The organism is Actinoplanes sp. NPDC051388 (assembly GCF_055586225.1).
Genome location: NZ_JBVJIP010000001.1, coordinates 111,355 through 166,431, shown reverse-complemented (window position 1 = coordinate 166,431; position 55,077 = coordinate 111,355). Strand labels below are relative to the sequence as shown.

Annotated in this window: 57 protein-coding genes, 2 tRNA genes and 3 pseudogenes (2 of these 62 cut by a window edge); 24 read left to right on the top strand and 38 right to left on the bottom strand. The window is 69.2% G+C overall.

The annotated features are described in order from the left end of the window. Positions 1 to 423 carry the end of an ATP-binding protein gene (locus tag ACZ6TI_RS00870; RefSeq protein WP_465342890.1) on the top strand. It extends 609 nt beyond the left edge of the window, so the window shows 423 of its 1,032 coding nt (coding positions 610–1,032); its start codon lies off the left edge, out of view; its stop codon occupies positions 421 to 423. 138 nt (positions 424 to 561) lie between these two features. Here the strand turns inward: ACZ6TI_RS00870 and ACZ6TI_RS00865 are convergent. The 7 genes and pseudogenes from ACZ6TI_RS00865 to argS form a co-directional block, all read right to left on the bottom strand. Then, positions 562 to 753: pseudogene (locus ACZ6TI_RS00865) on the bottom strand (IS5-like element ISFal3A family transposase); the annotation flags it as partial. A 13-nt stretch (positions 754 to 766) separates the two neighbouring features. Continuing rightward, a complete protein-coding gene (locus ACZ6TI_RS00860; protein ID WP_465342889.1) occupies positions 767 to 1,129 on the bottom strand; it encodes a transposase in 363 nt (120 codons plus the stop codon). A 108-nt stretch (positions 1,130 to 1,237) separates the two neighbouring features. Then, the gene (locus tag ACZ6TI_RS00855; RefSeq protein ID WP_465342888.1) at positions 1,238 to 2,359 is read right to left on the bottom strand and encodes an acyltransferase; all 1,122 of its coding nucleotides are present in this window, start codon (positions 2,357 to 2,359) and stop codon (positions 1,238 to 1,240) included. A gap of 60 nt (positions 2,360 to 2,419) precedes the next feature. Continuing rightward, positions 2,420 to 3,469: a threonine synthase gene (gene thrC / locus ACZ6TI_RS00850; protein WP_465342887.1), complete on the bottom strand. Its 1,050-nt coding sequence runs from the start codon at positions 3,467 to 3,469 to the stop codon at positions 2,420 to 2,422. Positions 3,470 to 3,471: 2 nt separating this feature from the next. Continuing rightward, the gene (locus ACZ6TI_RS00845) at positions 3,472 to 4,770 is read right to left on the bottom strand and encodes a homoserine dehydrogenase (RefSeq protein ID WP_465342886.1); all 1,299 of its coding nucleotides are present in this window, start codon (positions 4,768 to 4,770) and stop codon (positions 3,472 to 3,474) included. Continuing rightward, entirely contained in the window at positions 4,767 to 6,152 is a 1,386-nt protein-coding gene (lysA, locus tag ACZ6TI_RS00840) for a diaminopimelate decarboxylase (protein ID WP_465342885.1), read from the bottom strand. The genes ACZ6TI_RS00845 and lysA overlap by 4 nt, the downstream gene beginning before the upstream one ends. Positions 6,153 to 6,155: 3 nt before the next feature. After that, on the bottom strand, positions 6,156 to 7,802 hold the full coding sequence (argS, locus tag ACZ6TI_RS00835; RefSeq protein WP_465342884.1) for an arginine--tRNA ligase: 1,647 nt from the start codon (positions 7,800 to 7,802) through the stop codon (positions 6,156 to 6,158). Positions 7,803 to 7,899: 97 nt separating this feature from the next. On the opposite strand from argS, the gene ACZ6TI_RS00830 reads away from it, so the two are divergent. From ACZ6TI_RS00830 to ACZ6TI_RS00820, 3 genes are all read left to right on the top strand, one after another. Further along, the gene (locus ACZ6TI_RS00830) at positions 7,900 to 8,700 is read left to right on the top strand and encodes a DUF3105 domain-containing protein (RefSeq protein ID WP_465342883.1); all 801 of its coding nucleotides are present in this window, start codon (positions 7,900 to 7,902) and stop codon (positions 8,698 to 8,700) included. Continuing rightward, the gene (locus ACZ6TI_RS00825) at positions 8,700 to 9,377 is read left to right on the top strand and encodes a DUF305 domain-containing protein (RefSeq protein WP_465342882.1); all 678 of its coding nucleotides are present in this window, start codon (positions 8,700 to 8,702) and stop codon (positions 9,375 to 9,377) included. Before ACZ6TI_RS00830 ends, ACZ6TI_RS00825 begins: the two co-directional genes overlap by 1 nt. A 68-nt stretch (positions 9,378 to 9,445) precedes the next feature. Further along, a tRNA-Arg gene (locus ACZ6TI_RS00820) sits at positions 9,446 to 9,517 on the top strand. Between the two features lie 1,342 nt (positions 9,518 to 10,859). Here ACZ6TI_RS00820 and ACZ6TI_RS00815 read toward each other — a convergent pair. From ACZ6TI_RS00815 to ACZ6TI_RS00770, 10 genes are all read right to left on the bottom strand, one after another. Further along, a complete protein-coding gene (locus ACZ6TI_RS00815; RefSeq protein WP_465342881.1) occupies positions 10,860 to 12,248 on the bottom strand; it encodes a tyrosine-type recombinase/integrase in 1,389 nt (462 codons plus the stop codon). Then, positions 12,249 to 12,521, bottom strand: a complete 273-nt coding sequence (locus tag ACZ6TI_RS00810; RefSeq protein ID WP_465342880.1) for a helix-turn-helix transcriptional regulator — start codon at positions 12,519 to 12,521, stop codon at positions 12,249 to 12,251. A gap of 178 nt (positions 12,522 to 12,699) precedes the next feature. Beyond that, positions 12,700 to 12,999 carry a hypothetical protein gene (locus ACZ6TI_RS00805; RefSeq protein ID WP_465342879.1) on the bottom strand — a complete coding sequence of 100 codons (300 nt, stop codon included), beginning with the start codon at positions 12,997 to 12,999 and terminating at the stop codon, positions 12,700 to 12,702. Beyond that, positions 12,957 to 14,639, bottom strand: a complete 1,683-nt coding sequence (locus ACZ6TI_RS00800; protein ID WP_465342878.1) for a YfjI family protein — start codon at positions 14,637 to 14,639, stop codon at positions 12,957 to 12,959. Before ACZ6TI_RS00800 ends, ACZ6TI_RS00805 begins: the two co-directional genes overlap by 43 nt. Before the next feature lie 429 nt (positions 14,640 to 15,068). Then, positions 15,069 to 17,213, bottom strand: coding sequence for a P-loop NTPase family protein (locus ACZ6TI_RS00795; RefSeq protein ID WP_465342877.1), 2,145 nt, complete (start codon positions 17,211 to 17,213; stop codon positions 15,069 to 15,071). A 93-nt stretch (positions 17,214 to 17,306) separates the two neighbouring features. Next, a complete protein-coding gene (locus tag ACZ6TI_RS00790) occupies positions 17,307 to 17,654 on the bottom strand; it encodes a hypothetical protein (RefSeq protein ID WP_465342876.1) in 348 nt (115 codons plus the stop codon). 16 nt (positions 17,655 to 17,670) lie between these two features. Then, positions 17,671 to 18,306: a helix-turn-helix domain-containing protein gene (locus tag ACZ6TI_RS00785; RefSeq protein WP_465342875.1), complete on the bottom strand. Its 636-nt coding sequence runs from the start codon at positions 18,304 to 18,306 to the stop codon at positions 17,671 to 17,673. Next, positions 18,303 to 18,527: a hypothetical protein gene (locus ACZ6TI_RS00780; RefSeq protein WP_465342874.1), complete on the bottom strand. Its 225-nt coding sequence runs from the start codon at positions 18,525 to 18,527 to the stop codon at positions 18,303 to 18,305. Before ACZ6TI_RS00780 ends, ACZ6TI_RS00785 begins: the two co-directional genes overlap by 4 nt. Before the next feature lie 40 nt (positions 18,528 to 18,567). Then, the gene (locus ACZ6TI_RS00775; protein ID WP_465342873.1) at positions 18,568 to 18,801 is read right to left on the bottom strand and encodes a DUF6284 family protein; all 234 of its coding nucleotides are present in this window, start codon (positions 18,799 to 18,801) and stop codon (positions 18,568 to 18,570) included. Between the two features lie 595 nt (positions 18,802 to 19,396). Further along, complete coding sequence (locus tag ACZ6TI_RS00770) at positions 19,397 to 19,684, bottom strand: hypothetical protein (RefSeq protein WP_465342872.1); 288 nt, start codon at positions 19,682 to 19,684, stop codon at positions 19,397 to 19,399. 138 nt (positions 19,685 to 19,822) lie between these two features. Between ACZ6TI_RS00770 and ACZ6TI_RS00765 the strand changes: the two genes are divergently transcribed. The 3 genes from ACZ6TI_RS00765 (at position 19,823) to ACZ6TI_RS00755 (ending at position 21,334) form a co-directional block, all read left to right on the top strand. Next, entirely contained in the window at positions 19,823 to 20,173 is a 351-nt protein-coding gene (locus ACZ6TI_RS00765; protein WP_364468416.1) for a GntR family transcriptional regulator, read from the top strand. A gap of 155 nt (positions 20,174 to 20,328) precedes the next feature. Next, positions 20,329 to 20,931: an NUDIX domain-containing protein gene (locus ACZ6TI_RS00760; protein WP_465342871.1), complete on the top strand. Its 603-nt coding sequence runs from the start codon at positions 20,329 to 20,331 to the stop codon at positions 20,929 to 20,931. Continuing rightward, a complete protein-coding gene (locus ACZ6TI_RS00755) occupies positions 20,924 to 21,334 on the top strand; it encodes an NUDIX hydrolase (protein WP_465342870.1) in 411 nt (136 codons plus the stop codon). The genes ACZ6TI_RS00760 and ACZ6TI_RS00755 overlap by 8 nt, the downstream gene beginning before the upstream one ends. An 11-nt stretch (positions 21,335 to 21,345) precedes the next feature. Here ACZ6TI_RS00755 and ACZ6TI_RS00750 read toward each other — a convergent pair whose 3' ends face one another. The 3 genes from ACZ6TI_RS00750 to ACZ6TI_RS00740 all read right to left on the bottom strand — a co-directional run bounded on the left by ACZ6TI_RS00750 (position 21,346) and on the right by ACZ6TI_RS00740 (position 23,733). After that, complete coding sequence (locus tag ACZ6TI_RS00750) at positions 21,346 to 21,663, bottom strand: hypothetical protein (protein ID WP_465342869.1); 318 nt, start codon at positions 21,661 to 21,663, stop codon at positions 21,346 to 21,348. Then, positions 21,663 to 22,157, bottom strand: coding sequence for a nucleoside-diphosphate kinase (locus tag ACZ6TI_RS00745; RefSeq protein ID WP_465342868.1), 495 nt, complete (start codon positions 22,155 to 22,157; stop codon positions 21,663 to 21,665). Before ACZ6TI_RS00745 ends, ACZ6TI_RS00750 begins: the two co-directional genes overlap by 1 nt. A gap of 301 nt (positions 22,158 to 22,458) precedes the next feature. Beyond that, positions 22,459 to 23,733: a DUF6575 domain-containing protein gene (locus ACZ6TI_RS00740; protein ID WP_465342867.1), complete on the bottom strand. Its 1,275-nt coding sequence runs from the start codon at positions 23,731 to 23,733 to the stop codon at positions 22,459 to 22,461. A gap of 573 nt (positions 23,734 to 24,306) precedes the next feature. Here ACZ6TI_RS00740 and ACZ6TI_RS00735 point away from each other — a divergent pair. The 4 genes and pseudogenes from ACZ6TI_RS00735 to ACZ6TI_RS00720 form a co-directional block, all read left to right on the top strand. Then, positions 24,307 to 24,387 (top strand) — tRNA-Arg (locus ACZ6TI_RS00735). Positions 24,388 to 24,717: 330 nt separating this feature from the next. Next, entirely contained in the window at positions 24,718 to 25,152 is a 435-nt protein-coding gene (locus ACZ6TI_RS00730) for a hypothetical protein (RefSeq protein ID WP_465342866.1), read from the top strand. Positions 25,153 to 25,244: 92 nt separating this feature from the next. Then, a complete protein-coding gene (gene ku, locus ACZ6TI_RS00725) occupies positions 25,245 to 26,168 on the top strand; it encodes a non-homologous end joining protein Ku (protein ID WP_465342865.1) in 924 nt (307 codons plus the stop codon). Positions 26,169 to 26,184: 16 nt separating this feature from the next. Then, positions 26,185 to 27,195 (top strand): annotated as a pseudogene (locus ACZ6TI_RS00720) (CaiB/BaiF CoA transferase family protein); the annotation flags it as partial. Here the strand turns inward: ACZ6TI_RS00720 and ACZ6TI_RS00715 are convergent. Next, the gene (locus tag ACZ6TI_RS00715; RefSeq protein ID WP_465342864.1) at positions 27,191 to 28,018 is read right to left on the bottom strand and encodes a helix-turn-helix transcriptional regulator; all 828 of its coding nucleotides are present in this window, start codon (positions 28,016 to 28,018) and stop codon (positions 27,191 to 27,193) included. The pseudogene ACZ6TI_RS00720 and the gene ACZ6TI_RS00715 overlap by 5 nt on opposite strands. Positions 28,019 to 28,120: 102 nt before the next feature. On the opposite strand from ACZ6TI_RS00715, the gene ACZ6TI_RS00710 reads away from it, so the two are divergent. From ACZ6TI_RS00710 to ACZ6TI_RS00690, 5 genes are read left to right on the top strand one after another with little or no spacing between them, the layout of a single operon-like run. After that, positions 28,121 to 28,999 carry an oxidoreductase gene (locus ACZ6TI_RS00710; RefSeq protein WP_465342863.1) on the top strand — a complete coding sequence of 293 codons (879 nt, stop codon included), beginning with the start codon at positions 28,121 to 28,123 and terminating at the stop codon, positions 28,997 to 28,999. Positions 29,000 to 29,007: 8 nt separating this feature from the next. Beyond that, a complete protein-coding gene (locus ACZ6TI_RS00705) occupies positions 29,008 to 31,665 on the top strand; it encodes an ATP-binding protein (RefSeq protein ID WP_465342862.1) in 2,658 nt (885 codons plus the stop codon). Positions 31,666 to 31,704: 39 nt separating this feature from the next. Further along, positions 31,705 to 32,496 carry an alpha/beta hydrolase gene (locus tag ACZ6TI_RS00700; protein ID WP_465342861.1) on the top strand — a complete coding sequence of 264 codons (792 nt, stop codon included), beginning with the start codon at positions 31,705 to 31,707 and terminating at the stop codon, positions 32,494 to 32,496. Beyond that, on the top strand, positions 32,496 to 33,440 hold the full coding sequence (locus ACZ6TI_RS00695; RefSeq protein ID WP_465342860.1) for an alpha/beta hydrolase: 945 nt from the start codon (positions 32,496 to 32,498) through the stop codon (positions 33,438 to 33,440). Before ACZ6TI_RS00700 ends, ACZ6TI_RS00695 begins: the two co-directional genes overlap by 1 nt. 8 nt (positions 33,441 to 33,448) lie before the next feature. Continuing rightward, positions 33,449 to 34,219, top strand: coding sequence for an oxidoreductase (locus ACZ6TI_RS00690; protein WP_465342859.1), 771 nt, complete (start codon positions 33,449 to 33,451; stop codon positions 34,217 to 34,219). 61 nt (positions 34,220 to 34,280) lie between these two features. Here ACZ6TI_RS00690 and ACZ6TI_RS00685 read toward each other — a convergent pair whose 3' ends face one another. From ACZ6TI_RS00685 to ACZ6TI_RS00660, 6 genes and pseudogenes are all read right to left on the bottom strand, one after another. Next, positions 34,281 to 35,036: an SDR family NAD(P)-dependent oxidoreductase gene (locus ACZ6TI_RS00685; RefSeq protein ID WP_465342858.1), complete on the bottom strand. Its 756-nt coding sequence runs from the start codon at positions 35,034 to 35,036 to the stop codon at positions 34,281 to 34,283. A gap of 85 nt (positions 35,037 to 35,121) precedes the next feature. Continuing rightward, entirely contained in the window at positions 35,122 to 35,274 is a 153-nt protein-coding gene (locus ACZ6TI_RS00680; RefSeq protein WP_465342857.1) for a hypothetical protein, read from the bottom strand. A gap of 38 nt (positions 35,275 to 35,312) precedes the next feature. Beyond that, positions 35,313 to 36,356 carry a LacI family DNA-binding transcriptional regulator gene (locus ACZ6TI_RS00675; protein WP_465342856.1) on the bottom strand — a complete coding sequence of 348 codons (1,044 nt, stop codon included), beginning with the start codon at positions 36,354 to 36,356 and terminating at the stop codon, positions 35,313 to 35,315. 43 nt (positions 36,357 to 36,399) lie between these two features. Further along, positions 36,400 to 36,636 carry a hypothetical protein gene (locus ACZ6TI_RS00670; protein ID WP_465343514.1) on the bottom strand — a complete coding sequence of 79 codons (237 nt, stop codon included), beginning with the start codon at positions 36,634 to 36,636 and terminating at the stop codon, positions 36,400 to 36,402. After that, positions 36,606 to 36,965 (bottom strand): annotated as a pseudogene (locus ACZ6TI_RS00665) (hypothetical protein); the annotation flags it as partial. The gene ACZ6TI_RS00670 and the pseudogene ACZ6TI_RS00665, both read right to left, overlap by 31 nt. 33 nt (positions 36,966 to 36,998) lie before the next feature. Beyond that, the gene (locus ACZ6TI_RS00660; RefSeq protein ID WP_465342855.1) at positions 36,999 to 37,772 is read right to left on the bottom strand and encodes an NAD-dependent epimerase/dehydratase family protein; all 774 of its coding nucleotides are present in this window, start codon (positions 37,770 to 37,772) and stop codon (positions 36,999 to 37,001) included. A 495-nt stretch (positions 37,773 to 38,267) separates the two neighbouring features. On the opposite strand from ACZ6TI_RS00660, the gene ACZ6TI_RS00655 reads away from it, so the two are divergent. Beyond that, positions 38,268 to 39,212 carry a hypothetical protein gene (locus ACZ6TI_RS00655; RefSeq protein ID WP_465342854.1) on the top strand — a complete coding sequence of 315 codons (945 nt, stop codon included), beginning with the start codon at positions 38,268 to 38,270 and terminating at the stop codon, positions 39,210 to 39,212. Here ACZ6TI_RS00655 and ACZ6TI_RS00650 read toward each other — a convergent pair. The 4 genes from ACZ6TI_RS00650 to ACZ6TI_RS00635 form a co-directional block, all read right to left on the bottom strand. Then, the gene (locus ACZ6TI_RS00650; RefSeq protein WP_465342853.1) at positions 39,209 to 41,077 is read right to left on the bottom strand and encodes a beta-galactosidase; all 1,869 of its coding nucleotides are present in this window, start codon (positions 41,075 to 41,077) and stop codon (positions 39,209 to 39,211) included. The genes ACZ6TI_RS00655 and ACZ6TI_RS00650 overlap by 4 nt on opposite strands. Before the next feature lie 43 nt (positions 41,078 to 41,120). Beyond that, a complete protein-coding gene (locus ACZ6TI_RS00645; protein WP_465342852.1) occupies positions 41,121 to 42,710 on the bottom strand; it encodes a serine/threonine-protein kinase in 1,590 nt (529 codons plus the stop codon). Positions 42,711 to 42,844: 134 nt separating this feature from the next. Next, the gene (locus tag ACZ6TI_RS00640; RefSeq protein ID WP_465342851.1) at positions 42,845 to 43,207 is read right to left on the bottom strand and encodes a YybH family protein; all 363 of its coding nucleotides are present in this window, start codon (positions 43,205 to 43,207) and stop codon (positions 42,845 to 42,847) included. Further along, entirely contained in the window at positions 43,204 to 44,370 is a 1,167-nt protein-coding gene (locus ACZ6TI_RS00635; RefSeq protein ID WP_465342850.1) for a serine hydrolase domain-containing protein, read from the bottom strand. The genes ACZ6TI_RS00640 and ACZ6TI_RS00635 overlap by 4 nt, the downstream gene beginning before the upstream one ends. Before the next feature lie 68 nt (positions 44,371 to 44,438). Between ACZ6TI_RS00635 and ACZ6TI_RS00630 the strand changes: the two genes are divergently transcribed. Next, the gene (locus tag ACZ6TI_RS00630; RefSeq protein ID WP_465342849.1) at positions 44,439 to 44,891 is read left to right on the top strand and encodes a hypothetical protein; all 453 of its coding nucleotides are present in this window, start codon (positions 44,439 to 44,441) and stop codon (positions 44,889 to 44,891) included. A gap of 109 nt (positions 44,892 to 45,000) precedes the next feature. Here ACZ6TI_RS00630 and ACZ6TI_RS00625 read toward each other — a convergent pair whose 3' ends face one another. Both ACZ6TI_RS00625 and ACZ6TI_RS00620 read right to left on the bottom strand, forming a co-directional pair. Next, entirely contained in the window at positions 45,001 to 45,993 is a 993-nt protein-coding gene (locus ACZ6TI_RS00625) for a GlxA family transcriptional regulator (RefSeq protein WP_465342848.1), read from the bottom strand. Between the two features lie 2 nt (positions 45,994 to 45,995). Then, complete coding sequence (locus ACZ6TI_RS00620; protein WP_465342847.1) at positions 45,996 to 46,424, bottom strand: VanZ family protein; 429 nt, start codon at positions 46,422 to 46,424, stop codon at positions 45,996 to 45,998. A 106-nt stretch (positions 46,425 to 46,530) separates the two neighbouring features. Between ACZ6TI_RS00620 and ACZ6TI_RS00615 the strand changes: the two genes are divergently transcribed. Together ACZ6TI_RS00615 and ACZ6TI_RS00610 are read left to right on the top strand one after the other, a co-directional pair. Beyond that, complete coding sequence (locus tag ACZ6TI_RS00615; RefSeq protein ID WP_465342846.1) at positions 46,531 to 47,163, top strand: TetR/AcrR family transcriptional regulator; 633 nt, start codon at positions 46,531 to 46,533, stop codon at positions 47,161 to 47,163. Continuing rightward, positions 47,163 to 48,725 (top strand): MDR family MFS transporter, encoded by a 1,563-nt coding sequence (locus tag ACZ6TI_RS00610; RefSeq protein ID WP_465342845.1) that lies wholly within the window; start codon positions 47,163 to 47,165, stop codon positions 48,723 to 48,725. Before ACZ6TI_RS00615 ends, ACZ6TI_RS00610 begins: the two co-directional genes overlap by 1 nt. Positions 48,726 to 48,744: 19 nt before the next feature. On the opposite strand, the gene ACZ6TI_RS00605 is transcribed toward ACZ6TI_RS00610, so the two are convergent. Then, positions 48,745 to 49,104 carry an STAS domain-containing protein gene (locus ACZ6TI_RS00605; protein WP_465342844.1) on the bottom strand — a complete coding sequence of 120 codons (360 nt, stop codon included), beginning with the start codon at positions 49,102 to 49,104 and terminating at the stop codon, positions 48,745 to 48,747. Positions 49,105 to 49,486: 382 nt separating this feature from the next. On the opposite strand from ACZ6TI_RS00605, the gene ACZ6TI_RS00600 reads away from it, so the two are divergent. From ACZ6TI_RS00600 to ACZ6TI_RS00590, 3 genes are all read left to right on the top strand, one after another. Continuing rightward, positions 49,487 to 50,407, top strand: a complete 921-nt coding sequence (locus tag ACZ6TI_RS00600) for an AraC family transcriptional regulator (protein ID WP_465342843.1) — start codon at positions 49,487 to 49,489, stop codon at positions 50,405 to 50,407. A gap of 536 nt (positions 50,408 to 50,943) precedes the next feature. After that, positions 50,944 to 51,285 carry a hypothetical protein gene (locus ACZ6TI_RS00595; protein ID WP_465342842.1) on the top strand — a complete coding sequence of 114 codons (342 nt, stop codon included), beginning with the start codon at positions 50,944 to 50,946 and terminating at the stop codon, positions 51,283 to 51,285. Positions 51,286 to 51,417: 132 nt separating this feature from the next. Then, complete coding sequence (locus ACZ6TI_RS00590) at positions 51,418 to 51,705, top strand: hypothetical protein (protein ID WP_465342841.1); 288 nt, start codon at positions 51,418 to 51,420, stop codon at positions 51,703 to 51,705. 138 nt (positions 51,706 to 51,843) lie between these two features. Here the strand turns inward: ACZ6TI_RS00590 and ACZ6TI_RS00585 are convergent, their stop codons facing one another. The 3 genes from ACZ6TI_RS00585 to ACZ6TI_RS00575 are packed head-to-tail and all read right to left on the bottom strand — an operon-like array spanning position 51,844 to position 53,284. Continuing rightward, positions 51,844 to 52,236: a DUF4180 domain-containing protein gene (locus tag ACZ6TI_RS00585; protein ID WP_465342840.1), complete on the bottom strand. Its 393-nt coding sequence runs from the start codon at positions 52,234 to 52,236 to the stop codon at positions 51,844 to 51,846. Between the two features lie 7 nt (positions 52,237 to 52,243). Continuing rightward, entirely contained in the window at positions 52,244 to 52,642 is a 399-nt protein-coding gene (locus tag ACZ6TI_RS00580; RefSeq protein ID WP_465342839.1) for a helix-turn-helix domain-containing protein, read from the bottom strand. Positions 52,643 to 52,672: 30 nt separating this feature from the next. Next, positions 52,673 to 53,284: a GNAT family N-acetyltransferase gene (locus ACZ6TI_RS00575; RefSeq protein ID WP_465342838.1), complete on the bottom strand. Its 612-nt coding sequence runs from the start codon at positions 53,282 to 53,284 to the stop codon at positions 52,673 to 52,675. Here ACZ6TI_RS00575 and ACZ6TI_RS00570 point away from each other — a divergent pair. Beyond that, a complete protein-coding gene (locus ACZ6TI_RS00570; protein WP_465342837.1) occupies positions 53,213 to 53,812 on the top strand; it encodes a TetR/AcrR family transcriptional regulator in 600 nt (199 codons plus the stop codon). The two genes, ACZ6TI_RS00575 and ACZ6TI_RS00570, sit on opposite strands and share 72 nt — an antisense overlap. Here the strand turns inward: ACZ6TI_RS00570 and ACZ6TI_RS00565 are convergent. Then, positions 53,793 to 55,077, bottom strand: the 3' portion of a protein-coding gene (locus tag ACZ6TI_RS00565; protein WP_465342836.1) for a molybdopterin-dependent oxidoreductase. The gene runs 518 nt beyond the window's last position; only the last 1,285 of its 1,803 coding nucleotides appear in the window; its start codon lies beyond the right edge, outside the window; the stop codon is at positions 53,793 to 53,795. The two genes, ACZ6TI_RS00570 and ACZ6TI_RS00565, sit on opposite strands and share 20 nt — an antisense overlap.

Genomic DNA, 55,077 nt, shown 5'->3' with positions numbered 1-55,077 from the left:
GTCACCGCCGTGCCCGCTCCGGCGCCGGGTGCATCAGCGGTCCTGCTGGCCTGCTGGTTCGACTCCACGGCATTGCCGGAGGTGCGGGGGCAGGTACGAGCTGTCAGCAGCCGCGAAGGATTGTCCGGGGTCGACCTGTACCAGTTCGTCCTGGCCGTGCATGAAGCGATGACCAACGTCGTGCGCCACGGTGGCGGTCACGGTCAATTACTGCTCTGGTGGCGCGCCGACCATCTGTGGTGTGAAGTCACCGATCACGGTCCCGGCATCCCGGAAGCTCAGCTGCCCGTCCGCCAGCCCGGCACCGGGAAGCCTAATCACCATGGGTTGTGGCTCATCCGGCGGTCCTGCACCAGCTGCAAAGTCACCACCGACGCCACCGGCACCCGTCTCTTGCTCGGCTATCGCCTGGATCGGTATTGAGTCCTCGCGGCCCAGCGGAGGAACGCTTCCGAGATCGCCGGGTCGCGTTCGTAGTCGCGGGCCAGCCGGCGGTGAAGCGGTGAGCCAGGCGAGGCTGCGTTCGACCACCCAGCGTTTCGGGTGCACGGCGAAGCCTTTCTGCTCGGCGGGCTTACGAACAATCTCCACAGTGGTGTACAGCGTGGCGGCCGCCCAGTCGACCAGCCGGCCGGCGAAGCCCTGGTCGGCGACCACGTGCCGGACCGGGCTGCTCAGGTACGTGCTGAGCAGGTGGTCCTGCCAGGACGCGGACATCACACACACCACGACCAGCAGGCCCAGGGTGTCGATGACGATGAACCGCTTACGCCCGTTGATTCTTGCCCGCGTCGTAGCCGCGCGAGTCCCGCCCGACGGTGTCGGCGCCCTTCACCGACTGCGAATCAATGATCCCCGCGGACGGTTCAGCGTCCCGGCCCTCGGCAAGGCGGACCTGTTCGCGCAACTCGTCCAGGATCCGCTCGGTCACCTGACGCTGTTCCCACTGCTGGAAATGCCAGTACACCGTCTGCCAGGGCGGGAAATCGACCGGTAGCTGCCGCCACGAACAGCCGGAGCGGACCACATACAAGATCGCGTCGACGATTGCCCGGCGGGGGTGTTTCGGGATCCGGCCCGGTGACTTGATCAAACGGGAGCATCGGCTCCACGATCTCCCACTGCCCATCGGTCAAGTCCGACGGGGTACCGCCGCTCACGCTCCACCCCGCCACCATCACGGCGTTGCGACCAACGACGTGGACACGCCGTGCGACACCACTCTCAAACACTCACTTTAGAAGACCGCGCGGACGCAGGGGATGCGGGCGGCCGCGAGGGACACCAAGAAGGACAGGACCATCGTGGCGGCGTAGGCGGCCAGCATGATCCAGAACGAGGTGGCCGCGGCGATCGCCGGGATGGTCAGGCGGCCGATCTCCAGGATCAGCAGGTGCACCAGGAAGACGCCGAAGGACGCGTCGGAGAGCTTCTTGACCAGGTGTTGAGCGCGCGGGGTGGGCGTCACACGGGCGCCCACGCCGACCGCCACCAGGAAGAAGCAGAGCGCCGCCACGGCGACCACCGGGCCGAGGCGGGTGACCGGGACGAAGGCGGCCAGCCGGCCCAGCGCCCCGGGATGGCCGAACTGCCAGATCACCTCGGCCATGGCGGCGACGCCCAACAGGAGCGCGACCACGATGCCGCGGACGCTCAGCACGGTGCGGCGCAGCGCCCAGCCGGCCAGGAACAGGCCGACGTACGGCCACCACTGGTTCCAGGCGTCCAGCGGCATCGGATGCGGCTGGCCCAGCTTGCCGGAGAGGGTGGCCAGCGCGTAGGCGCCGTGGGTCCAGGCCAGTGCCGCGCCGGCCAGCAGATAGGCCCGCCGTGGGCCGCCGTCGCGCAGAAAGGTGGCGAGCACCGGCGCGATCGCGTAGAGCCCGGCGATCAGCCAGAGGAAGTAGAGCGCGGTGTAGACCTTCGCGTTGATCAGGTTGGCGAGCACGGCGGCCGGATCGAGGTCGCCGCCGCGCATCCAGGCCCGCACCAGGAACAGATAGACCAGGTGCCAGACCACGAGCGCGGGCAGGATGCGGACGAAGCGCTTGCGGTAGAAGGCGACCGGGCCGCCGGCGTGCGCCCGTGGCGCCAGCACCAGCGCGCCGCTGATCATCACGAAGACCGGGACCACCCAGGTCGCTCCGACGTCCAGGACCACCGCCGCCCACCAGCCCGGCGAGCCGACCTGGTGGCGCAGCATCAGGCCGAAGACGTGGATCGCGACCACGCCGAAGATGGCCATGACGCGCAAGGCGTCGAGCTCCCACTGCCGGCGCGGCCGCTCTTCGCGTGCGGCGGCCGGTGGCGCGGCGGGATGTTGGGCCGGGATTCCGACTGCGGTCAGGGTCTCGGTCACCGCAAGAGGGTAGGCATCATCGCCTTAGCCGCAAAGCGGACACGCCGGACTTTCCCGAATTTATGCGAGATCGAGCGCTTTGGCGGCCGCCAGCACGTCGTTCTTGATCGTGGTCGGCGACGGCGCGGTGGAGATCGCCCACTCCGGGTCCTTGAGGCCGTGACCGGTGACCGTGCAGACCACCCGGGCGCCGGCCGGCACCAGCCCGGCCGCGCTCTGCTGCAGCAGCCCGGCCACGCTGGCCGCGCTCGCCAGCTCGACGAACACGCCGACCTCGCGGGCCAGCAGCCGATAGGCCGACAGGATCTCCCGGTCGGTGACCGCGTTGATCAGGCCGCCGGACGCGTCCCGCGCGTCCAGCGCCTTGGTCCAGCTGGCCGGATTGCCGATCCGGATCGCGGTGGCGATGGTGGACGGCTCCGGCACCACCTGGCCGGTCACGATCGGCGCGGCGCCGGAGGCCTGGAAGCCGAACATCCGCGGCGCCTTCTTGATCGTGCCCGCCTCGAGATCCTCCTGATAGCCCATCCAATAGGCGGAGATGTTGCCCGCGTTGCCGACCGGCAGGCAGTGGATGTCCGGCGCGTCACCGAGCGCCTCGACGATCTCGAAGGCGGCCGTCTTCTGCCCGTGCAGCCGGAAGATGTTCACCGAGTTGACCAGCGACACCGGGAAGTCCTGGGACAGCTTCGACGCCAGCGCCAGGCAGTCGTCGAAGTTGCCGTTCACCTGCAGCAGCTTGGCGCCGTGCACCAGTGCCTGGGCCAGCTTGCCGAGCGCGATCTTGCCCTGCGGCACCAGCACCGCGCAGGTCAGCCCGGCGCGTGCCGCATAGGCCGCGGCGGACGCGCTGGTGTTGCCGGTGGACGCGCAGATGATCGCCTTGGAACCCTCCTCGACCGCCTTGGACACGGCCATGGTCATGCCGCGGTCCTTGAACGAGCCGGTCGGGTTGGCGCCCTCCACCTTGAGGAACACGTCCGCGCCGGTGCGCTGCGACAGCACCGGCGCCGGCACCAGCGGGGTGTTGCCCTCGTGCAGGGTCACCACCGGCGTCTCCGGCCCGACCGGCAGCCGATCCCGGTACGCCTCGATCAGTCCGCGCCACATGATTAATCTCCCTCGACCCGCAACACGCTGGCGATAGAGCGGACGATATCGAGTCCGCCCAGCTCCGCAACGGTCGCGGCCAGGTTCGCGTCCGGCGCGCCGTGGGTCACGATGATCAACTGAGCGTCCTCGGACCGGCCGGACTGCCGCACGGTCGCGATCGAGACGTCATGCTTCGCGAAGACGCCGGCCACCGCGGCCAGCACGCCCGGGCGCTCGGCCACGTCGAGGCTGATGTGATAGCGCGTGACGGCCTCGCCGATCGGACGGATCGGCAGATGCGCGTACGCCGACTCGGACGGCGCGCGGGTGCCGGTGAGCCGGTTGCGCGCCGCCGCCACGATGTCACCGAGCACCGCGCTGGCGGTCGGGGTGCCACCGGCGCCGCGGCCATAGAACATCAGCTGACCGGCGGCCTCGGCCTCGACGAACACCGCGTTGAACGCGTCGCCCACACCGGCCAGCGGGTGGCTGCGCGGGATCATCGCCGGGTGCACGCGCACGCTGACCGACTCCTGCCCGCTCGAGTCCGGGCCGCGCTGAGCGATGCACAGCAGCTTGATCGTGCAGCCCATCGCCTTGGCGCTGGCCATGTCGCCGGCGGTCACCCCGGTCATGCCCTCACGGAACACGTCGGCGGCGGTGACCCGGGTGTGGAACGCGAGGGAGGCGAGGATGGCGGCCTTGGCGGCGGCGTCGAAACCCTCGACGTCGGCGGTCGGGTCGGCTTCCGCGTAGCCCAGCTCGGTGGCCTCGTCCAAGGCCTCGCCGAAGCCGGCCCCGGTGGCGTCCATCGACGACAGGATGAAGTTGGTCGTGCCGTTGACGATGCCGGTCACCCGGGTGACCCGATCGCCGTGCAGCGACTCGCGCAGCGGGCGCAGCAGCGGGATCGCCCCGGCCACCGAGGCCTCGTAGTAAAGGTCGGCGTTGCCCTCGGCGGCCGCGTCGTGCAGCGCCGCGCCGTCCTCGGCGAGCAGCGCCTTGTTCGCCGTCACCACGCTCTTGCCGGCCCGCAGCGCCTCGGTCAGCCAGGTGCGGGCCGGCTCGATGCCGCCCACCACCTCGATCACGATGTCCACGTCGTCGCGCTTGACCAGCCCGAGCGCGTCGGTGGTGAAGAGCTCCGTCGCGACGTGCGGTCCGCCGCGCGCACGGCCCGGCCGGCGCACCGCGATGCCGGCGATCTCGAGCCGGGCGCCGATCCGCGCGGTCAGGTCGTCGGCCTGCTCGTGCAGCAGTCGGACGACTTCGGAACCGACCGTGCCACAGCCGAGCAGCGCGAGTTTCACAGACCTCATCCAACATCCAATGCGAGCAGATCTTCCTCGGTCTCCCGGCGGACGATCACACGGGAGACACCGTCACGGACCGCGACCACCGGCGGGCGCGGCACGTGGTTGTAGTTGCTGGCCATGCTCCGGCAATACGCGCCCGTGCCGGGCACCGCGAGAAGATCTCCGGGCTGCACGTCGGCGGGCAGGAATTCATCCTTCACGACGATGTCCCCGGATTCACAATGCTTTCCCACGACGCGGGCCAGCAAGGGCTCGGCTTCGCTCTTCTTGGAGGCGATCGTGGCGCTGTAGGACGCGTCGTAGAGCGCGGTCCGGATGTTGTCGCTCATCCCGCCGTCCACACTCACGTAGGTGCGGATGCCGTCGACGTCCTTGACCGTGCCCACCTCGTACAGGGTGAAGACGGCCGGGCCCACGATGGCCCGGCCGGGCTCGATGGAGAGCTGGGGAATGGCCAGGCCGGCCAGGTCGCACTCGGACTCGACGATCTTGTTGATCCGCTTGGCCAGGTCACCGGCCGGGGACGGGTCGTCCTGCGTGGTGTACGCGATGCCGAAACCGCCGCCCAGGTCCAGCTCGGGCAGTTCCACCCCGCGAGCGTCCCGGATCCGCGCCTGCAGTTCGAGCACCCGGCGGGCGGCGACCTCGAAGCCGCTGGTGTCGAAGATCTGCGAGCCGATGTGCGAGTGGAGTCCGCGGAGGTCGAGTTTCCCCTCGTCGAGGATCTTGACGGCCGCCGCGAAGGCGTCGCCGCCGGCCAGCGAGAAGCCGAACTTCTGGTCCTCGTGCGCCGTGGCGATGAACTCATGGGTGTGTGCCTCGACGCCGACAGTGACCCGGACGAGGACCTTGGGCCGCTTGTTCAGGGCCACGGATATCTCGGACAACCGGTCGATCTCCTGGAACGAGTCGACGACGATGCGGCCGACGCCCGCCTCGACCGCCCGCTCCAGCTCGCGACGCGACTTGTTGTTGCCGTGGAAGCCCATCCGCTCCGGCGGGAAGCCCGCGGCCAGCGCCACCGCCAGCTCCCCGCCGGTGCAGACGTCGAGGAAGAGCCCCTCCTCGTCGATCACCTTGACCACGGCCTTGCACAGGAACGACTTGCCCGCGTAATAGACGTCGGCGTCGCTGAACGCCTGCTGGAAGTCGCGGCAGCGGGCCCGCAGATCCTCCTCGTCCAGCAGATAGGCCGGGGTGCCGTGCTCGGCGGCCAGATCCAGCACGCTCACGCCGCCGATGGTCAAGGCGCCGGCCTCGGCGCGGGTCACGGTCCGCGGCCAGAGTTCCGGCACGAGCGCGTTCACGTCCTCGGGGGTACGCAACCACGCCGGCCCTCGACTGCCGAGGTCACCGTGCAGGGCGCCGGCCTCGTGTGCTCTCACGGGTCACATCCTTTCCGGCGCGGAGACGCCCAGGAGGCCCAACCCGTTCGCGATCACCGTACGGGTGGCGTCGTTCAGCCAGAGGCGGGCGCGGTTCAGGTCGGTGATCTCCTCGTCGCCCATCGGCAGCACCCGGCAGCTGTCGAAGAAACGGTGGTAGGACGCCGCCACCTTCTCCTCCAGATAGCGCGCGACCCGATGCGGCTCGCGCAGCTCGGCGGCGGAGGCCACCACGGCCGGGTATTCGCCCAGCGCCTTGAGCAGGTCGTGTTCCTTCTCATGGGTGAGCAGCTCCGGCCGGAAGCCCTCGGCGTCGCCCCGGGTCAGGCCGACCTCGGCGGCGTGGCGGGCCACGCTGGCGGTGCGGGCCGCCACGTATTGCACGTAGTAGACCGGATTTTCCCGGCTGGCCCGGGTCCACAGCTCGATGTCGATGTCGATCTGCGAGTCGGACGAATAGCGGGCCAGCGCATAACGCGCCGCGTCCACGCCCAGCGCGTCGACGAAGTCCTCCAGCGTGACCACGGTGCCGGCCCGCTTGCTCATCCGCAGCGGCTCGCCGTCGCGGACCAGGTTGACCAGCTGGCCGATCAGGATCTCGAGGGTGACCGCCGGGTCGTCGCCGAAGCACGCGGCCATCGCCTTCATCCGGCCGATGTAGCCGTGGTGGTCGGCGCCCAGCATGATCACGACCCGGTCGAAGCCGCGCTGGCGCTTGTCCAGGTAATAGGCGCAGTCCGCGGCGAAGTAGGTCCAGTCGCCGTCCGACTTGCGCAGCACCCGGTCCTTGTCGTCGCCGAAGTCGGTGGTGCGCAGCCAGGTGGCGCCATCGGACTCGAAGACGTGGCCCTGCTCGCGCAGCCGGTCGAGCGCGTCCTGCAGCTCACCCCGATCGTGCAAATCCTTCTCGTTGAAGTAGGTGTCGAAGTGCACCCCGAACTGCTCGAGTGACTGCTTGATCTCGGCGAACATCAGCCGGACGCCCTCGACCCGGTAGGTCTCCAGGTCTCCGTCGGGGTATTCGTTCTTGATGGTCGCCGCGATCTCCGCGATGTACTCGCCGCTGTATCCGTCCTCCGACACCGGCTCGCCCTTCGCGGTCGCGTAGAGCGACTTCGCGAAGCGGTCGATCTGGGAGCCGGCGTCGTTGAAGTAGTACTCCGTGCCCACCGTGGCGCCCGCGGCGCGCAGCAGGCGGGACAGCGCGTCGCCGACGGCCGCCCAGCGCACCCCGCCGATGTGCACGGGGCCGGTGGGGTTGGCGGAGACGAACTCCAGGTTGATCCGCTGTCCGGCGAGCTGGGCGGTGTGGCCGTATTCACCGGCGGCCAGCACGATGTCGCGGGCCAGCACGCCGGCCGCGGCGGCATCGAGCCGGATGTTCAGGAAGCCCGGACCGGCGATCTCCACCGACTTGATGCCGGGCAGCCGGCCCAGCTCCTCGGCCAGGGCGGCGGCCAGCTCACGCGGCGCCACGCCGACCTTTTTGCCGAGCTGCATGGCGAGCGTCGAGGCGTAGTCGCCGTGCTCGGGATTTCGGGGTCGCTCCACCGTCGTGGTCGCCGGGAGCGCGTCGGCGTCCAGGCCCCGGGCAACGAAAACGGCACGGGCAGCTGAGAGAACAGTGGCAGCGAGGTCGGCGGGAGTCACCGAGCCATGCTATCCGGGTAGACTTTGCCGCTCAGCGGCCTCCCGCGCCGCCTCCGCCGTTCCGCCGGCCGCACAACAGACGAATTGACGAGGCACGATGAGCATGAGCACTCCGGGTCCCGAGCGGGTCCCGTCCACCGTGAAGGTCTCCAAGACCTCCGGCCAGGGCAAACCTCCGGCCGCGGGCGCCTCGAAGGCGGCCAAGTCGGGCCCGGCCAAGGCCCGGCCCGCCGGCAAGGGCGGCGGTGGCAAGGGGCGCAAGCCGATCACCCCGGTCAAGGTCGCCGGTGGGCGCAACTGGGGCCCGATCCTCGTCGCCGGCGCCGTCGTGCTGATCGCGATCGGCATCATCGGGTACGGCGTCTATGCGGCGACCAAGTCGAGCAACGAGGCGAGCACCCCGTGGGAGGAGCGCGCCGCCGCCATCTCGGGCATCGTGAACTACCGCACCAACAGCGACGCCACGATCACGGCTCGCAACCACAAGACGGGCGTGCTGACATACAAGACCAGTCCCCCGGTGGGCGGCGACCACAGCCCGCGCTGGGAGAACTGCATGGGCGACATCTACACGGAGCCCATCCCGAAGGAAAACGCCGTGCACAGCCTCGAGCACGGCGCGGTCTGGGTCACGTACAAGTCTGATCTGCCCGCCGACCAGGTGGCCACGCTCAAGTCCAAGGTCGAGGGCAAGGAATACATGCTCATGAGCCCGATCGCCGACCTCGACAAGCCGGTCTCCCTGCAGGCCTGGGGTTATCAGCTGAAGGTCGACTCGGCCGCCGACCCGCGGATCGACGAGTTCATCAAGGCGCTGCGGGTCAACGCCTCGGTCGAGCCCACCGCCGCCTGCTCCAGCGGTGTCACCGCGGTCGGAAACACGCCGCAGGACTCCTGATGCCGGTCACCACCACCGAGACCGGGGCAGCCGACGCGGCCGCCCCGGTCAACGGGCACTCGCCGAAGCGCGACTTCACCTTCGGCGCGGGCTGGCTGGCCGCCCTCCTGATCGTCGGCCTGCTGCTCGGCGCCGGCGGCACCCTGCTGGCCGGCCGCCTGGTCGGCCACCCCGGCGACACGTCGCCGGAGGCGGGCTTCCTGCGCGACATGAGCACCCACCACGCCCAGGCCGTCGAGATGGCCATGCTGGCCCACGCGGGCTCGACGGACTCCGGCATCGTCAGCCTCTCCGCCGACATCGCGATGACCCAGCAGGGCCAGATCGGCATGATGCAGGCCTGGCTGCGCGACTCGAGCCTGAGCCCCACCGGCAGCCAACCGGCAATGTCCTGGATGCCAAACTCCGAGGGCGCGGTGGTCAACGGCCTGATGCCCGGCATGGCCAACCCGACCCAGATGGCCGCATTGCGCACGGCCACGGGCAGGCCGCTGGACACCCAGTTCCTGACCTTGATGAGGGCCCACCACCTGGGCGGCATCCACATGGCCCAGGGCATCATCGAGCAGTCCGACAACAAGGACGTCCGCTGGCTGGCCCAGACGATGGTCACCGCCCAGCAGGGCGAGATCAACCTGATAGACGACATGCTGGCGAAGATCCAGGCGGGCTCCTAGCGGCGACGCACCGCCGGGGTGCCGATTGGTCAGCGTTCCGCGGTGCCTGCTAGGGTTTAACCCGCTGAGCCCCCGTAGCTCAGGGGATAGAGCGTCGCCCTCCGGAGGCGAAAGCGCAGGTTCGAATCCTGCCGGGGGCACGATAGTTCACCAGGACATTCAGGCCACTGACCAGGGATAATTCGGTCGGTGGCCTTTTTGCCCGTCCAGTTGCATCCGACGGTCACTGGCCCTCGACGGCCGGTCTTGCCGAATACGTGCCGAAGTTCGCGGTGATGGTGAGCTTCGATCCGGCTCAATGACGTGCCGTTCGCGCTCGGCGAGAGGCGAACCCTTGCCGGGTTGGCGGTCATCCACTTTCGTGGACCTCTTGCGATGGCCCAATCCAGACCGCACCTGCCGACGCGGAGCTCCCCCACCGTGGCCCATCGGTGCAGATTGGCTAACCCTGAACTGAGGTCGAGTCCCCGTCGCGCCAGGCTCATCAGCGTCTGACGGCGCTGGCTACGTCTTCTCTTCATTGGCGAGAGGTGCGACGCGCACGGTTCAAAAGGGAGCCGCTTGCTGTCGTCGCCCACAGGCAATGTCTTCAATAGAGGGGCGTAGCTAGTTATGGATTCATGCAGCGCCACCCCGCAACGCCGCCGTCGCACGTTGACAACGATGTCGGTTTCGCCGTGGTGTAACGGATCTCCGACACGCGAGACAAGGTGCCCTAGATCACATATCGAATGGCAGCGATTGGGTGTCCTCAAACCGTCCCAAGCTATCCACATAGCGATCCACAGCCGATCGCGCTTAAGAGCTAGACATCCTCTATATAAAAGCGGACGAAGAGACCCATATAGTATGTCGAACGCACGTTCGGAGAAGGCTTCAGCACTCCCTGTGGATAACTCGTCACAGTTACCCACATGTTCGGGGTGGTTCGTGGTTCACCACAACATATGGGGAGTTACAGCCGTGTAAGCCATGGCCTCGCGGAAGCTTGTGCGAGGGCTCGCAATGTGTCACCGTTCTCTCCCAGAAGCGCGAAAAGACCCGGCGAGTGCTGGGTAGAGCACTCACCAGGTCCTTTACTTCCGCAAGAAGTCGGACTGTAGCAGGAACGGCTCCTCAGACGCGAGGGGCCGTCTCTCGGAGTTGCTCCGTGCTCGGACGGGAGGTGATCCGCGTGGCGAAGAAGGCAAGCCCGACAAACCCCGGTAAGCCCGCTCCGAAGTCCGGCCAGTATCGGCCGGCGAAGGGCGGTGCCGAGACGACGGTCCCGAAAGGCAAGACGCTTCCGCCCACTCCTAAGGGAGGGCCATGGAAGCTCGTCGACCCGTCGAAGAACAAGAGCGGCAGATAAGAGCTGAGTAGCTCGCCGTGCCCCAGTGGCCCGCATCAGCGTCTAGGTGCGGGCCACCTCGCTGCGAGCGTCCGGCCGACGCTGGCTGCCCTTATCGAAGCGGTGGCTAAAGTGTGTTCACCGTCGACCGATCAGCGGGTCGGGACAATCCCGTAGGCGCCTTCGATGCGCCGCCGCAATCCAGTTTGACCACCGTCTAGGCACTTGGCGTAGTTCCGCCATAAGACCTCTGGGGAGTGGCCGGCCCACTCGGCGACCTGGGCCGGTGAGATGCCCGCGTTGAGCCAGGTCGAGACGGCGCCGTGTCGCAGGTCGTACGGAGTCTCGGCTAATGGCGATGCGGTGACTTCTGATGTGAATGCCGCTTGGCGGGCCAACCGCCAGATCCGGTTGGTCGTGGAGATTGGCAGCTCGTTCTTATTGCGCTCGCTGACGAAGAGCCGGCCGCCAGGGCCGAGGCCGAAGATGCGAATGTGACTACGGATGAGCGTCGTCAGCGGTGGCGGGCACGGCACCGAACGTACCTCTCCGATCGCACGCTGCTTGAGCTGCCGGTAGTCCCTGTTCTTGCCAGTGTCCGTCCAGTGTTTCCCCGCGTGCGGCTCGGCTGCGTCGAGAAGAAACTCACCCCACTGGTCGTCTTCGTCTGGCAAGAGCACGTTCCGCGGGACGATGAGCCCGACTGCTTCCTCGGGACGCAGGGCCGCGTAGTAGAGGCATCCGTAGAAGGCAACCAGTCGAGGCCCGACCCTTCCCGTGTCGTGCACTGCGGCTAGCAGCGTGCGAACCTGCATCGGGTTAGCGACCCTGCGACGGTCGATCCCTCCAGCCGTGGTTCGGGGTGGTGTCCACTTCATCTCCGGCCACGGATTGGCCGTCAGCGCGTTGATTTCTGAGCCGTATTCGAGCATGGCAGTGAAGATTTTCCGGCGACGGGTAATGACCACTGGAGAGCCCGGTTTGCCGTCCAGCCTCAGCGTCATCCCATCGAGGACCGCTCTCAAGACCGTGGGATTGGCGAGGTCCGCCGCAGGGAGTGCGTTGCGCTCGACCCAGGCAAGCGCAGCACGGATGTTGGCCGGCATGTCCTCGCTGTCACGTGCGGTGGTGTTGAACGCCCACCGTCGGAGGGCTGTGCGAATCAGGCGGTCGTCCGGCTTCCCTCGCGCGGTCTTGAACAGAAGTGGCAATGCGGCGGTCAGCGCTTCAGCCGTCGTCTTGCGGGTTATGGCGGCCGACCGGGGCCACTTCAAGTCGACGTACCTGCGGGCCAGTTCGTAGCAAGAGATCTGGATGGAGAGCCGGCTCATAGAGACCGGCAAGCCGGTGGAGACGTCGAACGCTTCCCCCTTGCGGGCCGCGCTGGTCAACTCCGAGCGAAAGCTCTCAGCCAGCCGCCTCTCCTTGAACGGCTCCTTCTTGGCAGCACCCGCCACGTTCCACCGCACCCAGTGCGTTGTCGTGCGCGAGCCCTTGTAGACGTCCGTCTTGTGAATCCGCACGTCGAATGTCGTGGGCACCTACGCCGCCCTCTCCTCGTGCTCGTCCAGCCATCGCTCGAACTCGGCTCGGCGGATGCGCAGCTCGCCGTTCGGGAGCTTGATGCACTGGGGCGCCAAGCGTTTCGCCCGCCAGTCGTAGAAAGTGGATCGGGCGACATCCATCTCCGCGCAGAAGTCGGCAACGGTCAGGTGGGCCCTGGACGACGCCTCGGCTCGTCCAGGACGGCTTCGGCGCAGCCGTTCCTGCGTCAGGTCGATGACCGGTTGGTTGTTGGCCTGTCTGGGGGCCAAGGTCGTGCCTCCCTTGAGTCATGTGCAGGGCCTCACTCGTCACCAGGGCTCGGAGCCCAGCAGGGAGGACCGCGTGACGATGGACTCGGGAGACTCCGCAGAATCCGCGCAATCCGCAGATCGTCGGCGGGCCGGGCGCTTGGCGGATTCCGCGGATTCCGCGGAGAGCAGCGCGCGATCATGAGGCCCGTCCGGCACTGATCGGCTTGACGGTGCCCGCGGGTCGGATGACCTCCGGGTGGACGAGCCACGCCGGCGACGGCGCCCGGCCTGCCCCACGCCGTTCGGGAGCCGGGGCGGCCGCCAGGTATCCGTGGCCCATCAGCATGTTGAGGGCTGGGTCGAGGTCTGCGGCCTTGCGGAATCGGCCTCGGGACAGGGCACTGAACAGGTCGCGCTTGGTGAATCGCTCGGCCTGGGTGCGCTCGATCCAGCTCAGGACATGCCGTGCGTCGTCAACGGTCGGATCGGCGCCCATGTCGTCAAAGGCAGCCAACGCGTGATCGGTGAAGTAGGCGCCGATCGTTGTGGCCCGGTCGAACGTCTCGGCACTGATCGAGCCATGCGAACTGCCCTCGCCGAGTGGATGAGCCCAGCTATGCGCGCGATGGCTCCGGCGTACTTGCTGCCCCAGTCGACGATGTGTGCCCAGGTCCCTGAGGGCGCCAAGCGCGGCTCAATGTCGCGCTCGATCGCCAGCATCCGCTCGTTGGCCTCGGGCGCCAGGGGTAACACGACAGGGTCACGCCGGTCGGCCAGGTCGAGCACAAGAGCACTCAGAGTCTCGGTGTACGCGTCGCTGACGACGTTCGGGATGGGGTCGGCACCGATGCGGCGCCGGCCAACGGTGTTCTCCGGAACGGCGAAGAGGATGCGGGCGAGTAGGCCCTTGCCGCGAAACCCCGGCATCTGCGCGATGTCGCGCAGCACCTCGGGCTGCACAGCCAAGCCGAGCGTGAGCGCGGGCCGGTCAACGTGCTCAGCCGGCCGGGAGCGGCGATCGACACGAAGCATGTCGCCGGCGTGACCTTTGAGGAAAACCTCGAGATTCGGCGCTCCGGAGTAGCGCCCGGCGAGGGTCGCGAAGATCCCGCCTTCGGGGGAGAGCACGGCCAGCCGGCCGTCCTGCTCGGCCAGGAGCGACGCGGCCTGCTCACTGGTGACGTCGTCGGCGACCAGGCGTGGCAACGGCGGCACGGTGATGGTCTCGACGCTCATCGCGGCAGCGGTGGCCTCGGCCAACAGGCGGTCTCGCCCAGCCACATCGGTTGCGCCGGCCGCAGCGTTCGCGGCACGATCTGCGGCCTTTGCCGCAACTCGGAGCGCCAGCTCCGCCTCGACGATTGCGGGCCGGGTGCGCTCGACCAGGGCGGCCTCGGCCGCGAGCAGTGGCCGAATCAGCGCGGTGAAGACGGCTGACTTGCGTGATCCGGGTGGCAACACCACGACCGTGAAAAGGTTCGTAGGTTCCCGCCAAGAGCCGCGTACCTCAACCTCGGCACGGCCGCCGGCCGCTGTGGACAGCACGGCGAGCGCGATGCATCCGGCCAGATCCGGTGGGGTCTGAGTGAACTCGGCGACGGCAGCGACCATGTCGGTCAACCAGTGCGGGAGTGCGTCGACCGGGAAGGACCGTGGGGCAGTGCGCCCGGACAACGGAATCGGCGTCGGCCAAGCCGGTGAGGGTGCAGCGGTGAGGAGAGCGCGGCCGGTCGCAAGGACTTCGCGAGTGTCGGCATTGCTGGTGGCGAGCTGGGCCAGGCGACTCCCCAAGACCGCAACCTCGCGGCGCCGCGCGTGCTCAGCGATGATGCGGGCGTAGTGCGTGGCATTCGCTGTGGCGGGGACCGCCGCAACCAGCGTGTGCAGGTACGGCACCCCGCCCAGCCGACGAAGCGACCCGGCGTCAGCCAGGTGGGCCGCAACGGCGATCGGATCGGCTGGCGCTCCCGCGGCGTGGAGTCCCGTGAGGATGCGCCACAGTTCGGCATGCGCCGGACGGTAGAAGTCCTCGGGCTGCACGACGTCGGAGAGGTCCGCGACGAGGCGCGGGGCGAGCAGGGCGGAGCCGATGACGGCGCGCTCGGCAGCCTCGTCGTGCGGTGGGGTGCGGGTCACAGTGCGCAGGTCCTGTCGGATCGGGGAGTCGGTCCACTCATCGGGTGCCGTCGCGATAGAGCCGGCTGACTTCGTTGAAGAGGTGGCGACCGAACCGGATGTGAATGCCGACGCCGTCGCACCGGGGGCACGACCTGCTCCGCAGGCCAAGTCGCGTGCCGCGGATTCCCGCGCCCGAGCACCGTCGACAGGTGCGAAAGGGGTTGGCGACGCGCACGATGGCGTAGCAAAGAGTGACGACGATCAAGGCGGGGCAGAGCAGGCTAGCGGCGATGCGGGCGGCATCCATGTAGGGCCTCCAGGGCGGTTTTGGTCAGGTCCAGCCATGGGGCGCTAGTGAGCTAGCGTCCTGATGGGGTGGGTTTGAGGGGGCTAGCGGTGCCGCTAGACCTAGCGGTTGGCGGGGCTAGATCTAGCGGCACGCTCGCGTCAGGCGGCGCGCCGGCGTCGGTTACGTTCGGCCACTGCCGCCGCGATCTCCTCGCGGTGGATGCCCTTGCGGTTGGCCTTCTCGCCCGTCACCGAATCGGTGCCCCAGACTTGCCGGCCAACGGTGATGCCGTAGGGCTTGAGCGCCGCCGCGATTTGCTCGGGCTTCCAGCCGCCGTAGACCTCGGGCCGCAACTCGGCGAGCCGAGCGGCCACGGTCTCCGACCAAACCTTCGGCTCGTCGGCCCGGACGACCGTCAGGATGTCGTCGAGGATCGTGGCCGCAGGATCGGCGGAACCGGCCAGTTCGCCGGCCGCGTGCCCAGTGAGCATTCCTCTCGCCTCTCGGAGCACTCGCGCTCTCGTGATGACGGCGTCGATCTCGGCCAGCGGCGTGCGATTCGTCCGCACAGTCATGGCGTCCTCGACGACTCCGGAGTCGTCGGCACCGAGCAGGATGCCAACGCCCTTGTGCGCTCGCTGGAACCGCGACGAGTCGTGCCCGGCTGTGTAGGTACCCGCGCCCAGAACCGCCTCGGACGACTGCCACGTCATCGTCTTGAGGGCGAACCGCGTACCGATGTTGTCTCGGAGGTCCGTCGGTACGGCCTTGCCGTCCGGCTTTTGAGTAGCTAGCTCGATCATGATGCCGACGGATGGACCGACCTTGCACAGCTCGGTCAGCAGCTCCACGATCTCGCTGCCGTAGACCGAGTGCCCGCTGTAGCGCTGGAACTCGTCGATCAGGACGAGGATCGGCCAGAGCTTGAGCGAGCGCCGCTCAGCGATCGCGCGGGTCACCTTCGATTCGGGGCAGATGTCGGCCGACAGCGTCGCGATGGTGTCGTAGCGCCGGTTCATGTCGGCGACCAGTGCGCGAAGATCCTCAACCAGCGCCAGAACCACCTCATCGCGCACACCGAAGCCGATCCGGTGAGCGACGCGCTCGAAGGCACGCCAGTCCTGCCCTCCCTTGCCGTCGTAGATGTGCAGCTCGACGATCGGGTCCAGCGCACACGCGAGCGCCGGCACGCGGGCGGCGAACGTCTTGCCCATCCGCGGAATCGCTCCGATGAGCAGCGACGTGAACATCATCAGCAGCCGCACCGGGCGCCCGCGCTGATCCTCACCGAACGGGAACGGCTCGAAGACGTCCACGCTCCCCTTGGCGATCAAGGGCCAAAGACCAGAGGCTTTCGCGTACGGATCCTCGTCCGCGACCCACAGCGCCAGCCGGCGAGCGGACCCCGTCGTACCGCGTACTCGCTCCGGCCAGACCTGCACCTCGTCCAGGTCGAGCCCCGCGGCGAGATCGTTGCGCTTCTTGATCGCGGTGTCGGCCTTGGTGCCGAACGGCAGGTCGATGACCGCGCGCCATCCAGGGCCGTCCCGCATGATTGGCATCGGGAACGTGATCGGGTCGTCGGCCTTGCACAGCCCGGCCGCGAGGAACGCTCGCATGAGCACGTCGGCGGTCAGCTTGCGGACGCGCGGCTTGATGGCCGCGACGTCCATGAGCGGCTTGTCCGGCGTGGAACCGATAACCCCGAACAGGACGATGACCGAGGCGAGGACGCAATACCAGACCCATCGCGAACCCAGGACGAGCAGAGCCACTACGGCCGTGCTGCCAACGCCGAAGGCAAGCGTCAACAGCAGGGTTCGCAGCCGTACCCGTGCATCGCGTTGCCGTGACAGCCGTAGGTAGTCCTCGGCGTCTTCGCGGCGGACGGCCGCAAGCCGCACCGGGCGCCCTTCGGCGTCCGTAGACCACCGCGCGGTGGCGGTGACGGCGCGCAGTGTGCCGCGCGGCGCCCGAAACACCAGCCGGCCGGCGTAGAGCGGCGCGCGGACGAGGTGATAGGCGGTCACGTGTGCGTAGTGGCCCACGAACCACCGTACGAAGGCCAGCGCCTCGCTCTTGGACCGAAGCCAGGCCGGAACGATCGGCAACCGGGTGCTCCGCTCCGGCGGAGCGGCCGGCAAGTCGACAGGGACCGGCTGGTCGCCGATCTCGTCGTGTTCGTCGTCGATGTCGGCCGACCAGGTCTCCGGCCGCCGGTTCTTGCGGGCGTTGCCGAGGTCGACTACGTCCGCTTCTGCGGCGGTCCAGTCGAACTCGCCATCGGGGTTGGGCGTTGCCATGATGGTTGTTCCTCCGGGTGGTCTGAGGGCCGTTCGGGAGGGCCGAGGCGCGGCCGATGGTTTGCAGGCCGGTGGGCCGCGCCTCGGGCGGAGCTATCGTTCGAGGTCGTCGATCACGTCGCCGTTGTCGTCGGTCAGCGTGGTGATGAGGCCGGGGAACGCGCCGACGTCGAACGCCACCACGAAGCCGGCCACGGCGGGCGGCAACGTGACGACGACGTCCGCGCCGTCGATCGTGTGGACCTTCGCGCGTTTCCTGCCGACCTTGGCGTCGGTCACATCGACCACGACCGTGCGCAGGTATAGCGCCACCGGACATGCGTCGAGGTCGCTCCGGAGGCCACGCCATCCGCCGTACTCCAGGAAGTGAGCGACGTCTTCCGCGTTGTCGCCAAGGGCGTTGAGGACCATGGCGAGTCGGTCCTTTGCGTTGTCGGACATGGGTTTCTCCCTTGGCTCAGGCAGCCGCGGACAGGTGGCGCCGCACGGTGCGATCGGTCACGCCGAGACGCTTGGCGATCTCTTGGTTGGACAGATCCGGGTGCCGGGCGCGCAGCCGGGCGACCGCCGGGCCGGTGCCCCGTTTACGGGTCCGTCTCTTGTCCGGATTGGCGTCCGGGCCGATGTCCGCTTTGCTGTCCGGGGCTTCGAGCGATCCGGGGGCCGTGACAGGTTCGTCGGCCACGACCGGCTTGCTGTCCGCGACCTGGATGCGGCCGGACAGCTCGACGAGGCAGATGGACGCGACGACGATCAGACCGTCGACGGACAGCGGGATCAGGTAGGGCGCCGCTCCCACCTCGCCGTACCGGGACGCGACACCGGCCATGTGCCAGTAGGACACCCAGGCCGCGATGCCGGCGATCGAGCTGGTCGCGGCGAGCCGCACGGCTGCCAGAGACTTGCGGTGTATCGGTATCCGGGAGATCAGCTCGACGGTCAGTAGCAGGGCCAGTGGCGGCCACGCCGCGATGGCCTGGCTGATCGGGTTGGGCAGGGCGTGCAGGACGTTGGCCGCGACCGAGGTCGCAACCCCGAGGACCAAGGCTCCGCGTACGCCCCACCGCACCCGGATCAACTGAGCGCCGGTCACTTGCTGCCGCCCAGCGACTGACCGATGGACGTAAGGCCCGAGCGGACGCCGTCGACCAGCGCGTGCGACGGCTTCGCGAGGACGCCGTTGCTGCCGGCGATGACCAGGCCGAGCATCAGCGCGCACACGATCGCGAAGATGATCCGGCCGCGGGTCTTGCGGTCGATGGCCAGCATGAACAGTGCCGCGATGAGGATCAGGGAGAAGATGCCGAGGCTCATCTTTGCCTCCTGACGTGACGGGTCGGGTTGGTCGCCGGCATCAGGCCACCTCGTCAATCGAGCGGAGGTAGCGCTCGACGAGAGCGACCATTTCGCGTAGCACGCGGTTCTGCGCGCGGCGCAGACGGCGCCAGTCGAGCTGGGTCGGAGCCGGTTCTGCGGTGAGGAAGCGGATCTCTGCGTCGACCAGCGCGATCTCGGCTTCGAGAAGGCGCTGCTCGCGCTCGATCGCTGCGAGGTGGGCCGGGGTGGGTTCATCGGGTACGCGGAACACAGGTGTCCTTCCGGAGGGATGCCGACCGGACAACATCGGAGCCGAATACAACGTGGCGTTGTGTCCATGGGAGCGACGCTACAACGCAACGTTGTATTAGAGCAAACGGGGTGCCGGGTCGAGATCGTGATGGGGAGTGGTGGCCAAGTCACCGTGACTGTGGATCGCGTAACCTCGCCGGTGATGGCCGAAACGAGCAGTGAGCTGCCCCGTGACTGGTGGACGACTGACGACGTAGTGGCGTTCCTGGAGTCCGTGGGAGCGCCGATCAGTCCTGCCACCTGGCGGTCCTACGTGTCACGTGGCCAGGCGCCGGCGCCGGACCGGACGTTCGGGCGTTCGCCCGCCTGGCGGCCGGCGGCCATCCGGGAGTGGCAAGCATCCCGCCCGCGTCGCGGATCCGCCGAAGCCTGATCCGACATCAGCTCTTCACCTCCTCTCGTCAGCGCTGCTTTCCGGTAAGACCAAGTCAACCGGGAAAGCCGTGCGCTGCCGATGAGGCAACAACCATCACCGATGCATCTCTGATGCAGTTGCGGTGAAGTAGCGAGCCCCGGACGCCACTGGCATCCGGGGCTCGCTGTATCCGTACGCGTTACGTGCGCTCCAGAAGGACGACAGCAACGTTGAGCGCGTCGCGAAGCGACCGGGCCTCATCGGCCGTCATCTGCGTAACGGCCGGCACGGTTCCATCCCGGCCGGCGCTCAACTCGATCTCGTCCGTCCCGTCACCACGGACCACGTTGACGTTGACCGCGACGTGCCCGCGAGGTACATACACCTCCGCGATGTGATGCTCGTGCCGCTCGGAGTCAAGCCGGTGATCCGTTGTGCAGTAGAGCGGGCACTTCCGCCGGCGCTTGGTGACTGGCTTTCCGGCCATGTCTGGCCTCCCTGGTCGAGTGGCCTCAGAGGCGGAGGAGCGCCAGTGAGGCTGGCGTGATGACTATGCCGAAAAAGATACAGACGTCTAGACGCATACGCCACTAGCCGACCGCCTGCCCATACCTAACGTGAGCATGTGATTACCCCGGATCGCGAAGGCGCTGCTTATCGGCAGCTTGCCGGCATCCTGCGGGATCGCATCAGTAACGGAGAGTTGCAGCCCGGCCAAAGGATGCCCTCCGAGAAAGATCTCCACGACGAATTCGGCCTCGCCCGCGAGACCGTCCGCCGCGCCATGGCCGTCCTGCGCACCGAAGGACTCATCGAGATCCGCCAGGGCCACGGCACCTTCGTCGCCGAGGCCCCCGAACGAGTCGAGCTGGCACCGGGCGACACCGTCACCTCCGCCGCAGCCGTCACGGTCACCCGTGCGAACGGCGACGTAGAGACCTACCCGACCGGCACAACTCTCGTGGTTCCCGACTGATCCATGGGATTCCGTCTGCGCCGTCAACCAAACGCGCAGCCCAAGCTGCCCTCGATCCGGCGAGCGGTGGCTGCCACGTGAGCCAACCAGCCAGACACACCGTCATCGATCAGTGGACCGGCCGCCACGCCACCGCACTTCAAGCCGCATTGCGCATGTCCCAGGACGAGATGGCCGCCCTGATCGGCGTCGCCAAGCGCACCATCGCCGCCTGGAGCGAACGACCAGAGATCGTCATCCGGCCAGAGCTGCAACGGGCACTGGACACCGCCTACAGCCGAGCCGACGAGCCGGCCAAGCTCCGCTTCGCCCGCCAGCTCAAGGCCGACGACGACGCCGAGGCCGCAGCAGCCGGCGGCGCCGTCGCCCTGGCCGTCGCGATCGCCGTAGTGGTCAACGAGACAGAGGTCTTGCTGGTCTGCCGCCGCGACGCCGACCCCAGCGGCATCACCTGGCAATTCCCCGCCGGCATCGTCAAGCCCGGCGCCAACCCGGCAACCGTCGCCGTCCGCGAAACCCTCGCCGAGACCGGCATCCATTGCGTCATCCGCGACGAGTTGGGCTCCCGCGTCCATCCGCTCTCCGGCGTCAACGCCAGCTACTTCCTCTGCGACTACCTCGCCGGCGACGTCGTCAACCGTGACGAAATCGAGAACACCAGCGCGCTCTGGGCGCCCAAGGCAGACGTCACCCGCTTCATCCCCCAACAACGCATCTACGAGCCAGTTCTGCACGCCTTGGAGAGCAGCAATGAGTGAACCCACAACCGACGACCGCCCACCCATCGCGGCCGCAGTCATCGTCAACGACGGCAAAGTCCTTATGGCCCGTCGCCGCGTGAAGGAAGGCCAGCTATCCTGGCAATTCCCCGCCGGCGAGGTGGAGACCGGCGAGACTCCGGATGCTGGCGCCGTCCGCGAAGCCGAGGAAGAAACCGGCCTGACCGTCCGCGTGATCGGCGACCTCGGCTGGCGAGTACACCCCAACACCGGCCGGACGATGTACTACTTCGCCTGCGAGGTCGTGAGCGGGACCGCCCACGTCGGCGACGCCGAAGAACTGGCAGAGGTGGCGTGGTGCGACCGCGCCACCCTCACCGAGTACGTCCCGTATCCGTTCTACGAGCCGGTGCAACAGCACCTGGACGCCAACCTCCACTGACGCCCTCCGGCTCAGGTCGGGCTGAGTAGATCCGCGAGTCGTGCCCGGACCACACCATCGTGGAAGTGATCCGGCAATGGAACACCGCCAACCGACTGCCGAGACGACACCACGTCATCCAGTGTCTTAGCCGGCAGCCGCTCAGCAAGCTCAAGGCACTCAGCGGCAAACCGCCGAGCCTCGCCGATCAGCCCCACCTCACGCAGCCGGACAGCCAGCGCATAGGCGTACTCCGCGGCAGCCCGGTCGTCCTGGAAGTGAAGCTCTTCGTCGTACTGCTTCCGGATCTCACTCAGCGAGGGGCGCTGAACGACTTCCTCATCAACCATCAGAACAGGTACCGCTCGGCCACAGTCTGGTACTCGAACAGCTCAGAGCTGTCGAACCACAGGTCAACCTCGTACTTGGCCTCTTCGGAGTTACCGGAGGCGTGAATCAGGTTCGCCGCAACGATGTGCTTGGCCTCGGTGTAAGCCTTCGACGTGTGCGCGAAGTCCCCACGGATCGTCCCCGGCGCCGACTGGTTCGGGAACGTAGCCCCCACCAGCCGCCGAACGGTCGGGACGGCCTCCACACCCTCCAGCACCAGGGCGATGACCGGCCCGGTCTGCATGAAGTTCGCCGTCACGTCGAACACAGACTTCCCGAACCGCTCTTCCAGGTCGAAGTAGTGCTTCTTCGCCAGCTCCGCATCCATCAGCACCATCTTGGTCCCAACGACCTTCAGCCCAGCCTCCTCAAACCGCTGAAGAATCCGGCCAGCCAACCCACGAGCCACCGCATCCGGCTTCAGCAGAACAAGAGTCCGCTCGACAGCACCCATAACTAACGCTCCAGTTCGATTCGGTTGGCGCTAGGATACCGGAAGCGCATTCCTGACATTCGGCGGCATCAGTTCGAGGCATCTGAGACGAATTCATAGTCCGACACTAAGAGCAATCTGACAATATTGCTTAAGACTATAAGGGCAAGGCAATACCAGGTGTGCACGACCGGTCCCGAAAGACGCAAAAAGGCCCATTGAGGCGTCAATTTTCATCGTGACGAAGGGCCCTTCCCTAGATGCCGATAGGACTATTAAAATGACATCCGGAGCTTAACTCTGCGGGAGTTGAAGGCGTTTTCTAGACGGCCTCTTCCTCGCTTCTTGGCCTTATTGGAATATCAACATCAGGCAGGCCATAGGCCCGGCCAATGGAAGCAAGACGGTAAGTCCATCTCACTTCGTCACTGAAGTTTGAATACTTTTCCTGGGCAAGGAGGTCGGCGGAATAGAAGTGTTCGAAGCCAGTGGGCAGACCAGCAATCTGGTCGCGCGCTTCGAGTTCCATTCTGCCTGAATATTTCTTATGTTCGCGGGCGTCGTAAAGCTCGAAGCTTCCTGTCCGCAAGTTCATGCCAACAATATTCACTCGTTCTAAGTGTTGAGAAACAACTTCAGTACCGATTTCTCGAAGCAGACCAAGATTTGCCTTCACTTCTTCTGGCTTTAGTGAGCCACTAAAGCTATTCCCGAAGTCTGTGGCGACAAATGCCGAAACGCCTGTACCCTCGTCCAATAAAGCTTCAAGTAGCGCGCGGTATTTCGCGCGCGCTCGAACGCCATAGGTCCCAACAAGTTCACGAAGGCCATTTGGCGATTCGCCTTCATTTAGAAGTGCAACTAGTCTCTCGCAAGAACGCCGAAGTAGCTGAGACTCCATTAGCCGACCTTCGTCGTTCGCCTGCGAACCAGATGCTGCAACTAGGACAAACGAGGCCGCTTGACTCTCGCGGAATACCAATTCAGAGTCCCGCAGGATGTCATGCTGAATCATCCCTCTAGGGGTAGCCCTCCCGGCGGCCTCCTGAGCGAGGGCATCGATAGTCTCCTGCAGGGTGCCTGCAATCCGGGACAAAGATCGCAGGGGAAGTTCGGTCCTGGTTACGGTCGCGGGTTCGATCTCAAAAGCCAGGAATGTCCGACGCTCCCTGCCTGACCTAACGGCGAGCTGATCCGACCTGAATGCAGGGCGAGTGGGGGTTGATATTTCCAGCGATATGTCGGTGGCTGGAAGTTGCTCGTCCGTCAGACCGCCGCCATCAAGTGGAGCTATCGAATTGGAGCCAGCGGCATAGTCTGCTTTGACCGCGTAGACATACCCATCCTCGGGCTCTCGGAAGGCTGACCTAATGCTCATCCCGCCGCTTCTTACAACCTTGAATCTGTCCTCCGAGACAGGCAGGTAAAGATAGGTCTCTGTCACTTCATCTTCGTCAATATGCAGCGCAAGGTAGCGACGACCGCTGCGACTGACGGCGCAGAAGAATCTGGGACCGTCGTAGTCCAAGTAAACTTCGTCGATTTCGAGCAGACCGAGGAAGGTGTCGTGCGGAGGAACGAGATCCATGGCCATCATCCAACTACCGTCGCAGTGGGAACCAGATCCGGAGCCGCCGGCCACCATGAGTAGTGGCTCGGAGTCTGGCTTCTGGAGGTATGCTTAATTCGTCCCATCTCTGGGGTGAGTGTCACTTTAGCGATAACTTTGTTCCGAAAGGCCGGAATTAACCGGATCGCCCGGTACGCGTCTTCGATGTCGGCATAAAGCGAATGTGAGTGACATACGCATTCTTCGATCTTACCCGCGCACTGGCCCTTCGCCTTCCTGTAAGGAAGGATCCAGTCGTCGGCGCCAGGCGTACCGCCCATGGGAACATTCTTCCCCGCCAGGCGGAAGAAGTCACCGCTCGCCGGGACCGCATCCTCGGGCGGGCACCGGTGTGGCAGCAGTGGAAGGCTCACCATGGACAGAGCGTAGTTGTGCCATGACCAAGATCGACAGCCGGGTGCATCTCGTGGAGTTGCGTGAACCTAGTCGGTCCTCAGTCAGCAAGGTCGATGACTCTCATGCAATCGAAGGTCATCGTCATCAACGTTGCCTGATGCGTGCCGAAGCTGCGGTTCCCGGACTACCAGAACCTTCTGTCTTGCCTGGTCAAGGGACTCGAATGGTGACATGGCTTGTCGCCCTCCGGAGGCGAAAGCGCAGGTTCGAATCCTGCCGGGGGCACGAGCTCGAGGCGACCTTTGTCCGCGGAATGCGCGGACCTTGGTCGCTCGTTTTTTCTCCTGGGGCCCGAGCCCCAGACCCCACGGTGCGGTGATTGCGCCACGGTTGGCTGTGGCGGGCCGTTGGGCATCGAAGACCTCAACCTCGGGCGCCATCACCGATGTGGTCGGCCGCTGTTGCTGGCGTCAGCGCCGGCTTTGCCGCTGCCTGGCCAGAGCGCGCTCGGGACTTCCTCGACCAGCTCACGGTCTAGGCCCGAAGAGGTCTGCACCCTCGCAAACTACTCTTACCAATGTTAACCGGTTCTTGCAGGATAATCCGACGGTCGAGTTGACCGACATCAAGCCGGACAGTTCCAGCACGGCGACGGCCTTCGGCCACTTCTCCGCCGGCGTCACGAAGCTCTCGGCGAACGAGGCAATCTCGTTCACGAGGGACTTCTGGATCGACAAGGACGGTGTCGAGGGCACCGGGACGATCGAACTGTTCCGTACCGGTCAGTGGATCTTATCGGGCCGCCTGCACAACACCAATTTCAAGGTCGTGGGAGACCTGAACGGCTCTCTCGCCTCGGTCGGGGGCTCCAAGAGCTTCGAGTGGTCGCAGAACGGCACCGACCAGAGCCTGAACTCGGTCTGGCAGGGCTCCAATCTGGAGAGTGGGGTCGCGCTGATCGACTGCGACATGCCGGTGGAGACGGACACCGGCAACGACGTCGCCGCCACCATTCTCATCCTCTTCAAGGTGCTCGACTTCCTCCTTTGAGCCAGACCGGCCGGCGAGGGTGCGCCCGGCGTCGCTGGACAGGCGGCCGCGGAATCCGCGCTAAAACCGGTCGGAGTGGGTAATGGGTGGGTATGGCGCGACCGATCTGGACCGGAGCTATCACGTTCGGGCTTGTCTCTGTGCCGGTGGCGATGTATTCGGCCACCCGGGAGCACGAGGTGTCCTTCCATCAATACGAGAAGGGGACCAGCGACCGGATTCGCTATCAGCGGGTCAACGAGCGTACCGGGAAGGAAGTTGATTTCGGCGACATCGCCAAGGGGACCGATGTCGGTGGCGGCAAGCTGGTGATGCTCGAGCAGGAAGAGCTCGACTCGGTGGCGCCGGGGCGGTCCAAGAGCCTGGATCTGCACGCGTTCGTGGATCTGGAGGAGATCGATCCGATCTTTTACCAGAAGAGCTATTACCTGGCGCCGGGCAGCGAGGAGACCGCCAAGACCTATGCGCTGTTGCGGGATGCGATGGCCAAGGTGCAGCGGGCCGCGATCGGGACTCTGGTGATGCGCGGGAAGGAATATCTCGCGGCGATCCGGCCGGACGGGAAACTGCTGGTGCTCGAAACCATGTTCTTCGCGGACGAGGTGCGCGACCCCGAGGAGGAGCTGGACGGGCTGCCGAAAGCGTCCGCCAAGCCGGCCGAGATGAAGATGGCGGTGCAGCTGATCGATTCCATGTCCGGCAAGTGGAAGCCGGCCGACTATCGCGACGGCTACACCGATCGGGTCAAGGCGCTGATCAAGGAGAAGAAGGCAGGCAAGGAGATCACCGTCGCGGATCCGGCGCCGGAGGCCACCAACGTCACCGACCTGATGGCGGCGCTGCAGGCCAGCGTCGACCGGGCCCGCAAGGGCCGCGCGGCCGCGAAGAAGGCCCCCGCAAAGAAGGCCCCGGCCAAGAAAGCGACAGCCAAGAAGACCGCGACAGCAAAGAAGGCGCCCGCCAAGAAGACGGCGGCGAAGAAAGCACCGGCCAAGAAGACGAAGAAGGCCGCCTGACAGCCATCCTGAGCGGGTGACCAAAAACGAAGAAGCGCCACTGCACGGCGTCCGGATCGTCGAGCTCGGCGGAATCGGCCCCGGCCCGTTCGCCGCGATGATGCTGGCCGAACTCGGCGCCGACGTCGTGCGCATCGACCGCCCGGGCACCGAGAAGCCGACCTGGGATCTGTTGCGCCGCAGCCGCCCCTCGACCGAGGTCGATCTCCAGGACCCGGCCGGCGTCGCCGAAGTGCTCACCCTGGTCGAGCGCGCCGACGCCCTCATCGAGGGTTTCCGCCCGGGCGTCGCGGAACGACTCGGCCTCGGCCCGGCCGAGTGCCTGCAGCGAAACCCCCGCCTGGTGTACGGCCGGATGACCGGCTGGGGTCAGACGGGCCCGCTGGCCCACACCGCCGGCCACGACATCAACTACCTCGCGATCGCCGGCGCCCTGCACGGGATCGGCCGAGCCGGCGGCCCACCGGCGATCCCCGCCAACCTGCTGGGCGACTTCGCCGGCGGCGCCATGTACCTGGTCACCGGCGTCCTGGCCGCGCTCTGGAAAGCGCGCGCGACCAACACCGGCCAGGTGGTCGACGCGGCCATCGTGGACGGCGCCGCCTCGCTCTCCACCCTGCTGCACGGCCTGCTCGCGACCGGCGGCTGGTCGACCGAGCGCGGCACGAACCTGCTCGACGGCGGCCGCCCGTGGTACGACGTCTATCGCACCGCCGACGACGAGTGGATGGCGGTCGGCGCCCTCGAGCCGAAGTTCTTCGCCGAGTTCTGCCGCCTGCTCCCGCTCGACGCCACCGAAGCGGACCGCGCCGACCCGGCCCGCTGGCCCGCGTTGCGGCAAAGCATCACCGAGGCGTTTCGTGGCCGCACCCGCGCCGAATGGGCCGCGCACTTCGACGGCTCCGACGCGTGCGTGTCGCCGGTTCTCTCGCTGGCCGAGGCCGCCGACCATCCGCACCTGCGCGCCCGCGACACCTTCCAGACCGTCGCCGGGATCACCCAACCGAGCCCGGCGCCGCGATTCAGCGACTGACCCGGATGGGGGCGACCAAACCCAAGAGCAGAGTCAGCTTCTCGGCGCTGGGAGTGCCCGGCTCGGCGTGGTAGACCACGAGCGTCTGTCCCCGCGTACCGGTCACTTGAAGTTTCTCGCGCAACAGCGTGAGCTCGCCGACCTGCGGATGCAGAATCCTGGCCGGCGCGCCCTCGCGGGCCTTCACGTCGTGCCGCGCCCAGAGCTTGCGGAAATGCTCGCTGCCCAGCGAGAGCTCACCGACCAGCTGGACGAACCGGGGATCGTCGGTGTCCTGCCCGGCCGACTCGCGGAAGACGGCCACCAGCCCGGCGACCGCGTCCGCCCAATCGGGGACCAGCGCGCGTTCGGCCGGATCGAGAAACACCGAGCGCATCCTGTTCTCCCCCGCGCGCATGGCCGGAGACAGGGCGGTGGCCAAAGCGTTGGCGGCCAGCACGTCGAAGTATCGACCCTCCACAAAGGCCGGCATCGGCAGGCTGTCGAGCAGCACGCGGACACCGGTCGGCACGGTCTCGCGGCGCGGGCGGCGGCGGCTCTTCGGGCGGGGCGCGGCCAGGCCGAGCAGGTAGTCCGTTGCGGCCTCGTCGAGGCCCAGCACCCGGGCGAGCGCCTCCAGCACCTGCGCCGACGGATGCGTGTCGCGGCCCTGCTCGAGCCGCAGGTAGTAGTCGGCGCTGATCCCGGCGAGCATGGCCACCTCCTCGCGGCGCAGCCCGGCGACCCGGCGCAGTCCGCCGCTCGGCAGGCCCACCGCGTCCGGGCGCACCTGCTCGCGGCGCGCCCGCAGGTAGTCACCCAGCAGGTTCTCGCTCACCCGACCAAGGTAACCGTGATGCGGGCGCCGGTGACTGTCCCTGCCACTCCCAGGAACATCAGGGCACGGTCACCTCGGCGCCGGCGCGCGCACGCTCGGGGCATGACACTTCCCGGCGGAACCTTCACCATGGCCGAGGGCCTGACCGTCACGCGCTTGGGTTACGGCGCGATGCAGCTGGCCGGCCCCGGCGTCTTCGGCCCGCCCGCCGACCACGACGCCGCGATCGCCCTGCTGCGCGCGGTGGTCGAGATGGGCATCACGCACATCGACACCAGCGACTTCTATGGCCCGCACGTCACCAATCGGCTGATTCGCGAAGCGCTCGCGCCCTATCCGGCGACGTTGCACGTCGTCACCAAGGTGGGCGCGCGGCGGGACGAGAGCGGCGGCTGGGTGCCCGCTCATTCGCCCGACGACCTGCGTACGCAGGTGCGCGAGAACCTGGCGAACCTCGGCCTGGACACCCTGGACGTGGTGAACCTGCGCGTCGGCGGCGGCGCGGACGGCCACACCCCGGTCCCGGGTTCGATCGCCGCCGAGTTCACCGCGCTCGCCGAACTGCGCGCCGAGGGCCTGATCCGGCATCTCGGCCTCAGCACGGTCTCCGCCGAGCAGGTCGCCGAGGCCCGCGCCATCGCCCCGGTGGTGTGCGTGCAGAACTTCTACAACATCGCCAACCGGCACGACGACGCGCTGGTCGACCAGCTGGCTTGGCAGAGCATCGCCTATGTGCCGTACTTCCCGCTGGGCGGTTTCTCCCCGCTGCAGTCCGAGGCTCTGGCCACCGTCGCCAAGCGGAACGAGGCCACCCCGATGGCGGTCGCCCTGGCCTGGTTGCTGCAGCGCTCGCCGAACATCCTGCTGATCCCGGGCACCTCGTCGCTCGCCCACCTGCGCGAGAACGTGTCCGGCGCCACACTCACCCTGAGCGATGCCGACCTGGCCGACCTGGACGGTGGAGATCCGCCGCGGGAATGATGTCGGGCATGCTGATCGGGCGCGAGAGCGAGCTGCGGCTGATCGGCGGGCTCGTCGAGCGGGCCCGGGACGGCGGCGGCGCGATCGTCCTGCGTGGTGAGGCGGGGATCGGCAAATCCGCGTTGCTCGGGGCTGGCGCCCAAATGGGCACGCGTGCTGGACTGCGGGTGCTCACCACCAATCCGGTGCAGAGCGAGGCGCAGATCGCGTTCGCCGGGCTCTATCAGTTGTTGCGGCCGGTGCTCGACCAGGCCGAACAGCTGCCCGAACCCCAGCGCGGCGCGGTGCTGACGGCGTTGGGCCGCACCGATGCCGCCGCTCCCGATCTTTATCTGATCGCGCTCGGCACGTTGAGCCTGCTGGGCGAGGCGGCCACCGCGGCGCCGCTGCTGCTGATCGTGGAGGACGCCCAGTGGCTCGACCGGGCCAGCGCCGACGTGCTGGTCTTCGTCGCCCGGCGGCTGGAGTTCGAGCCGGTGGTGCTGCTCGCGGCGCTGCGCGACGGCTTCGGTGGCGCGTTCGGCGAGGCCGGGCTGTCCGAGGTGGCGCTGACCCGGCTGGACCACGCCGCGGCGGCATCGGTGCTCGACGCCCGCGAGCCGGCGCTGCGGCCCGGCGTACGCGAGCGGGTGCTGGCCGAGGCGGCCGGCAACCCGCTCGCCCTGGTCGAGCTGCCCTCGGTGCTCGACCGGGCCGGCGACGTGCCGGCGGAGTTGCCGCCGCTGACCGCGCGGCTCGAACAGGCCTTCGCGGCGCGGGTCTCCGCACTGCCCGCCGCGACCCGGACGCTGCTGCTGGTGGCGGCGCTCAACGACAGCGATGCCCTCGCGGAGACGCTGGCGGCTTCCGGGCGCACCGAGGACGACCTCGCCCCCGCGGTGGACGCCCGGCTCGTGGACACCGACGTCGAGCGGGTGCGCTTCGGGCATCCGCTGATGCGTTCGGCGATCCGCCAGCGGGCCGGCGCCGGGGAACGGCACCGGGCGCACGCGGCGCTGGCCCGGGTGCTCGACCGCGACCCCGACCGGCAGGTCTGGCATCGGGCGGCGGCGCAGGCCGGGCCGGACGAGGAGACCGCGGCGGACCTGGAGGCGGCCGCGGTGCGCGCCCGGCGCCGGGGCGGCATCGCCTCCGCGGCGGCGGCGCTGGAACGCGCGGCCCGGCTCAGCGAGGACCCGGCACGCCGCGGCGGGCGGCTGCTGCGGGCCGCCGAGCTGGCCTTCGAACTGGGCCGGCACGACGGCGTGCTGCGGCTGCTCGCCGACGTCGACCACGGCGTGCTCTCCGAGCCGGAGCGCTGGCGGATGGTGCTGATCCGGGACAGCTTCGACGACGGTGTCCTCGGCCGGGGGCAGGGCGCCGGGTCGCTGGCGCAGCTCGCCCGGCAGGTGGACGATCCGGATCTCGCGGTGCGCCTGCTCTATGGCGCGGCGCTGCGGTGCTGGTGGACCGAACCGGGTGCGGAGGCCAGAGCGAGCGTCGTGGCGGTCGCCGAATCGCTGCCCTGGACCCCGCGCGTGCTGGCCATCCTCGCCTATGCGGCGCCGATCGAGCGCGGCCGGGCGGTCCTCGACGAGCTGCACCGCACCTCCGCGGCCGACCGCATGCTGGGCAACGCCGCGATGGCCGTGGGCGCCTTCGACCTGGCCGCCGGGTTCTTCGCCGCGTGCCTGCCCGACCTGCGGGCGCAGGGCCGGCTGGGCCTGCTGGCGCGGGCGCTCGCGCTGCACGGCTGGAGCTGCGCCCAGCTGGTCGACCTGAACGGCGCGATGCCGGCCGCCGACGAGGCGCATCGGCTGGCCGTCGACACCGGGCAGCCGATCATCGCCGCCACCGCGCGGGCCACCCAGGCCGTCCTCGCCGCCCTGCGCGGTGATCAGGAGGCCACCGACCGCTTCGCCGCCGAGGCCGAGCGCACGGGTCTGCCCGGCGGCGCCCGCGCGGTGCTGGCGGCCGTCCAGCTGGCCCGCGGGCTCGGCGCGCTCGGCGCCGGCCGGCATGCGGACGCCTTCGCCGACCTGCGGCGCATCTTCGATCCCGCGGATCCGGCCTACCAACTGGCGATCCGCTGCTATGCCATCGGCGACCTGGCCGAGGCGGCGGTCCGCAGCGGGCAGCCGGACGCGGCCCGCGAGATGGTGGCCGAGATGACCACGATCGCCCGGCGCACCCCGTCTCCGGCGCTGCACACCGGCCTGCGGCATGCGCGGGCCGTGCTGGCCGACGACATCGAGGCCGAGCCGCTGTTCGAGGCCGCGCTGCGCGCCGACCTGGCCGCCTGGCCGTTCCCGCGGGCCCGGGCCCAGCTCGGGTACGGCGAATGGTTGCGCCGCCAGCGCCGGGTGGCCGAGTCGCGGGGATACCTGCGCGCCGCCCGGGACGCGTTCGACGCGCTGGGCACCATCCCGTGGGGCGATCGGGCGCGGGCCGAGCTGCGGGCGTCCGGGGTGACCAGCCGCCGCCGGGAACCGGACGCGCGCGACCAGCTCACCCCGCAGGAGCTGCAGATCGCGCAGATGGCGGCCGGTGGGCTGACCAACCGCGAGATCGGCGAGCGGCTCTACCTGTCGCACCGCACGATCGGCTCACATCTGCACCGGATCTTCCCCAAGCTCGGCGTGACCTCGCGGTCCGCCCTGCAGGGCGCGCTCGGACCAGTCACATGACGCAAGCGAAGCGGCGCTCGACGGGCCTACGTTTCGCCCATGACAACGCCAGTTCTGTTCATCCACGGCCTCTGGCTGCACGCCTCCTCCTGGACCAGCTGGGTCGACCATTTCCGGGCGGAGGGCTACGAGCCGTCCGCGCCCGGCTGGCCCGGTGACTCCGGCACCGTCGCCGAGTCCCGCGCCGACCCGGACAGCATCGGCGACCACGGCATCGACGACGTGGTCGCGCACTACGCGAAGATCATCGAAGGACTCGACACCAAGCCGATCCTGATCGGGCACTCCTTCGGCGGCATGATCGCCCAGAAGCTGCTCGGCCAGGACCTCGCCGCGGCCGCCGTCGCGATCGACGCCGCCCAGATCAAGGGCGTGCTGCCGGTGCCGCTCTCCGCCCTGCGCGCCACCCTCCCGGTCTTCAAGAACCCCGCCAACCTGCACCGGGCCGTCTCCCTGACGGCAGAGCAGTTCCGGTACGCGTTCGGCAACGCGATCCCGGCGGAGGAGTCCCAGGACCTGTTCGACAGGTGGACCATCCCGGCCCCCGGCAAGCCGCTCTTCGAAGCCGCCTCGGCCAACTTCAACCCGCACTCACCGGCCAAAGTGGACACCGCCAACGAGTTGCGTGGCCCGCTGCTGCTGATCACCGGCGGCAAGGACCACACGGTGCCGGAGTCGGTCACCCGGGCCACGCTCAAGCAGTACCGGCACTCCGACGCGGTCACCGACCTGACCGATTTCCCCGACCGCGGGCACTCCCTGACCATCGACCACGGCTGGCGTGAGGTCGCCGACGTCTCCCTGTCCTGGCTGCGCGAACACTCACTCTGATGGTCCTGCTGGAGCCGGCCGCGCAGCGGTTCGCCGACGCGTGGGCCCGCCCGCCGCACCTGCATCAGCTGGACCCGGCGGCGGGCCGCGCGATCGTCGACGAGGCGCAGGCCGACCCGCCGTTCCTGCCGGCCGCCGAGGTGTCCGACCTGAGCGTGCCGGGCGGACCGGGCGGCGCGGTGCCGATCCGCGTGGTCCGGCCGCGCGGCGGCGATCGGGTGCTGCCGGTGATCCTGTTCCTGCACGGCCCCGGCTGGGTGTTCGGCAACCGGCACACGCACGACCGGCTGGTGCGCGAGCTGGCGGTAGGCGCCCGCGCGGCGGTGGTCTTCCCGGACTACAGCCTCGCGCCCGAGGCTCGCTACCCGATCGCGATCGAGGAGATCTGGGCGGTGGTGTGCTGGATCGCGTCGGCCGGCGCCGCGCACGGCTTCGACCCGGATCGGGTGGCGGTGGCCGGTGACTCGGCCGGCGGCAACCTGGCCATCGCGACGACCCTGCTGGCCGAGCGGCGCGGTGTGTCGTTCGTGCGGCAGGTGCTGTTCTATCCGGTCACCGACGCGTCGTTCGACACCGCGTCCTATCACGAGTTCGCCGAGGGCTACGGCCTGCGGCGGGACGCGATGATCTGGTTCTGGGACCGCTACACGACCGATCCGGCGCAGCGGGCGGAGATCACCGCGTCGCCGCTGCGGGCCACGATCGGCCGGCTCGCCGGGCTGCCGCCGGCGCTGGTCATCGTCGGGGAGGCCGACGTGCTGCGGGACGAGGGCGAGGCGTACGCGGCCAAGCTCCGCGCCGCCGGCGTGCCGGTCACCGCGGTCCGCTACCAGGGCATCATCCACGACTTCGCGGCGATCAACGCGCTGCGTGGCACCCGTGCGGCGGATGCCGCGATCACCCAGGCGATCACCTTTCTGCGCACCGGCCTGCACCCCGTCTAGGAGCTCACATGGATCTGCACCTGTCCGGCAAGATCGCCGTCGTCACCGGCGCCAGCAAGGGCATCGGGCTGGCGATCGTCCGCGCGCTGACCGACGAGGGCGCCACGGTGGTGGCCGGCGCCCGGGACACCAGCACCCTGACCGGGGTCCACGCGGTGGCGGTGGACCTGTCCACACCGGACGGTCCCGGCGACCTGATCGCCGCTGCCGTCGCCGCACACGGCGGCCTGGACATCCTGATCAACAACGTGGGCGCCGTCCACCCGCGCACCGGCGGATTCCTGTCCATCACCGACGAAGACTGGCTGACCACTCTGACGATCAACTTCCTCGCCGCGGTACGCACCACCCGCGCCGCCCTGCCCCACCTGATCGAGCGCGGCGCCGGCACCGTGGTGACCGTCAACTCGGTGAACGCGGCTCTGCCCGACCCACTGGTGATGGACTACAGCGCCGCCAAGAGCGCCCTGGCCAGCTTCAGCAAGTCGCTGTCGAAAGAGGTGGCGGCGCACGGCGTCCGGGTCAACACGGTCAGCCCCGGCCCGGTGAGCACCGGCCTGTGGCTGGGCGACTCGGGCGTGGCGGCGACCGTCGCGCGGGCGGCCGGCCTGGACCCGGCCGCGGTCGCGAAACAGGCCGCGGGCGATGCGGCGACCGGCCGCTTCACCCGCCCGGAGGAGGTGGCCGACCTGGTCCTGATGCTGGCCGGCGACCGAGCCGGCAACGTCACCGGCGCCGACTTCGTGATCGACGGCGGCCTGCTGACAACCCTGCGCTAAGCCGGTCCGACGTGCGCGGCCCGGCCGGTCACCGCCGGTCCGACGTGCGCGGGTGGGCCGGTCACCGCCGGTCCGTCTGCCGGTCGGCGACCTCGGTCATCATCTCGCCGGCGCCCGCCCACCGCTGCAACGCGATGGCCAGCCGGGGCGACAGGCCGGCGATCCGGCCGCCCAGCCGGGTGTTGAACGACGCCACGTCCACCTCGCCGCGATCGCGCGTGATCGCCCGCAGCACCCCGGCGGCCACCTGTTCGGGCGTCACGGTGCCGGCTCCGGCGACCGGGCGCACACCGGTCGCCGCGAACATGCCCGCACCCGAGATCAGGCCGGGGAAGACCGTCGAGACGCCGACGCCGGTCCCCCGCAACTCCTCGCGCATCGCCAGGCCGAAGCCGCGCAGCCCGAACTTCGTCGCCGTGTAGAGCGACGCGCCGGGCGCGGCCACCTTGGCCGCCATCGAGGCCACCAGCACGATGTGGCCCCGCCCGCGCTCGACCATCGGCGGGGTCAGCAGCCGGGTGAGCATGATCGCCGCGCGCAGATTCACGTCGAGCGCGCGATCGATCTGCTCGACGTCATACCCGGCCAGCTTTCCGGTGGCGGGCACCGCCGCGTTCAGCACCGCGATGTCGATCCGCCCGGCCCTCGCGACGAGGCTTTCGACGGAGGACGGGTCGGCGAGGTCAGCGATCAGCTCGGTGCCGCGGCGGCCGGCGAGCACTGTCACCCCACCGGCGGCGGTCACGGCCGACGCCACCGCCCGGCCCACCCCGCCGGTCGCGCCGGTGATCAGCGTGCGGGCGCCGGCGATCTTCACGACGCTCGCAGGCGTTGCACGGCCAGACAGCCGAGGACGACATCGAAGCTCACCGTTACACGATGAGCTTCGATGCGAGATTCCGCTACTTGCGATAGATGCGCACGTGGTCGATGTCGTACGCGGCGCCCGTCTCGGTCAGCTCGACCCCGTCCGAGCCCGCCCACGGACCGTCCACCGCCAGGTTCAGCAGCACGCTCGCCGGGTTGGTGCTCGCCTGCGTGCCGTCGTTGGCCACCCACCGGTACGTCTTGCAGGCGCTAGGAACGGCGGCTGCTAGCTGCCGGAAACGGTTCCGGTGGACTCTCGCGGCACGAAACGCGGGTTCGGCATCCACACCGGCTCGTCGAACTCCTTGCCGTCGATCGCCTCGAGCAGCAGCTGGGCAGCCACCCGCCCGTCGTCGAACGGGTGCTGGGTGACCGTGGAGAGCGCCGGGTGCAGGTATTGCGAGACGGTGATGTCGTCCCAGCCCACTATCGAGATGTCCTCCGGCACCCGCAGGCCGCGGGCATAGATCGCGCTCATGCCGGCGACCGCCATCAGGTCGTTGGAGTAGACGATCGCGGTGGGCTGGGCGTCGCCGTCCAGCAGCCGGGTCGTCGCGGCGCGCCCACCGGCCGCCGTGTAATCGCTCTTCATCCAGGCCGAGTCGTCGATCCCGTGCTCGCGCAGGAACTTCTGATAGAGCTCGCGGCGCAGCCGGGCGGGCGCGTTCGCCTGCGGCCCGACGACCTGGGCGATGCGGGTGTGCCCGAGACCGGCGAGGTGCGCGACCACGTCGCTGATCGCCTGCGCCTCGTCGTAGACCAGCACCGGCATGGTGGTCGACTCCGGCGGCCGGCCCAGGCTCACGAACGCCAGCCCGGCCTCCCTGACCAGAGCGAAACGTGGGTCGTCCTGGCGCAGGTCGGCGATCACCATGCCGTCCACCCGCCCGTCGACGGCCAGCCGGCGATAGGACCGGGCCTCCGCGTCCGGCCCGTCGACCACCTCGGTGACCAGCGAATATTGCGAGTTGGACAGCACGCTCTGCAGCCCGGCCATCAGGCTCGTGTAGTACTGATCGCTGGCCAGCGCCTCGGGGGACGTCTGGAAGACCAGGCCGATCGCATAAGCCCGGGAGGCCGACAACGCCCGCGCGCGCATGCTCGGGGACCAGCCCATCGTGCGAGCCGTCTCGACGATGTGCAGGCGCGTCGACTCCTTGACGCCGGGCCGGTCGTTCAGTGCGTACGACACCAGGGTCTTGCTGACCCCGGCGGCGCGCGCGACGTCACTGATCCGGACGGCCTGCCGTCGACCCGGCGCTTCGCTCATCGACCTTCACTTTCTTTACAGTTCCCGGGAATGCTACGCGGGGTCACCAATCCGCGAAGCCTCCGTCGGGATAGCTCCATGCCGGGTTGCCCTCGGGAACGACGTCCCGATGCGCGGCGCGCACGGCCTGCTCATCCACCTCGATGCCCAGCCCGGGCCCGGTCGGCCGCGGCACGTGACCGGAGACCGGGGCCAGCACATCAGAATTACGTAGGATTCTCACGTCTGCGCTACCGGGTGTCGGATCGATCACATGCTCCCGCGCGTAAAAGTCGGGAATCGCCAGGTCAAGCTGGATGCGGGCGGCCAGCGCAACCGGACCGAGTGGAGCAACTCGTGGATCGGCGCCCCGAAATGCTTGCCGCGCAGGTCCCACAGCGCCTGGTCGAGGCCGGCCACCGCGCTGGCCGGCACCGCCCCGCCGCGATAGAAGCCGCCGCGGCCCAGCCGCTGCCAGTGCCGGGTGACCGGCAGCGAATCCTCGCCGAGCAGATGCCCGGAAAGCTCGCGGACCGCCGCCACGATCGTGCCGGGCCGGTGCTCGAGGGTGGCGTCGCCCCAGCCCACCGGCCCGTGGTCGGTGCCGATCCGGACCAAGCACATGGCGCTCGCCGAGCACGAAGGTCTCGACCTGAGTGATCTTCATGGGTATGCCGGGGTGAAGCCCAGGAAGGCCTGCGCGCGGCTGGTGTCGAGCGGCGCCTCGTTGCCGGGGAAGACCCGGTCGCGGATCGCCGAGGCCGGGATCAGCTCCTCGGTCGGCCGGTCGGCGAACGTGGTCGGCGCCGCCACCAGCATCGTGTGCGCGCCGTCGTAGTCCCTGGTCAGGGCGAGCCGGAACGCCTCGGCCGCGTCCCGGGTGTCGATCCAGCCCCAGCCGCCGCCGGCGCTGATGTCCAGCTGCGACTGGTACCAGCGCCGCATCCCCTCGCGGTTCTCCGGCGGCACCACCAGCGGCAGCCGGAACGCCACCCCGGACGCGCCGAACCGGCGGCAGACCGAACGAAGCGTGTTCTCGTCGGTCTGCTTCGCCATCGAGTACGGGTCCGCGACGTCCGGCGGGGTCTCCACGCTGACCGGGTAGTGCAGCTGCGGGGAATGCGGGTTCAGCGACAGCCCGGAGGCGTGCACGCTGCTGGCGATCGCGAACCGCCGGATGCCCGCCTCGGCCGCGGTCCACAGCACCACGAACGTGGCGGCGGTGTTGTTCACGAAGATCTCGGTGCGCGGGTCGTGCTCGGGGTTGGCGATCGCGGCCAGATGCGCGACCGCGCCCACGCCGTCGAGCGCGGCGGCCACCACCGCCGGATCGCGCGCGTCGCCCTTGAGCGTCGCCACCTCGTGCCCACGGTCCCGCAGGTGGGCAACCACCGCGGACCCGACCATCCCGTCGCTGCCGGTGACCAGGACCCGCACCGCCACCCCTTTCTTTGAACCGGTTCACCAGAAGGCTAGCGTGAACTCGCCGCCGTCGTAGCTTCCGGTCATGGATACAACCGTCCCGGGCATTCTCGATCGCATGACGCTCCGCGAGAAGATCGGGCAGCTCAACCAGCGGCTGCTCGGCTGACCGCCTGGGAGCGCACCGCCACCGGCGGCGCGACCACCACGAAGGCGCTGGACTCCGAGATCGCCCGGTGGGACGGGGTGGGCGCGGTCTACGGCGCCAACCTCGGCGCGGCAGCATCGAGGGCGCGCTGGGGGTGATGGCCGCCTACAACGATCTCGACGGCAGGTGTGGGTGGCAATCGAGCCGGACGCGCTGCCGGGTCTCGGCATCCCGCCCGGCGCGACCGGCGAGCTGCTGCTCTGGCTATCGATCAATGGCGCCGGGGAGCCGATCGACCCGATTGGCACGGCCGTTTCCGGACAGTCCGTTGTGGACGCTGCGAATCGGCCTAGCGTCGGAGGATGCGCCGGATCCTGACCGTCCTCGCCGCCGGGCTGCTGCTCCTGACGACCGCCTGCACCGGCTCGGACGAGCCTTCCACCCGCACGCCGTCCGCAAGTCCGGCGCCGTCCACCACGCCGCCGCCGCGACAGCTCACGCCGACCGAATATCAGACCTGGATCAGCGGGGTCGAGCGCGACGTCCGCACGAATCTCGACCGGGCCATGGCCGCGAAGAACCTGGCCGAGGTCGACGCGGCCCGGCTGTCCCTGGTCGACGTCCTGACCCGCCGCAAGGACGAGATGGAGGCGCTCCGGCCACCGGACACCGCGTCGAAGACCCACGACAAGGTCGAGTCGCTGGTCTACAAATACGACACGCTGCGCGACGTCACCAGGGCCGCCGACGCCGGTGAGAAGAACGACTGCGGGCTGGCCCCGTCGTCCGCCGAGCAGATGTTCGAGTCCAAGAACACCCTCTGGCTCACCGTCGGCGGCAGCGCACCGGAGGAGATCACCGCCGCCGCGAAGAAGGAGGGGCTCAGCTTCGGCGCGAAACTGATGCCGCGCCAGCCGGTCCGGCCGGCGGTCACCGATCGCCGCCTGCGCAACGGCACCGTCGTGCAGCGCACCGGGCGCCGCGGGCCGAGCAGCATCCGGATCGACAACGACGACATCTTCGACGTCGCCGTGCTGACCCGGGCGAGCGGCAACGGCCCGCGGGCGATGATCTACGTCCGGGCCGGGGCGAAGGCCACCCTCCGCGGCGTGGCCGGCAACAAGAACGGCACCTTCACCATCTCCTTCAAGTCCGGCAGCGACTGGGATCGGAAGCGGCGCGGGTTCCGGCGCAACTGCTCGTTCGAGACCTTCGAACAGACCTTCAACACCCGCTCGGACTGGGAGATCGACCTGGAGAAGAGCACGTTCGGCAACGCGCCGACCAAACCCACCGATCCCTTCTAGCCTCGGTTCAAAATTCGGTAGCCGAAGGGTGGCAGCGTCTCGCCGGCCGCCTCGATCGGCGACGCGTTGTGGTTGATCAGCGTGATCACGTCGCCGCGCGCGCAGGCCTCGACGCGCGGCGGCAGACCGGGCAGCACCGGCTCGACCTTCGCGAGATCCAGCAGCGTGCCCACCACCGCGTCCTTGCCGGCGTCGTCGGCGAGCGTCGCCAGGTAGTGTGCGCGGCCCTTGCGGGTGAACGCCGCCGCGCCGTCCGGGAAGGAGGCCAGCACCTCGGCGTCGTCCACCCGCAGCACCTCACGCAGGGTCGAACCGCGCTGCTCACCCCAGCTCACCTCGGTCGCGCCCTCGAAGTCGAGCACCCGCACCCCGAGCGCCGGTCCGAGCCGAGTGGTGAACCCGCCCGGCAGAAACCGATCGTGCTCGTCGACCACGTCGGTGAAGGCGGTCGCCAGGAAGACCTTCCCCGATTCCAGATAGGCGACCAGCGGCCCCGCGTCCCGGATCAGATAGAGGCTCGGCGCCACCACCAGGTCGTAGGAATCGAAGGGCCCTTCGGACCGGATCAGGTCGACCTGCACGTTGCGCCGGTGGAAGGCGGCGTGCCAGGCCTGCACCTCGGCCAGGTAGTCGAACTGCGCGGGGTGATCGGGCTGGTCGACGGCCCACAGCGTGTCCCAGTCGAGCACGATCGCCACCCGCGCCTCGCCGCCCGGCGCCGGCAACTCCCCCAGCCCGGCCAGGTCCGCGCCGAGCCGCTCGATCTCGCGATAGGTGCGGGTCTCGGTGCCGGCGTGCGGCAGCATCGCCGAGTGGAACTTCTCCGAGCCGGCCGACGCCTGGCGCCACTGGAAGAAGAGCACCCCGTCGGCGCCGCGGCCGACCGCCTGCATGCTCATCGCGGCCATCTGCCCGGGCGCCTTGGGTGCGTTGTTCGGCCGCCAGTTGACCGCGTTCGGCGCCTGTTCCATCAGCAGCCACGGCTTGCCGGGCGAGAACGAGCGCATCAGGTCGCGGGAGAACGCGGCCTCCCGGAACGACTCCGGGTCACGTGGATCGAAGTAGTTGTCGTCCGAGATCACGTCCAGCTCGCGCGCCCAGGCCCAGTAGTCGGTCGGCTCGTGCGCGCCCATGAAGTTCGTGGTGATCGGCTGGGTCGCGCCGGACTCGCGGACGATGGCCTTCTCCATCCGCAGCAGTTCCAGCAGCGCGTCCGACGAGAATCGCCGGAAGTCGAGCAGCCCGCCCGGGTTGACGCTGGCCGGAGCCAGCCGGGGCGGCACGATCTGCTCGAAGTCGGTGTAGTGCTGCGACCAGAACCAGGTGCCCCAAGCGTCGTTCAGCGCGTCGATGCTCCGATATCTGGCCCGCAACCAGTCCCGGAACGCGGCCGCGGCCTGGTCCGAGTAGTCATATGCGGCGTGACAGCCGTACTCGTTGTTGAGGTGCCACAACACCACCGCGGGATGGTCCTTGTAGCGCTCGACCGTGGTGCGGGTCAGGTCGGCGGCCAGGCGGCGGTAGTCGGGCGACGTCGGCGCGTAGTGCTGGCGACCGCCCGGCCAGCGGGTCGCGCCCTCCCGCGTGCTGGTCAGCATCGCCGGATACTTGTGCGCGGCCCAGGGCGGCGGCGAGGCGGTGCCGGTGGCCAGGTCGACCGCGATGCCGCCGGCGTGCAGCTGGTCGATGACCCGGTCCAGCCAGTCGTAGTCGTAGACCCCCTCGTCGGGCTGGATGCGCGCCCAGGAGAAGACGCCGACCGTGGCCATGTTCAAGCCGGCCCGGCGCATCAGCCGCACGTCCTCGGCCCAGACGTCCTCGGGCCACTGCTCGGGGTTGTAGTCACCGCCGTACCAGATCGTCATGGCCCCAGTATGGTTCCGGCCACCGGCCCAGAGGACGCGTCCGTCAGAGCGGCAGGTTGACCGGGGTCGGCACGCCGGCCACGCAGGTCACGGTCATCCGGACCGTCTTCGAGCCCTTGCTCTTGAAGACGATCCCGGCGGTGACGCCCGGCCCCGCGTTGACCTTCTCCACGACATAGGGGTCGATCGGGTCCCACTCGAGCAGCGTCACCTTGCCGCCGGCGCATCGGGCCAGCACCGTGCCGCCGCCCGAGCTGAGCGTCTTGGCCTTGGGCTCCGGTGGCGTGCTGTCGGGCGGGGCCTGCGACAAGGGCGGCGAACTGACGCCGAGCGTCGGCTGGGCGCTGCTGCTCGGCACGGCGAAGCTCGGGCTGCCGGTGACGCCGGGGATCACCTCTTCCGGCGTGGCGCCGGGGGCCTGACCGGCGCCGCCGTCCGGGACACCGGGCAGGCTCGTGGCGCCGGGGGCGGACGGGTCGGTCCGCAAGTCCGCCGCGTCGGTCGGGCTGGACGGTGCGAGCGCCACCTGGTCGCCGCGGGCGCCGTCCGCCTCCTCGGGCAGGTAGTTCCACAACAGCAGCGCCGCGACCAGCGCGATCGCGCAGCCGCCGGCCGCGCCCAGCAGGCGACGCCGCTGATTCGATCCCTTCGCCCGCATCTCCGGCCCGGCGTTGGATTCCGGCCCGGGGACCGCCGCCGCCACGGCCGCTGCCGCGTTGGCCGCCTTGACCGCGTTGTCACCGGTCGCCTCGCCGCCGCGCTTGACGTTCGCCGACGGTTCCCGCCGCCCGGCCGCCCGCCCGCCGAACAGCTCCGGCGCCACGTCGGCCGCCTCCAGCAGGATCGTCGACGCCTCGGCCGCGCTCGGTCGCTCCGCCGGGTCCTTGAGCAGGCAGCGGTGCACCAGGTCGGTCACGTCGGCGGGCACGCCGGGCAGCTGCGGCATCGGGTCGGGTTCGATGTAGACGTGCGCGTCCAGCATCTGGGTGGTGCTCTCGACGCTCCACGGTGACTCGTTGGTCAGCAGGCGGTAGATCAGGACGCCCAGCGCATAGACGTCCGAGGCCGGCTCGATGCGGTCGCTGAGCAGCCGCTCCGGCGCCAGGTAGGCCGGCGTGCCGAGCAGCTCGTCGTCCGGGCGCCCCGGCCCGGCGACCGCCGCGATGCCGAAGTCCACGACCTTGGCCCGGGCCGGAGTCACCATCACGTTGGCCGGCTTGATGTCGCGGTGGACCAGACCGTAGCCGTGGGCCGCGGCCAGGGCGGCGGCCACCTCACCGCAGATCCGGAAGGCGGCGCGCGGCGGGACCGGCCCCTGCGTCACCCGCTCGGCCAACGTCGGCCCGTTGATCAGCTCCATCACGACATAGGACAGACAGGCGCCGTCGTCGTCCTCTTCACCGAAGTCGTAGACCTGGGCGATATTCGGGTGCGAAAGGGTGGCCGCGGCGCGCGCCTCGGCTCGGATCCGGGCCCGGGACAGTTCGTCGTCGGCGTATCGGCCGGCCAGCACCTTGACGGCGACCGGACGGTTCAGCACTTCGTCGTGTGCTTTCCACACCACGGCCATGCCGCCCTTGCCGAGTTCGCTCAGCAGTTTGTAACGACCGCCGAGCGTCTGCTGCACCTCCACCCGAGGCAGTCTGCCTGCCTGAACTCGAATGCGCGAACCCGCATGGCACGGAAATCAATTCACATTCGCAATGTGAGTAGGTCGCCTTGTCGCTTTTGCACGACGACGTCCCCCGCAATTACGTCAGTCAGGCATCAACTGCTCTCCGACTGATCCATCCACCATTCGGTGAACTGCCTCGCCTGACCGGCGCCATCCAGGCGCAGCACCCACATGTTGCTGTAGCGCCGGTCCGGATAGATCGTCTCGGCCTCGATGATCGCCAGGTCCTCGGTGACGATCAGCGGATGCCACTCGAAGGTCCAGGTGCCCGGCTCGTCGCGCCGGGCCAGCCATTTGGCCACGATCTCGTCGCGGCCGCGCCACGGCGTGGCCCACGGCTCGGGGAAATAGGCCGCATCCTCGGCGAAGAGGACGGCGATGTCGGCCGGGTCGTTGCTGGCCCAGGCCCGCCGGTAGTTGTCGATCCACGCGGTGACCGCGTCGAGGCTGGTCATCGGTGTGCCAACGTGGCGAACTCGGCCATGCCGCCGTTCCACAGGAAGTCGCTCACCTGGGTCATCGCGATCGCGATCAAACCCGCGTGCGGGTCGGTGAACCAGTCGGTGCCGTAACCACCGGCCCAGCCATAGGTCCCCGGGTTGGGCGCCGCCTCACTGGGCTCGACGGTCACCGCCATGCCGAAGCCCCAGCCGCTGCCACCGAGCAACATGCCGCCGCTCTCGATCTGCTCGGGCGTCAGGTGGTTGGTGGTCATCTGCTCGACCGAGTGCTCGGACAGGACCCGGGTGCCGCCGTGCACGCCGCCGGCCAGCAACATCCGCGCGAAGGCCAGAAAATCGTCCACGGTCGAGGCCAGCCCGCCCGAGCCGGACGGGAACGACGGCTCGGTGGTCCAGACCGGCGGCCGGGTCGCCGTGCGCTCGGCCAGCTGCTTGGTGTCGTCGTCCGTCTGGTATTGCCCCGGCAGCCGCTCGGCCAGCTCGGGCGGCAGCGAGAAGCCGGTGCGCCGCATGTCCAGCGGATCGAAGACGCGCTCGCGCAGCACCTGCCCGAGAGGCTGCCCGGCGGCCCGCGCCACCAGCACGCCCAGCACGTGCGTGCCGGTGTTGTAGTTCCACCCCGCGCCCGGCTGATAGATCAGCGGCAGGGTGCCGAACCGCGCGATCCAGGTGTCCGGGTCGAGTGGGCTGCGCGGCTCCGGCGGGCCGAACCCGAGCTGCAGCTCGTCGGCGCGCTTGACGATGGGCACCGGCGGATCGAACGACGGCTCGACGATCATCCCGCTGCCCAGCCGGAACGTGAGCAGATCGTCGACCGTGATCGGGCGCTCCGCCGGGACGGTGTCGTCGAGCTCGGCGTCATAACTGCGCAGCACCCGCAGCCCGGCCAGCTCGGGCAGCACCCGCTGGACCGGCTCCTCGAGGTCGAGCAGATCGTCCTCGACCAGGGCCATGGTGGCCGCGGCCAGCACCGGCTTGGTCATCGAGGCGATCCGGAACGGGGTGTCCCGCCGCATCGGCACGTCGCCACCCACGTGGGTCACGCCGATCGCGTCCACCAGCACGTCATCGCCGCGGGCGATCAGCGTGACGATGCCGGGCATCTCACCGCGGCCGACCCGCGCGGCCATCGCGTCGTGCAGCTCTTCGGAAGGCATGACATTCACCCTGCCAGGCCGCTACGACATTTTCAGGACTCGTCGTACCCGGCGGATAATCTCCTCGCATGCAGACGCAGCAGTGGCGGCATCTCCCGGTCGCGGCGCGGCCGATCGCGGCGGGCGCCGAGACCGCGGTCGCGGCCGTGCGCGACGGCGACGACGAGGCGCTCGACGCGGCGGTCACCGCGCTGGCCGCGCTCGACGCGGCCCAGGTCGGCCTGGTCCTGGGCACGGCCGTGCGGCTGCTGCTCGAGGACCGCCACCCCGACGGGCTGACCGGCGACGAGGTGCGGGCGGTGCTGATCACCACCGTGCGCGCCGGCGCCGATCCCGAGGTCGCGCTGGTGCTGCTGGCCGGCGCGCTGGGCCTCGACCACGAGCCCGAGCAGCCGCCGCGGCCCGCTGCCCTGGCACACGACGCCGCGATCCTGCTGGCCGGCCAGCTCGGCGCCGATCAGATTCGGCCATGGCTGGAGCGTGCGATCAGCGAGATCGAGCGGACCCAGCTGAACGATTAGGGTCTGTCCCGTGGATCAGCCAAGTGCGAGGCGAGGTCCAGAGTGTGGCTGGCATCGGGCGCGAAACACCCGAATACCGGGGTTGTATTCGGGTGTTTCGCGGCCGTTGTCAGGCGCGCTCTGGACCACGCCGCAGCCCTGGCTGATCCACGGGACAGGCCCTAGCTCGGAAGGCGTGGCGATAGGCGTAAGGGCTGGTGCCGACGACGCTCTTGAAACGGTCGCGGAAGGCGGTCGGCGAGCCGAAGCCGACCTCGCCGCCGATCCGGTCCACCGACTGCGCGGTCGTCTCCAGCAAATGCTGTGCGCGCCGGATCCGCGCCCGGTGCAGCCACTGCAGCGGCGTCGTGCCGGTCTGCTCCCGAAAGCGCCGGTTGAGCGTGCGGGTGCTGAGGCCGGCGTGCGCGGCGATCCGGGCCAGGGTCAGGTCGTGCCCGGCGTTCTCCTCGAGCCAGTCGAGCAGCGGTTCCATCGTGGCGCCGCGCGGTGCCGGAGGCAGCGGATGGTCGATGAACTGCGCCTGCCCGCCCTCGCGTTCCAGCGGCATGACGGAGAGCCGGGCGGCGTCCGCCGCGACCGCCGAGCCGTGGTCCCGGCGGATCAGGTGCAGGCACAGGTCGAGGCCCGCGGCGGCGCCGGCCGAGGTGAGGAACTGGCCGTTGTCGACATAGAGCACGCCGGCGTCCACGGTGACCGCCGGATGCCGTTCGGCCAGCAGTTCCGCGGCCACCCAGTGGGTGGTGGCGCGCCGGCCGTCGAGCAGCCCGGTCGCCGCGAGCACGAACGCGCCGGCACAGATCGAGGCGATCCGGGTGCCGCGCGCCGCGGCCGCGCACAGGGCGGCCACGACCTCGTCCGGTACGGCCTTCGTCACGTCCACACAGCCGGGCAGGATGATGGTGTCCGCGGCAGCCAGCGCGTCCAGCCCGTGCGGCGCCCGCAGCACGAACGCCCCGGCGTCCACCTCGGGAGCCGGCGCGCAGACCCGCACGTCATAGGCGACCGAGCCGTCGGCCAGCCGGGTGCGCGCGAACACCTCCAGCGGCGTGGACAGGTCGAAGGCCACCACCCCGTCCAGCGCCAGCACCGCCACCACGTGCATTTCTAGACTCCGTCCAGGGCTTCGGCCCGGTCCCGGGTCGCCTTGTGCAGCAGCCACAGGCCGATCACCCCGCCGGCCGTGTTGGCGATCAGGTCGTTGATGTCGACCGTGCGGCGGGCGTTCAGGGTCAGGGCTAGGAACAGCTGGGTCGTCTCGATGCCGAGGCTGGTGGCGAAGGCCAGCCAGGCCAGGCGCTTCATCGAGTCGGCCCAGCGCCACAGCATCGGCACCAGCACGCCGAACGGCACGAACATGATCACATTCAGAATGCCGCTGACCGGATCCACGACGAACGGGATCCAGTGGATCATCGTTTGCCAGGGCGGATCCCAGGGGTGCCGCGGTCGGGGATGCGGGATCACCGTCACGGCGAGCACGCTCACCGCGTACAGCGAGAAGAGCGTCGCGGTGATCAGCCTGGGTCGCGTCACCAGGGCAACGCTAGCCAATGGTCGCGAAGATCCACCGAAAACGCAGCGTTAGCTGCACTCGATAAAAGTTTGCAGTGGCTGCAGGTTCTGCTCTACCGTTGCCGCCGTGACCGACAACGGGCTTCGTGACCGCAAGAAGCGGCAGACCCGCGCCGCGCTGATCGACGCCGCGCTGCGCCTGGTCGACGAGCGCGGGCTCGAGCAGGTGACGGTCGAGGAGATCAGCGCCGCCGCCGACGTCTCGCCGCGGACGTTCTTCAACTACTTCGCGACCAAGGACGAGGCGCTGATCGGCGACGACGCCACCGACCAGGCCCGGCTGCTCGAGGCGTTCAAAGCGGTCGAGCCGGGCGTCCCGGTGGTCGGCGCGCTGCTGCTCTCGATCTCCCCGGCGATCTTCGAGATGGAGGTGCAGCGCGACCTCTGGATCCGCCGCATGCGGGTGATGTCGGCCAATCCGTCGCTGGTCACCAGCCTGATGGCCCGCACCGCGCGGGCCGAGCAGGAGCTGGTCCGGGCCATCGCCGAGCGCGTCGGCGTGCCTCCCGACAGCGGATTTCCGCTGCTCACCGCGGCCGTCACCGGCGCCGCCTTCCGCGCGGCACTGATGCGCTGGGCGACCCCGCACGGCGTCCTGAGCCTCTACGACTGCGTGCACCAGGCCTTCGGCATGGTGGTCGCCGGCCTGCCCGACCCCACCCCCGCACCCGACTTCGCAGCAGAATCGAGGAAGGTCTGATGACCTCGGTGACCCCCACGGATGCCGCGACCGCCGGCCGGATGTCCCGGCGCGAGGTGATGCAGGCGCTCTCCGGCCTGATGCTCGGGATGTTCGTGTCCATCCTGGCGTCCACCATCGTCGCCAACGCCCTGCCGCGCATCATCGCCGACCTGGGCGGCACCCAGTCGGTCTACACCTGGATCGTGACCACCGAGCTGCTCGCGATGACCGCCACCGTGCCGCTCTGGGGCAAGATGGCCGACCTCTACAGCAAGAAGCTGCTGATCCAGCTCTCCCTGCTGCTGTTCGTGGCCGGGTCGCTGATCGCCGGCCTGACGCCGAACGTCGGCATCCTGATCGTCAGCCGGGTCGTGCAGGGCGTCGGCGCGGGCGGCATGACCGCGCTCGCCCTGATCGTGATGGCCGCCATGATCCCGCCGCGCGAGCTGGGCCGATACTCCGGCATCTTCGGCGCGATCTTCGGCGTCGCCACCATCGCCGGCCCGCTGATCGGCGGGGTGCTGGTGGACACGTCGTGGCCGGGCTGGCGCTGGACGTTCCTGATCGGTGTGCCGTTCACGCTGGCCGCGATCGTGCTGCTGCAGCGCACCCTGCATCTGCCGGCGGTGCCGCGGCAGCGGGTGTCGATCGACTGGCTGGGCGCGTTCCTGATCACCGCGGGCGTGTGCGACCTGCTGATCTGGTCGACGCTGGCGGGCACGCAGTTCGCGTGGGGGTCGTGGCCGACGGCGCTGTTCGTGATCGGCGGCGTGCTGCTGCTCGGGCTGGCGGTGCTGGTCGAGGCGCGGGCCGAGGAGCCGATCATCCCGCTGAGCATCTTCCGCAACCGCACGGTGACACTGGCCATCGTGGCGAGCACGCTGGTCGGCGTGGCGCTGTTCGGCGGCACCGTGTTCCTGTCGCAGTACTTCCAGTTCTCGTTGGGCAAGACGCCGACGGTGGCCGGGCTGATGAGCCTGCCGATGATCTTCGGGCTGCTGATCTCCTCCACGGTGGCCGGTGGGCTGATCACCAAGTACGGCCGGTGGAAGGCATATCTGGTCTGGGGTGCTGTGATCATGGTGGCCGGGATGCTGCTGCTCAGCCGGATCGGGTCGGACACCACCGTGCTGACCGTCTCGATCTACATGTTCGTGCTGGGCGTCGGGGTCGGCATGCTGATGCAGAATCTGGTGCTGGCCGCGCAGAACGACGTGCCCGCCGCCGAGCTGGGTGCGGCCACCTCGTCGATCACGTTCTTCCGCAGCATGGGCGGCGCGATCGGGGTGAGCGCGCTGGGCGCGGTGCTGGCCAACCGGGTGACGTCGCTCTTCCAGGAGCGCTTCCCGGCGGCGGCGACCGGCGACGGCGGGGCGCAGGTGCCGGACATCAACTCGCTGTCGCCCGAGGTGCGGGCGATCATCGCGGATGTCTATGGCAGCGCGACCGCCGAGCTCTTCCTGGTCGGCACGCCGATCGCCGCGCTGGCCGTGATCGCGGTGTTCTTCATCAAGGAGAAGCCGCTGCACACGCTGAGCGGGGACGAGCGGGCGGCCGCCGAGCGGGCCGCGCTGCACTGACGGATCTGGGCCGGACCGCTCAAACCAAGGGGCGCAGACCCACCTGGCTGCGCGGGGAGGGCGGCTCGGCGCAGCCCAGGAGGCCGACCAGGCCGGAGACCCAGAGCTGGCGATAGACGGTGGGGCTCGGGTGGCTGACCACCAGCTTGACGTTGCTGGCGGCGGCCGCGTGGAAGCACGCGACCAGAATCCCGATGCCGATGCTGTCGATCAGCATCACCCGTTGGAGATCGAGGCAAATCTTGCCCGGCGTGGTCGAGGTGAGCACGTCGTTGACGGCGTCCCGCATCACGTGAGCGTTGTCGAGATCGATCTCACCGCTGGGGGCGATCTCGACGGTGCCGTCGGCCAACTGGCGCGTGGTGATCGGCAGATACACGGCTGCCCTCTTCCTGGCGTCGTACGGCCGACGCCAACCTTGCGCGGGGGGTAATGCGCCGACCAAGAGCGCATTCCGGCGCCCTGCCCGAGACGCCGGCGACGCCCGCCCGAGGCGTCGACCGGGGACCGCGATCCAACAACGTTCCGCTGGTCTGCAAGTTACGCCACGTAGGCGTGGAACGCCAGAGGAGTTCATCTGGCCGGAATGTACTGGAACGGTCAGAGACGTACTCTCGGCGTTGACGATGCGGTCGTCCATCCGAATACTCTCGGTATGCGTCGGACCGCACTGCGACATGAGTGATCCACAAACCCGGACCCTTCCGGGCGCTCTGTCACCGCCGTCTGTCGCCCACTTCAGCAGCGCGGACATCGATCAGGTGCGGTACCTGCTAAACCGGTTCTTCTACCCCATCGCGGTCGGCGTGCCGAACGGGGCGGACAGTTTCAAGCTGGGGGCCGACGTGATCCGACTCGGTCCGCTGACCATCGGCCGGTTCACGTTCGGGGCCCCGGTCACGCTCGCCGCGTCGGAGCTGGGCGCCTACCACGTGAGCATCCCGATGACCGGCCACATGTATTCCCGGCACGCCGGGCGCGAGGTCGACGCGTCCCCCGAACGGGCTGCGGTCTTCGGCCCCGGTCACCCCGTGTACACCCACCACGACGCCGACTCGGCCGAGCTCGCAGTCAAGATCGAGCGCCCCGCCCTGGAGGCGGAACTGTCCGCGATGCTGGGCCGCCCGATCGACGGCCCGCTGGACCTGCCCGCGGCGATGGACGTCTCCGCCGGAGCCGGCAGCAACTGGCGCAACATCGTGCAGGTCCTGCACGACGAGTCCAACCACCCCGACAGCCTGATCCACCAGCCGCTGATCGGCGAACGAGCCCGCCACCTGATCATGGCCGGCCTGCTGTTCACCATCCCGCACCGCTACCAGGAGGAGCTCCTGGCCCAGCCCCGGCAGGTCGCCCCCAAGGCGATCAAGCGAGTCCAGGACGCGATCGAGGACGAGCCGGAACGCCCGTTCACGGTGACCGACCTGGCCGCGATCGCGAACGTCAGCGTCCGCTCCCTGCAGGAGGGTTTCCGCCGCCATCTGGGCAGCGCCCCGATGACCTACCTGCAGCGCGTCCGCCTCGAACGGGCCCACCAGGACCTGCGCAACGCGGACCCGACCAGGGAAACGGTGTCGGCGATAGCGCACCGGTGGGGGTTCGCCCACCTGGGCCGCTTCGCGTCCACCTACCGCGGCCAGTTCCACCAGTCCCCTTCGGAAACGCTGCGCGCCCACCCCTGAAAACCTTTTCCGGATACGCGCACACAAAGGCCGGCGCCCCCACGCCCAAGGCCGTTCTCCCCACCCTGATCACGCCCTTCCGGCCCGGCGCCCCCACCGGCCAGGACACCGCCTCGCGGCGAAGTCGCGCGCGCCTCGGCAACCACGTGACCTGCTAGAACATCACGCAGAGCGGCGGCCGTCGGCTGGATCCAAACACTGGGCGCCTCGGGGCGTCAGCCGTTTGGGGGCTCGACCAAGCCGCATTTGTATGCGGTGCGTGTTGGTGACGTGGCGGTGTGTAGGTTGAGGGCTCGACCGCGGCGCCGTCGGCGCGACGAGGTCCATTAGCCGATGATCCGGTGCTCGAAACGGACGATCAGTCAGTCCGAGGTCCAAGTGAGCGCGATCCGGACAGGATGTGCGTGCATCGGATGGACGCTGAGTAGCGAGACGAATACATTTCTCGCCTATCACGTATGCGCAACCCCAGACGGGTCGCACGCGTGGGGGCGAGGAGAAGCGAGATAGATGACTGAGCGTAGGGACTGGCGGGAGTGAGCCTGCCAGATGCCGAACGGGACGCGTGCGATGTGGTGCAGGCGTTGGGTGGGATCGCGGCCCTCCTGTCTCGGCTGTCTCCTGACGACCCGGCGTTCGACGACGCGCTGAGGGTGCTGCACCGCCTGGCCGAGGACGGCGCGACCGGAGCCCAACGGGTCGCGAGCTACCTGCAATCCCTCCGCGGCGCGGGCGACGGCGAAAGCAGTCCCGTCCCACCCCGCCTGGGCCCGTGGCGCGACTGGGTCCCGCCGCGAGGACACGTCCTGGGACACACCGGCCCGTCCCAGCGCATCGGCGAACTCCCCCGCGCCCGCCGCACCGACCCCGGCGAGTGATCCCGGCCGCAACGGCGACCTCCGCGGGCAGGTGCCCGAAGATCCACGTGCGGACAGAGGTAGTGGGCGGCCCGTTGGGTATGTGAGTCTTGGCCCTTCCACGATGGAGGCCTTCCGCGATGGAGGAGAACCATGACTGACGAGCAACAACCGTTGGAAGAGCGCCCCGAGGTGGCCGACGCCGTCGAGGACGACGTGGCGGTGGACGCGTTCATCACCGGCGGTGGGCCGGATTCCGATTCGCCGGATTTCCTGGCACCAGGCGAAGAACCCGTCATCCGCACCGGCGCCGATCAGCCCTGGGATCCCGAGGATCTGGCCGAAGCCCAGGGCAAGGACCCGACACCGGAGAACATCGAACGCGCCCGCCGGGAACTCGAACGCGACGGCCCCGCCGCGATCGAGAAGACCGTCCCCTGACCTCCGGCCACCGCAAGTGAGCGCCGGCTATCGGCCGATGCCGCTGCCGGCGCATTCCCGATAGCCGGCGCCGGTGTCGACTCGCTGGTCAGTGCGCGGGCACCGTCCTCGCGAACGCTCCGCGACGCTACACCCGAGTCAGCGGCGCTGAGCGCCGGCGAGCCGGTCGCCGAGCTCGTCCAGATCGCGCACGAACCACACCTGCCGCCCCTTGTTCGACTCGCGCACCAGGTCGCGGAACGCGGTGCCGGCGTCGGGCAACTCGCCCACGACCACCAGCCGCACGTGGTAGTTGACGAACTTCTGCATGACCTCGCCGGCGAGACCGGTGCGCAGCCGGAAGAAGCGCTCGTCCAGCCGCCCGACCGGCACCGCCACCACCTCGGCCTCGCGGCCGAAGGCGTCGCCGATCACGTCCAGCGCGTCCTGCGGCGTCGCGATCTGTGCGCCCGCGGCCTCGCAGACGAGCACCGGCACGTCGCCGATCTGCCGCACCGAGCCACCCAACATGTCACCCACCGTGTCACTCATCGCCACCTCACAGAGCCTCGAGGACGCCGTCCAATGTCTGCAGCAGGCCGGCCGCCGTCGCGAGGTCGCCGATCACGATCACCTTGAGCCGGGCCCGCGCGGCGTCGTGGACCACCTGCACCCTGGTCAGCGGCGCGAGCTGAGCACCCGCCACCAGCAACGTGCTCAGCCGGTCGGCCGTCACGGCGTCGACATCCGCCACCTCGACCACCGCGGACACCTCGGCCCGCGGCGCCACCGGCTCCGGACGGCCGGTGAACGTGTCGAGGTCGGCCCCCGCGATCCGGTATTGCTTGCCGATCCGCACGGCTCGCAGCCGCCCGTCGCGGATGTAACCCCGCACGGTGCGGACATGCAGACCCAACAGCTCGGCGACCTGCTCAGGCGAGTGCCAATCACTCTCCATAATTCCCCATCGTACGCAAGAAGGGGAAGTTTAGGGAAGTTTGCGTGACCAATTCTGGCCGACCAGGTTCGCGCCGAAGCTGCGGTGCGGGGCTTCGTCGTCGAGGGTGAAGCCGGCCGCCTGATAGATCCGGCGGGCCGCGCCGAGGACGTCGTTGGTCCACAGCGTGATGCGCCGATAGCCCGCGCCGGCCGCGAAGGACAGGCACTCACCGACCAGCCGCGCGCCCAGGCCGAGCCCGCGAAACGCCGGGTCGACCAGCAGGATCCGCAGCTGGGCGGTGCGCTCGTCGGCCGTGACGCAGAAGACGCAGCCGGCCCGCCGCCCGTCCACCTCGGCGATCCACGCGGCCTCGCGATCCGGATCCCGCTTCTCCGCGTAGTCCGCCACGATCCGCGCCACCAACTCCTCGAAGGTCGAGTCCCAGCCGTATTCCGCCGCATAGACCTCGCCGTGCGCCATCACGACCCAGCCCAGATCGCCGGGCCGGCCCAGCGGCCGCACCACCACACCCATGCCGACTCCCTTCATCCACTGAAACGACTGTTTCAGTCGTGCCAGAATGCCGGGGTGACGAGCGAAACGGCAAGCCCCCGCCGGACGGAGCTTCTCGAGGCGGCCTATGCCTATGCACTGGCGCACGGGCTGGGCGACATGTCGCTGCGTCCGCTGGCCGCCGAGATCGGCTCGAGCCCGCGGGTGCTGCTCTATCTGTTCGGCTCCAAGGACGGCCTGATCCGCGAATTGCTGGCCCGGGCGCGTAAGGACGAGGTCGCGCTGCTCCGCCGGACCCCGTCCGACGACCTGGCCGGCGCGACCATGCAGCTCTGGACCTGGCTGAGCGATCCGAGTCACCGCGCGCTGCTGACTCTGTGGACAGAGGCCTACGCCCGGTCACTGACCGAACCGGACGGTCCGTGGTCAGACTTCGCCGCCGCGACGGTGCGTGACTGGCTGGACCTGCTCGCCACCGCCCAGCCCCCGGCCATCCGCCACACGAACGCCGGGGCCGCCGATCGGACCGCGGCCCTGGCCCTGCTGCGCGGTGCCCTGCTGGACCTGCTCGCCACCGGCGACCGCACTCGCACCACCGCGGCCGTGCAGACCGCCACGACCGCGGCCCTGCGGTGGCGAAGCCGGGGGAAGAAGGTCAGCCCACGGTCACCGTGATGGTGTGCCGGCCGGTCGCGCCGGACGGGAACGGCGTTGCCCTGGACTCGGTCTGGGTCTCGCCGGTGTCGTCGGTCGCCCGGACGGACAGCGAATGCGGGCCGGCGGTCGCCTTCCAGGCGAGGCGCCACTGCACCCAGGTGTCCTCCGACGGCACCGGGAGCAGCTCGGCCCGCTGCCAGTCGCCGTCGTCCACCCGCACCTCGACGGTCTTGACGCCTCGGCCCTGCGCCCACGCGACACCCGCGACGGTGACCTCGCCCGCGGTGACGTTCGTGAACGGGAGCGGACTGTCGATGCGGGACGCCGTCTTGACCGGGCCGTCGGCGGCCCAGCCGCGCTTCACCCAGTAGGCGTCGAAGTCCGCGAACGTGCTCAGTTCCAGCTCGGTGAGCCACTTGCACGCGCCGGCGTAGCCATAGAGGCCCGGCGTCAGCATGCGCACCGGGAAGCCGTGCTCGACGGGCAGCGGTTCGCCGTTCATGCCGACGCACAGCATGGCGTCGCGCCCGTCCAGGACGGTGGAGACCGGGGTGCCGATGGTCATTCCCTCGGCCGAGCGGGCCACGATCTGGTCCGCGCCGGGTTTCACGCCCGCTTCGCGGAGCAGAGGCGCGATGGGTACGCCGAGCCAGCGCGCCGTCCCGATATAGGGCCCGCCGACCTCGTTGGAGACGCAGTTCAGAGTGATGTCCCGCTCGATCAACGGACGGTCGAGCAGATCCTCGAACGACAGCTCGAACTCCCGGTCCACCATCCCGTGCAGCCGGAGCCGCCAGCTCGCCACATCGATCCGCGGCAGGGTGAGCGCGGTGTCCACCCGATAGAAATCGGCGTTCGTGGTGACGAAACCCGGACCGATGCCGGACGGCAGCGGCGCGGCCGGGTCGGCGGCCACCGGGAGCTTGATGGCCTCGCGGGATTCGGCGATCGCACCGCCGCGGCCACGCTTGACCAGCTCGGCGGCCCCACCGGCGACGATCGTGCCGCCGGCCACGAGCGACGCGGCCCGCAGGAACGCGCGCCGATCGACGAGCACGTGCCGCGGCTTGCCGGAGCCGCCGTCACGCCGCGAGCGGCCGGGCGGCGTCGAGCCACCGAGCGGGAGAACGCCGCCGGAGAGGCCAGACGGGCTGCCCGAGACACCGGGCCGGATGCTCACGCCACCTTCAGTGGCGGCGCCGCCGGACGGCCCCGAGGAGGACTGCGGGCCGCCCAACGCGGTGACGTCAGAGCCGGAGGCACCCGCCCCGGCAACGGGAACC

Excerpts from the sequence above, each read along its gene's own strand:
- ACZ6TI_RS00860 (WP_465342889.1), bottom strand. The coding sequence starts at position 1,129 with ATGGGCAGTGGGAGATCGTGGAGCCGATGCTCCCGTTTGATCAAGTCA.
- thrC (WP_465342887.1), bottom strand. The coding sequence starts at position 3,469 with ATGTGGCGCGGACTGATCGAGGCGTACCGGGATCGGCTGCCGGTCGGG.
- ACZ6TI_RS00845 (WP_465342886.1), bottom strand. The coding sequence starts at position 4,770 with ATGAGGTCTGTGAAACTCGCGCTGCTCGGCTGTGGCACGGTCGGTTCC.
- ACZ6TI_RS00830 (WP_465342883.1), top strand. The coding sequence starts at position 7,900 with ATGAGCATGAGCACTCCGGGTCCCGAGCGGGTCCCGTCCACCGTGAAG.
- ACZ6TI_RS00825 (WP_465342882.1), top strand. The coding sequence starts at position 8,700 with ATGCCGGTCACCACCACCGAGACCGGGGCAGCCGACGCGGCCGCCCCG.
- ACZ6TI_RS00805 (WP_465342879.1), bottom strand. The coding sequence starts at position 12,999 with ATGGGCGCCGATCCGACCGTTGACGACGCACGGCATGTCCTGAGCTGG.
- ACZ6TI_RS00795 (WP_465342877.1), bottom strand. The coding sequence starts at position 17,213 with ATGGCAACGCCCAACCCCGATGGCGAGTTCGACTGGACCGCCGCAGAA.
- ACZ6TI_RS00790 (WP_465342876.1), bottom strand. The coding sequence starts at position 17,654 with ATGTCCGACAACGCAAAGGACCGACTCGCCATGGTCCTCAACGCCCTT.
- ACZ6TI_RS00780 (WP_465342874.1), bottom strand. The coding sequence starts at position 18,527 with ATGAGCCTCGGCATCTTCTCCCTGATCCTCATCGCGGCACTGTTCATG.
- ACZ6TI_RS00770 (WP_465342872.1), bottom strand. The coding sequence starts at position 19,684 with ATGGCCGGAAAGCCAGTCACCAAGCGCCGGCGGAAGTGCCCGCTCTAC.
- ACZ6TI_RS00760 (WP_465342871.1), top strand. The coding sequence starts at position 20,329 with ATGTCCCAGGACGAGATGGCCGCCCTGATCGGCGTCGCCAAGCGCACC.
- ACZ6TI_RS00755 (WP_465342870.1), top strand. The coding sequence starts at position 20,924 with ATGAGTGAACCCACAACCGACGACCGCCCACCCATCGCGGCCGCAGTC.
- ACZ6TI_RS00750 (WP_465342869.1), bottom strand. The coding sequence starts at position 21,663 with ATGGTTGATGAGGAAGTCGTTCAGCGCCCCTCGCTGAGTGAGATCCGG.
- ACZ6TI_RS00745 (WP_465342868.1), bottom strand. The coding sequence starts at position 22,157 with ATGGGTGCTGTCGAGCGGACTCTTGTTCTGCTGAAGCCGGATGCGGTG.
- ACZ6TI_RS00740 (WP_465342867.1), bottom strand. The coding sequence starts at position 23,733 with ATGATGGCCATGGATCTCGTTCCTCCGCACGACACCTTCCTCGGTCTG.
- ku (WP_465342865.1), top strand. The coding sequence starts at position 25,245 with ATGGCGCGACCGATCTGGACCGGAGCTATCACGTTCGGGCTTGTCTCT.
- ACZ6TI_RS00710 (WP_465342863.1), top strand. The coding sequence starts at position 28,121 with ATGACACTTCCCGGCGGAACCTTCACCATGGCCGAGGGCCTGACCGTC.
- ACZ6TI_RS00705 (WP_465342862.1), top strand. The coding sequence starts at position 29,008 with ATGCTGATCGGGCGCGAGAGCGAGCTGCGGCTGATCGGCGGGCTCGTC.
- ACZ6TI_RS00700 (WP_465342861.1), top strand. The coding sequence starts at position 31,705 with ATGACAACGCCAGTTCTGTTCATCCACGGCCTCTGGCTGCACGCCTCC.
- ACZ6TI_RS00695 (WP_465342860.1), top strand. The coding sequence starts at position 32,496 with ATGGTCCTGCTGGAGCCGGCCGCGCAGCGGTTCGCCGACGCGTGGGCC.
- ACZ6TI_RS00690 (WP_465342859.1), top strand. The coding sequence starts at position 33,449 with ATGGATCTGCACCTGTCCGGCAAGATCGCCGTCGTCACCGGCGCCAGC.
- ACZ6TI_RS00675 (WP_465342856.1), bottom strand. The coding sequence starts at position 36,356 with ATGAGCGAAGCGCCGGGTCGACGGCAGGCCGTCCGGATCAGTGACGTC.
- ACZ6TI_RS00655 (WP_465342854.1), top strand. The coding sequence starts at position 38,268 with ATGCGCCGGATCCTGACCGTCCTCGCCGCCGGGCTGCTGCTCCTGACG.
- ACZ6TI_RS00650 (WP_465342853.1), bottom strand. The coding sequence starts at position 41,077 with ATGACGATCTGGTACGGCGGTGACTACAACCCCGAGCAGTGGCCCGAG.
- ACZ6TI_RS00640 (WP_465342851.1), bottom strand. The coding sequence starts at position 43,207 with ATGACCAGCCTCGACGCGGTCACCGCGTGGATCGACAACTACCGGCGG.
- ACZ6TI_RS00635 (WP_465342850.1), bottom strand. The coding sequence starts at position 44,370 with ATGCCTTCCGAAGAGCTGCACGACGCGATGGCCGCGCGGGTCGGCCGC.
- ACZ6TI_RS00630 (WP_465342849.1), top strand. The coding sequence starts at position 44,439 with ATGCAGACGCAGCAGTGGCGGCATCTCCCGGTCGCGGCGCGGCCGATC.
- ACZ6TI_RS00625 (WP_465342848.1), bottom strand. The coding sequence starts at position 45,993 with ATGCACGTGGTGGCGGTGCTGGCGCTGGACGGGGTGGTGGCCTTCGAC.
- ACZ6TI_RS00610 (WP_465342845.1), top strand. The coding sequence starts at position 47,163 with ATGACCTCGGTGACCCCCACGGATGCCGCGACCGCCGGCCGGATGTCC.
- ACZ6TI_RS00590 (WP_465342841.1), top strand. The coding sequence starts at position 51,418 with ATGACTGACGAGCAACAACCGTTGGAAGAGCGCCCCGAGGTGGCCGAC.
- ACZ6TI_RS00585 (WP_465342840.1), bottom strand. The coding sequence starts at position 52,236 with ATGAGTGACACGGTGGGTGACATGTTGGGTGGCTCGGTGCGGCAGATC.
- ACZ6TI_RS00580 (WP_465342839.1), bottom strand. The coding sequence starts at position 52,642 with ATGGAGAGTGATTGGCACTCGCCTGAGCAGGTCGCCGAGCTGTTGGGT.